Source organism: Pseudomonas sp. AC193, from assembly GCF_979258075.1.
The window spans coordinates 3,961,388-4,017,449 of record NZ_OZ409832.1 but is presented as its reverse complement, the minus strand read 5'-3'; the positions used below and the strand labels follow the sequence as shown (position 1 = coordinate 4,017,449).

The window sequence follows — 56,062 nt, the reverse complement described above, 5'->3', positions numbered from 1 at the left end:
CCACGCACAGCTGCCATAACACAGGGGCTCGGGCGGGATAACGCCTGAGTCGTGTCGGGTGCGCTGTTGCGCCTTATTCCACCGGGTTACCAAGCCCGATCACTGAATGGGTCAGCGACGTTCGGAGAGTATCCCTTCGAAAAACAGCGCAATAGAGCGGTACAGCGCCCCAACAAGAGTTTCGGAGTTTGCCTACAAGGTCTGTGGGCGTCATCTGATATTGCGAGACCAGAAGTAAACGAAACTAAACGTTGCTGGCGGTTTTGCGGGTATTGGTTCGGCGGAAGATTTGAGTGTGGAGTTGACGATTCGATAATGCCAATCAAGCAGGTGTCCACGTTTTATGGAATGTGGACGCTTGGCGTTTTTGGCTTCCTGAAGCGTCAAGAAATTTACGGTCACTGCACAAAATCTCGAATCCAGCGCCATCCCTTGTAGGAGTGAGCCTGCTCGCGATAGCGGTGTATCAGTTGGCAAATAGGTGGCTGACACTCCGCTATCGCGAGCAGGCTCACTCCTACAGGGGAACGGGTTAATCGTCCGAGATGTAAAAAAGCCCCCGCAACTGCGAAGTTGCGGGGGCTTTTTGTGGGCGTGGCTCAGATCACTCTTCGGCGACCGAGTCCTTGCTCTGACGCTTCTCGATCAAGTCCACCAGACGCTTGGCCAGCGCCGGGTAGTTCTCGTCGAAGTGGTGACCGCCGGGCAGTTTCACCGCTTCACCGACTGCAGTCTTGTCGGTGCAACCACTTTCATCCGCCTCTTCTTCGCCATAGATGCAGATCACCTTGGCCGGTGGCAGTTTGGCCATTTCCGGGCCGGTGGCGGCTTCTTTGCCGGCGTTGCCCAACCAGCCTTCGACTTCGATTTCGAAGCTGCCGGTGCGGGCGAAGGCGAGCAGGATGATGGCGTCTACGCGTTGCTGCTCGGTGTCCGGCAGGCGGTTGTAGATCGCCGGCAGAACGTCGGCGCCGAACGAGTAACCGGTGAGGATGAAGCGCTTGGTGCCCCATTTCTGCCGGTAATGTTGCATCAGTTCACTCAGATCCAGTGCGCTTTGCTCCGGGCTCTTGTGCTGCCAGTAGTAGCGCAGGGTGTCGATGCCGACCACCGGGTAGCCGATCTTGGCCATTTCACCGGCCACATCGCGGTCGAGGTCGCGCCAGCCGCCGTCACCGGAGAGGAACAGGGTGACAGTGTCTTTGGCCTGACCGGCCGGCACTTCAACCACCGGAATCGCCAGACCGCCGTTAGCCTTGTCGCCGCCAACAAGGATTTTGCGCAGTTCGTTGTTCAGCACTTGCGGCAGGTTGATGTCGTAGTCGCTGATGCTGGTTTCGGCGTTCGGTTGATCGCGCACGAAACCTGCGCTGGCGTCGTCCGGGTTGTCGTTCCACGCTGCCAGCCAGTGGCCGTGGGCAGCGGATTTCGGCAGCAGGTGCGTGCAGCCACCTTTTTCCAGTGCCAGGTCGACGGAAATGGCCTGGGCCTTGTCATCTTTCTGTTCCGCCAGCCAGCGCCAGGCCAGCACCGCGCCAGGGCCGATGCCGCTGACCAGAGTGGCCGGGCCGTTCAGCTCGCGCAGACCGGTTTGCAGGGCGCGGCTTTGTTGCAGGCAGTCCTTGGGCAGAATCACCTGAACGATCTGCGCCGAGGCACTGCGGCTCAGGGTGGTCAGTTGATTGTCGGTCAGCTTCTGGTCGCTATTGACCGCCACCAGCACCTGCGCCTTGGGCTTGGTGCCGGGGATGATGCGGGTCAACACGGTGCCGTCGGCTGCCGTAATGGGTTCGAGCGTCGGTTCCGGTGCCGGGCGTTTGAGGTACCAGTAACCGCCGCCGGCAATCACGGCCAGCACAATCAGTGCGGCCAGGATGTACTTCAGGGAGCGTTGAATCATCAGCGTTTCACCAATCCAGTCAAGCCGCCCGCGATCAGGGCAGCAGTGTCGGCCAGCGCCACCAACGGATCGAGTCCGGCTGGCACGGCCATATAACGGGGTTCCCAGTCAGGCTGGAACTTGTCTTTGAAGCGGCGCAAGCCTTGGAAGTTGTACAGCTGCTCACCACGGCGGAAAACCATCGAGCCCAGACGCTGGGTCAGCGGTGCACCACGGCGGGGCTGCAACCCCGACAACGGCACCATGCCCAGGCTGAAACGCGCGTATCCGTGACTCTTATAATGTTGAATCAGGCCGACCATCATGAATTCCATGGTCAACTTCGGCGCGTCCGGGTGCGCGCGCATCAGGTCGAGACTGGCCAAATCGTGGCTGAATGTCTCAAGCAGGTTGGCGAACGCCACCGGGCGGCCTTCGAAGCGAATCACCGCGATGCGGAAATGCTTCAGGTATTCGTCGCTGAAACGGCCGAGGGAGAAACCTTTCTCGCGCACGTTCTTGCCGGTCAGCCAGGCATCGGAAATCACTTTCAGCTCATCCATTGGCGCCTGGCCCGGCTCATGGATCTCCAGCGACAGACCGTCGCGGGTGCCTCGGTTCCAGGTGTAACGCAGATCCTTCATCTCTTTGCCCTTGGCTTCCAGGTCAAAGCGATGCAGATCGACGCGGGCTTCTTCGCCGAGCTTGATCGCGGTCAGGCCGATGTCCATGTAGTACGGCAGGTTCTCGGCGCGTACCTGATAGAACACCGGGCGCGCATGGTAGATGTCGCAGAGGTCGCGGAACTGCCAAATCATTTCGGCGCGTTGCTGGCTTGGGCCGATCGGGTCGTACAGCGCCACCAGACTGCGGCCACGGCGGGCGTACATCAGAAACGCCTCGTCGTTGGGGTGGAACAGCAACGCCTTGTCACCGGTCAGCGCGAGGCCGCCGTCGGGTTGCGAAGAGGCCATCAAAATCTTCGAGGCGCGCTCCAGCTCATCCGGCGTCGGCAAGTGAATCACCGGACGCGCAGTGCGCAGCAGCCAGGTCAGGGCGATCACCAGCAACAACACCGCAGCGCCAAGCAGCGAACGCAGTCCGCGAGGGGCATCAGCGTCGAGGGTGAACTGCCACCACAACTGATGGCTGTAAGGAACGTCCTGGTAGGCGAACAGCAGCAGCCAGGTCGATGCACCGAGTACGCACAGGCTGGCGACCAGATACAGCGGCGAGAAGGGCAGTTCGGTCAGGCGACTCGGGCGATAGAACGAGCGACGGAAAACCCCCAGCAACGCGGCGGTGAGGGTCATCAGTGTGGCTTCTTCCCAGTCGAAGCCTTTAAGCAGCGAGAGCAGGGCGCCGACCAGCAACAGAATAGTGGTCAGCATCCATGCTGCCGACAGGCGACGGCGCAGACCTTGGGCGAGCATCAGACACAACACGCCAATCAGGCTGGCGCCGAAGTGCGAAGCGTCGACCAGGCGATGTGGAATCAGAAAACCAATGTGCTCAAGACGCGTGTCGATTTCAGGAGTGGCGCCAGAAAACAGCAGCACCACACCCGATAAGAACACCAGCACTGCAAGGATCGGCGCGGCCAGACCCGAGGCGGCGCGCATCGTTTGCGATTGAAACAGGCGCTGACCTTCGTTGATCAGCAGCACTACGCAGGCCACCAGCAATGGCAGCACCACGTAGATCAGGCGATACAGCAGCAGGGCTGCGGCCAGTGGTGCGGCGCCAAGCTTGTCGGCAAACGCTGCCAGCAGAATCGCTTCGAACACGCCAACGCCGCCCGGCACATGGCTGAGCACGCCAGCGGCAAGGGCGAGCAGATACACCAGCAAGAACGCACCAAACGGCGGCGCTTCGGGCAGCAGCAGATATAGCACGGTCGCGGCGGCAGCCACGTCGAGTGCGGTGATGATCAGTTGCAGAAAGGTCAGGCGGCGGCCCGGCAGGCGCAAGGTGCGGCGACCGACCCGAACCAACAGGTTATCGCGCAACGGCTGTTCCGGCAGACGCCGACGATAGATGCCGATAGCCAATACCGCGCCAAGCAACAGCACGACAGCGGCAACTGTGCCGAGCAGACCTTCGGACAGGCCGAGTGCCGCAGAGGCAGCGGGCAGGTCACTCAGCGTCGCCAGCGCAGCCAGTGGCGGTAGCGCGCAACCCAGCGACAGGCTGGCGAACAGGGTCATGTGCGCGACTTCCGCCGCCCCCAGACCATGCCGTGCATATAAACGATAGCGAACCGAGCCGCCGGACAGCAGCGACAGGCCAATGGCGTTGCCAATCGCAAACGCGGTGAACCCGCCCATCGCCAGAGTACGCGGCGGCAAGGTCACGCCGGCATAGCGGCTGGCCGACCATTCATAGCCCAGCAGAATAATGAAGCCGACCACCGTCGCACCGAAAGCGCCGAGCAGGGCGGGTTTCGGTACCTCGAGAATCGAGTCGTGCAGAGCGTCGAGATCAAGTTCGGCCAATAGATGGCGACAGGCAATCAGCGCAATGGCGAACAGCAGCAACGTAACGGCCAGACCAATTGGCTGACGGTATTTGCTCAAACGATCCAGCAAGCGCAAACGCTCTGGCTTGATCGGATGTTCCGCTGTGACGGTGTCTTGTGGATCAGACGAGTTGGCGCGCATCAATCACCTCTTGGATTGTGCGCGACAGGATGGAGGTATCCAGCCAAGTTACCAATCCCTGTAGAAAAAAATAATCACAAAATACTACGCCTCTCACCGGGTATCGGCGAGGGCAGTTCCTGGATTGCAGACGTCGTGCCTGCGACACAAGCATAGTCGCAAGTTGGCGAGTCTGAAGATCCCAAGCGTTCACTGCACAGTGACAGATCATTGTTGCGAAAGGACTTTTTCAACAGATACAAAAAAGGCCACTCTTTCGAGTAGCCTTTTTTGATGTTTGGTTGCGGGAGCCGGATTTGAACCGACGACCTTCGGGTTATGAGCCCGACGAGCTACCAGACTGCTCCATCCCGCGTCTGTGTGGCGGCATTCTACAGAGGAACGACGGGGTGTCAACCGCTAATCCCGTAAAGGGTCAAATAAGTGTGAGATCGCGTCAAACGGTCGCAGGTCGCGCCTAAGTTTCGGAAATGCAACGAATTCCTGTTTGGCGATCGCTTCCTTATAAGTAGAAGAAATCTGCAAAACAGACACGCACAAAAAAGGCCACTCTTTCGAGTAGCCTTTTTTGATGTTTGGTTGCGGGAGCCGGATTTGAACCGACGACCTTCGGGTTATGAGCCCGACGAGCTACCAGACTGCTCCATCCCGCGTCTGTGTGTCGGCATTCTACAGAGGATCGCCGGGGTGTCAACTCGCAATCTGGATAAAATCTGTTGAGGTTCAATCGGTTAGCGCTTTTTGCAGTGCCTGAAAAGGCGTGCAGGGCAGGTGGCACAAGGGTTTCAGCTCTATCGAAGGGCTTCTTTCGATTGAGAAAATAAATTCATCGGCCTTTTCCTACGCGTGGAAAAGAACATTCTTACCACTGGTGCTATATACAGGTGTCAGTGAGATACTGCCGATCCGGCTCGCCATGTTTCCTTTTCTGTCATGACTCAGCGAAAAATCATCCACGTCGACTGTGACTGTTTCTACGCCGCCATCGAGATGCGTGATGACCCGAACCTCGCCGGCAAGCCTTTGGCGGTAGGTGGTTCGGCGGATCGGCGCGGTGTCATCGCCACCTGCAACTACGAGGCGCGGGCCTATGGCGTGCGCTCGGCGATGTCCTCGGGGCATGCCTTGAAGCTGTGCCCGGATCTGACCATCGTCAAGCCGCGCATGGACGCCTATCGCGAAGCCTCGAAAGAAATTCATGTGATTTTCAGCGATTACACCGACCTGATCGAACCGCTGTCGCTGGATGAGGCTTATCTGGATGTCTCGGACAGTGCGCATTTCGGCGGCAGCGCCACGCGTATTGCTCAAGACATTCGTCGACGCGTCTCCAATCAGTTGCATATCACCGTGTCTGCCGGTGTGGCGCCGAACAAGTTTCTGGCGAAGATCGCCAGCGACTGGAAAAAGCCCAATGGTCTGTTCGTGATCACCCCGGATCAGGTCGAGGACTTCGTCAGCGGTTTGCCGGTGAGCAAGTTGCACGGTGTCGGCAAGGTCACCGCCGACAAGCTGGGCAGGCTCGGCATCGTCGACTGCTCGCAATTGCGCGATTGGGACAAGTTGGCGCTGGTGCGCGAATTCGGCAGTTTCGGCGAGCGAATGTGGAGCCTGGCGCGTGGGATTGATGATCGTCTGGTGCACAACGACAGTCGGCGTCAGTCAATCAGCGTGGAAAATACCTACGACGTTGATCTGCCGGATCTGCGCAGTTGCCTCGACAAGTTGCCTGAGCTGCTGGAAACCCTGAAAACCCGCATGGCACGGATCGACAGCAGTTATCGACCGGGCAAACCGTTCGTCAAAGTGAAGTTTCATGACTTTACCCAGACCACGCTGGAACAGGCCGGGGCAGGGCGGGACTTGGGCAGTTATCAGTTGATGCTGACGCAGGCGTTCAATCGCGGCGGGAAACCGGTGCGGTTGTTGGGGGTTGGGGTGAGGCTGGAGGATTTGCGCGGTGGGTTTGAGCAGATGGAGTTGTTTGAGCGGTAGATTTGCGGTGTTTGTCAGTCAGCCTTCGCGAGCAAGCCCGCTCCCACATTGGATCTGTGTCGTACACAAAACCAATGTGGGAGCGGGCTTGTTCGCGAAGCTTTCAGCTTTTAATTCGGCCCCGGATCAGCCACCAACCGCCCTGCATCCTTGGTCAGCGACTTGAGAAACTCAGTCTGCAACTCAGGATCGTTGCGCGTCAGTTCGATCAGGCTTTGTTCCAGTTCGCTGGCTTCTTCTTCCAGACCCAGTTCCGACAGACGTTTGACCCGGTGTACCCACTGGCTCACTTCGTCGTCTTCCAGATCGTCGTAAATCAAGCCGTGCGCTTCGAGCAACTTGCCACGCAGGTGGCTGCTGATCGCCAGGGACGAGTCGGAATGCACGTCATCCTTGGCGTCCTCGACGCTGATCTGCAGTTTGCCGACGTAATTGAGGTCATGCTCAGCGAATGGGCTGTCGAGCAGGTTCACACGCAGCACGCCGTTGCGATCGGTGGTCATGTCGAAGGTCTGTTTGCCAGCCTTGACCTGCACCGGCCGCTCGCTCCACGGCAGGCTCGAATACTCCGTGCGCTTTTCGCGCTGGACTTCATCGATACCGGCCAGGTTCTGCTGCGCACGGCCGTTGGACTGCACGTTCATGAACGGGTTGAGCCCGGCAAAACCGTAACTCAGCCAATCCTTGGTGACGCTGTCCGGCAGATTGCCGAGGGCAAACACGTTGACCACGTTGGCGCCGACACCACCGACCACCGCCACCACGCCCAGCGGAATCTCGTAGACCTCGCGCCAAGGCTGGTAAGGCGTGTAGCGATCGTAACGACGTGTCACTTCGAACTCGGTGACTTCAAAAGTCTTCTGTTCGTTGATCTTCACGCGTCGCTGCGGCAGCTCAAGCTCCTTAGGCTCACCGACATCAATCTGCAGGCTGTGGTCGAGCAACTTTCGCTCGACCCGCTCTTCGTGCTCGCTGCGCTGTGACATGTGATTGGCACAGCCGCTGACCAGCAGGGCACCGCACAGGGCGGTGCCACCGAGGCCTAAGGTGTTTCGCTTGAACATGACGTCTCTATCTGGTTTCAGCGGCGGATACGGGCCTGAAGGAAGGACAGTACGTCGGCGACCGGCAGTGCTTGCGCTTCACCTTCGGTACGACTCTTGTATTCCAGGTTGCCTTCGGCGAGGCCGCGGTCGCTGACCACGATCCGGTGAGGAATGCCGATCAGCTCCATGTCCGCGAACTTGATGCCCGGGCTGGTTTTCTTGTCGCGATCGTCCAGCAGCACTTCGAAGCCGGCCGCCGTCAGTTCGGCGTACAGCTTGTCGGTGGCTTCGCGCACCTGCTCGGTTTCATAACGCAGCGGTACCAGTGCGATCTGGAACGGCGCCAAAGTGTCGCTCCAGATGATGCCGTTGGCGTCGTTGTTCTGCTCGATGGCCGCCGCCACCACGCGGGAAACGCCGATGCCGTAGCAACCCATTTCGAGGGTGACTGGCTTGCCGTTTTCGCCCAGCACTTCGCACTTCATCGCTTTGCTGTACTTGTTGCCCAGCTGGAAGATGTGCCCGACTTCGATGCCGCGTTTGATTTCCAGCGTGCCTTTGCCGTCCGGGCTTGGGTCGCCGGCGACCACGTTACGCAGGTCAGCCACGGTCGGAACCGGCAGATCGCGCTCCCAGTTCACGCCGAAGTAGTGCTTGTCGTCGATGTTCGCGCCGATGCCGAAGTCGCTCATCAGTTCGACCGAGCGGTCGATGATGATTGGCAGCGGCAGGTTCAGCGGGCCGAGCGAACCGGCGCCGGCGCCAATGGCGTCACGCAGTTCGGCATCGGTGGCCATGACCAGCGGGTTGGCCACGCCAGCTTGCTGGGCAGCCTTGATTTCGTTGAGTTCGTGGTCGCCACGAATCACCAGCGCGATCAGCTTGCCTTCTTCTTCGGCGCGCACGATCAGGGTCTTGATGGTCTTTTCAATCGGCAGATTGAATTTCTCCACCAGCGCCGCGATGGTTTTGGTGTCAGGCGTATCGACCAGGCGAAGTTCTTCAGTCGCAGCGGCGCGCGACGTTTCGCGCGGCACGGCTTCGGCTTTTTCGATGTTCGCTGCGTAGTCGGAACCGTTGCTGAAAACGATGTCGTCTTCGCCGGACTCGGCCAGTACGTGGAATTCGTGCGAACCCGCGCCACCGATCGAACCATTGTCGGCTTCCACCGGACGGAATTTCAGACCCAGACGCGTGAAGATGTTGCAGTAGGCTTCATGCATGCGGTCGTAGGTAATCTGCAGCGATGCCTGATCCGCGTGGAAGGAGTAGGAGTCCTTCATGATGAATTCGCGGCCACGCATCAAACCGAAGCGTGGACGGATCTCGTCACGGAATTTGGTCTGGATCTGGTACAGGTTGATTGGCAGCTGTTTGTAGCTGCTCAACTCGTTGCGCATCAGATCGGTGATCACTTCTTCGTGGGTCGGGCCCGCGCAGAAATCACGACCGTGGCGGTCTTTGATGCGCAGCAGCTCAGGGCCGTATTCTTCCCAGCGCCCCGATTCCTGCCACAGCTCGGCCGGTTGGGTGCTCGGCATCAACACTTCCAGAGAGCCGGCAGCGTTCATTTCTTCACGAACGATGGCTTCAACCTTGCGCATTACTCGCAAGCCCATCGGCAGCCAGGTGTACAGGCCCGAGGCGAGTTTGCGGATCATGCCGGCGCGCAGCATCAGCTGGTGGCTGATCACGACCGCGTCGGAAGGCGTTTCTTTCTGTGTGGCGAGCAAAAATTGACTGGTGCGCATGGTTGGCCGTTGTCGGTTGCTATGACTGGAAATGACGGAGCAGTGTACCGGCGACTTTTGCTGACGTACAGGCGTGTGGCCGGTGGAGGAGTTCAACGGCGGGATTCCTCCCGCCATTGACGAAATGTCTTACGACTCTTCCGCGACGGGCGTCGGGACGGGCTCGGGCGTAGGTGTCGGGCCTTCGCGGCGACTTTCCTGGAACCAGTGCAGGGCGATCAGCACCAGCGTCGGCACACCGAGCAACGCGGTGATCAGGAAGAAGTTGTGGTAACCGAACTTCTCCACCATTACCCCGGAATAGCCGCCGATCAGGCGCGGCAGCAGGAGCATGATCGAGCTGAGCAGGGCGTATTGCGTCGCGGAGAACTTCAGGTTGGTCAGGCTCGACAGGTAGGCGACAAACGCCGACGTCGCCAGACCCGAACTGAAGTTGTCGAGGGAAATGGTCACCACCAGCATCTTCAGGTTCGGGCCCATGTCGGCGAGCATCAGGAATAGCAGGTTGGTGCCTGCCGAGGCGGCGCCGCCGATCAGCAGAATCGGCAGGATGCCGAAACGCACGATCAACAGGCCGCCCATGCCGGCGCCGACGAGGGTCATGATCAGGCCGAAAATCTTGCTGACACTGGCGATCTGATCCTTGGTGAAGCCCTGATCGATGTAGAACACGTTGGCCATTACGCCCATGACCGTGTCGGACATCCGGTAGGTCGCGATCAAACCGAGCAACAGCAGTGCCTGCCAGCGATAACGCAGGATGAAGTCGTTGACCGGCGTCAGCACCGGCGCCAGGCCACGGCGACCCATGGTCGACAGGCACAGACCGGTCAGCAGCGTATAGAGGATGGCGCGCAGGAAGGCGCGGTCTTCGAGCAGCAGATCGAGCGGGCTCATGCTGCCGAACAGCACGCTGGCGAAATCGGTGTTGTACAGCTGGGTGAACATCGCCGGCACGGACACGAGCAAGACGATCAGCACGAACACCGACATCAATTGATGCATGAACGTATAGCGCCCGGCCTGCAATTGCGTACGCAGCGGCACCGGCGGTTCGCGCATGAACAGCGTAGTGAGCAGGGCAGGGATCATCAGCGCGCCGAACAACACATAAGTGCCGGTCCATGCCGAGTGCTTGTAGTTGAAACCGGTAGAGCCGAAGCCTTCGGCGAAAAACAATGCGCCGGCGGTGGCGAGCAGGGCGGCGACGCGGTAGCCGGACATGTAGCTGGCGGCGAGTGCGGCCTGACGGTTGTCGTCGGCGATTTCCAGTCGATAGGCGTCGACCGCAATGTCTTGGGTAGCGGAAGCGAAGGCGACGACCACGGCAATCGCGATCAACCAGGACAGGTGCTTCTGCGGATCACAGAAACCCATGCCGATCAGGCCAAGGATCACCAGGACTTGTGAGAGCACCAGCCAGGAGCGGCGTCGGCCAAGCTTGCCGAGCAACGGCAGGCGCCATTGGTCGAGCAGCGGTGACCAAACCCATTTGAACGCATAGGCCAGGCCGATGAGGCTTGCGTAGCCAATCGTTTCACGGGCTACGCCCGCTTCACGTAGCCAGACGGAAAGCGTTGAAAACACCAGCATGTACGGCAGGCCGGCGGCGAAACCGAGCAACAACAGCACGAGCGTCGAAGGACTGGCATAAGCAGCTAGCGCGGCGCGCCAGGTTTTACGGGGCATGGGCTGAAGTCTGCCTCAAGATTGCGAAAACAAAGCGCGCACTCTAACCGCTGTGCTCTACCGGACGCCAGCCATGGCGCTGAATATCCACACGATTATTCTGGACGGTGATGCCTTCCACGCGCAAACGCGCCCGTTGTTCATCGCCCGACGGGCTGCCCACCGGCAAACTGATACGACCGCCGGCGCCCAAGACACGGTGCCAGGGCAGTTTTGTGTCACCAGGCAACTGACTCAATACGCGGCCGACCCAGCGGGCGGCGCGCCCCAACCCGGCCAGTTCGGCTAACTGACCATAGCTGACGACTTTGCCTTCGGGCACTTGGGCAAGTGTCGAGTAGAGCGCAGTGCGTCGGATTTGCGCTTCGCTGTCCCCTTCGGGGTTCGGGTCTTTCACGTACGGAGTTCCTGAACTTGATCGTATCGAGGCCCTAAGCGTAATCCCTCGTCGTGCAGTTGAGAAATGAACTCAATAGAAATAGTCCGGTCAGTCCTTGTCAGGGTCTTATTCCTACGGATAATGCCCACCTTTTTTCGCAAACTTGAGCCCTCGATTCGCTTATGTTGTCCAGAACCTTGCTGTGCCTTGCTGTTTTCAGTGCGTCCACGCCCCTGCTTGCCGACACCGTCTGGTTGAAGAACGGTGACAAGTTGAGCGGCACCATTTCCCTGTTCGACGGCGGCAAACTGTTGATTCAGACCAAGTACGCCGGAGCGGTCACGATCGACTGGAAAGAGGTCAAGACCCTTGAGAGCGATCAGCACCTGTTGGTCAAACAGGATGCCTACAGCGGCGAAGTCTCCAAGTCGCTGACGGCAGCGGAAGACGGCAAGGTCACCCTGGCCAACGGCGAGGCGCCAAAAACTGTCGAGCTGGCGAGCATTCAGCAGATTCTCAAGCCGAAACCGGTGGTCGAGGATCTGGTGTGGAAGGGCAATGTCGACCTGGCAATGGATTATCAGCGCGCGGAAAAAGACACTGACGATTACGACATCGATTTCAAGACCACCGCGCGCCACGGTCGCTGGCGTCACACCGCCGAGGGCGAGTACAACCGCGAAGTGCAGGACGACGAAGTCACCACCAACAACTGGCGCGCCGAATACTCCCTCGACCGCTTCCTGACCGATAAGTGGTTTTGGCAAGGGCGCCTGAATTACAAGCGCGACCATGTTGAAGACCTTTCGCGCCAGCGCGTGGTCGGTACCGGTCCGGGTTACCAGTTCTGGGATGACGAGTTGGGCGCGTTCTCGCTCGGTTCGCTGCTCAACCGTACCGATTACGAATACAGCGATGGCGGCAAGGACAACTTCTATTCGGTCGCGATGAAGTGGGATTACAACCGTTACCTGATTGGCAAGAAGGTCGAGTTCTTCACCAACGGCGAGTTTGGCAAGCCGTTGTCGGGTGTCGCGGATTACGCGCTGGATGCTGAGATGGGGCTGCGCTACAAGGTTACTGAATGGGCGTCTCTGAATTTGAAAGCTGAGCGCGACATTATCAGTGGTACCGATGATGCGGATTTGAGCAAGACCCGTTATACCGCTGGGTTTGGCGTGGCCTGGTAACGTTTAAAGCAAAAGATCGCAGCCTTCGGCAGCTCCTGCACGGATTGTGTGGGGCTGTTGAAGGCTGCGATCTTTTTTTTGCGCCTGAAAAACAGACGCCCACAAAAAAGCCCCGCTTTTAAGGGCGGGGCTCTTTTCTAAAGAAGCTACAAGTTAGATAACTTGTACTTCCTCAGCTTGCATGCCTTTCTGACCGCGGGTAGCGATGAAAGAAACCTGTTGGCCTTCTTTCAGGCTTTTGAAGCCGTCGGATTGGATAGCTTTGAAGTGAACGAACAGGTCGTCACCGGATTGTGGAGTGATGAAGCCGAAGCCTTTTTCATCGTTGAACCACTTAACGGTACCGGTTTGGCGATTAGACATGGTGTAACTCCTTGAACAAAGATAACTGCGACACAGGAAGAACCCTGGCCGAGACTGAGTGCAAAGAGCAGGAAAAATTCTTGTAGATGGTTGGATCGAAATTCAACATATCGTGTAGAGATTCTCAGTGACACAAGCAGCACAGTGGCGCCACCTTAACCCTTTTTCCGGAACGTGCCAATGCTTCTTGCGAAGGTTTCTAAGATTTAGGGACCAGCGGTGTGACAGTTCGTCGCCAGCGCGCGTAAATACGGGGTGTTCGGCGAGAATTGCAGCGCGCACTTTGAAGAGGGCGGCGCGCCCGGTAAGATGCCGGACAGAATTTTTCCACCTCGCTATTCAGGACACCCCGCCATGAGCATCAAATCGGACAAGTGGATTCGCCGCATGGCGCAGGAACACGGCATGATCGAACCTTTCGTCGAGCGCCAGGTGCGCGGCAGCGACGAGAGCCGGGTCATCTCCTATGGTGTCTCGAGCTACGGCTACGATGTGCGCTGCACCAATCATTTCAAGGTGTTCACCAACATCAACTCGTCGATCGTCGACCCAAAAAACTTCGATCCGGGCAGCTTCGTCGACGTCCACAGTGATGTCTGCATTATTCCGCCGAACTCCTTCGCCCTGGCCAGCACCGTTGAATACTTCCGCATTCCGCGCAACGTATTGACCATTTGCCTGGGTAAAAGCACCTACGCACGCTGCGGCATCATCGTTAACGTGACGCCGCTCGAGCCTGAGTGGGAAGGTCACGTGACGCTGGAATTCTCCAACACCACCAACCTGCCGGCGAAAATCTACGCCAACGAAGGCGTGGCACAGATGCTCTTCCTCGAATCCGATGAAGAATGTGAAGTTTCCTACAAGGATCGCGGCGGCAAGTATCAGGGCCAACGTGGCGTAACGCTGCCACGTACCTGAGTCGTCCATCCGGCGGATGCCGGGAATTCTTTGGCGGGCAGACACTCTATGGGGTGTACTGCCCGTTTTTGTTTCAGCAAATGCGGGCCTTCGCCGAGGAGTGCTTTATGAAGATCGATCCGCATATCACTGCCGAACTGGCAAGGCTTGAGCCCAATCAGATTGGCGTATTGGCCTGGTCACTTGTTGGCACACCCGCCTATCAACATGGCCGGCGGAATTCCTGGTCAGCCTGATCCAGATACCCCCAATGAGCAACCGACCGAGCCGGGCGAGCCAACGCTTCCGGACGAGCCACCACCGGCGCCAGTTGCCTGATTAATTACCTGCTTTTGTAGGAGCAAAGCTTGCTCGCGAAGAGATCTGTCTGATTTATTTGTGTGAAATGGACGAACGCTTTCGCGAGCAAGCTTTGCTCCTACAAGGGCAGGGTGTGATTAGTTGATGGGCCAGATTTCGTTGTCGCCGGTGACGAAGATTCGGCATTGGTCATCTTTTTCGACCGGATAGCCGCCGGTAAACGCTCCGAATGCCGGTAGCAGGCTGATTCGCTCGCCCAGTCTGAAACAGGCTAATCGTAAACTTTGCCGCCCTTTGCCAAACAACCGGTAAACCGGGTGGACGTGGCCGGCCAATACATGCCGTTCCGGGTGCGGATCAGGCTCGTGTTGAAGCGCAAAAGGCCCTAAGAGCAGCGGCTCCGGCACCACGCGAATGTTCAGCGACGCCGGTGGATCCCCTGCGCGTTTGTCGTGATTGCCGCGAATCAACGTCATCGGCAGATTCGCATGACGCTCACGCCATTGCGCCAGCGCATTCAGCGTACCGACCGCATGCGAGCCCGGCCCGTGCAGGAAATCCCCCAGAAAGATCAGTTGCCGACACGGCAGCACGGCCAACAATCGGTCGATCACCGCAATGTTGCTCGCCGTCGTACCCTGCGGCACTGGTTGTCCGAGGCTGCGATAGGCCGCTGCCTTGCCAAAATGCACATCGGCGATCAACAACGCTTCTTGTGCTGGCCAGTAGAGCGCCTTTTCCGGGAGCAGCCACAACTCCTCGCCGGCCAAACGCACGGGATACGCCGCGTTCATGACGATTTACCGTTGTCGGCAGACTTCTCCAGATCACCGACCATGCGCCTGATCCGGTCGGCGAGTTTTTCCGAACTCATGCTTTCGCGCATGCGTTCCACCAGCAGCGGGAACCCGAGCGGCGTAGGACGTTTGATTTGATGCACATCGAGTTTCATCCCGTTGATCCGCTCCAATGTCTGTTCCAACCGACGAATATCCAGTTCTTCACGTAGGACTTCTTCCCCGGCCTGGGCGAGCAACAGGTTGTCGGCGTCATATTGTTTGAACACTTGAAAAAACAATCCGCTGGAAGCCTGCACCTGCCGGGTACTTTTCGGCGCGCCGGGATAGCCGGCGAATACCAACCCGGCGATTCGGGCGATTTCGCGAAAACGGCGCAAGGCCAATTCACCGGCATTGAGACTGGCGAGCACATCAGCCAAAAGATCCGCAGGGTCGAGCAGCTCAGCATTGAGGTGTTGCGACCAATCCACCGGCGTGGCACTGAGCAGCTCCAGCCCGTAATCATTCACCGCGATGGAAAAGGTCACCGGTTGGCGCTGGCTGACGCGCCACGCCAACAGGCTCGCCAGCCCCAGATGCACCTGGCGCCCGGCGAACGGGTAGAGGAAAAGGTGCCAGCCTTCGCGGGATTTCAGCACCTCCGCCAGCAGATTATTAACCGTCGGCAAGCCTGACCAACGTGCCTGAGTCTCAAGCAGCGGACGCAGCGCCTGCATTTCCGGGCCGACGAACTCACCTTCGGCGGCTGCACTAAACCGCGCAACCACCGCTTGCGCGAGTTCATTGGAGAGCGGCATCCGCCCGCCATTCCAGCGTGGCACTGCCGCTTTTTTCACGGTGCTGCGTTTGACGTACGCCGTCATGTTTTCCACCCGCACCAACTCCAGCAAACGCCCGGCGAACAGAAAACCATCACCGGGTTTCAGTCGGGCGATAAAGCCTTCTTCGACGCTGCCGAGCTGCTTGCCACCGCCGCCCTTGCTCCAGAATTTCAGGTTGATGCTCGCATCGCTGACAATGGTGCCGACGCTCATGCGATGCCGCCGCGCCAATCGCGCATCGGGCACACGCCACACGCCGTGCTCATCCGGTTCGACCCGGCGATAATCCGGATAGGCTATCAGAGACATCCCGCCATGGCGTACGAAAGCCAGCGCCCACGCCCAATCCGCAGGCGTCAGATCACGATAAGCCCACGCCGTGCGGACTTCTTCGTACAGCTCATCCGGTAAAAATCCGCCACCCAGCGCCATGCTGACCAGATGCTGTACCAGCACGTCCAGCGATTGATGTGGCGACAGGCGCGGTTCGATGCGCCGTTGTTCGACGGCGTCGCGCGCGGCAGCGGCTTCGATCAGTTCAAGACTGTGGGTCGGCACCAGCGTCACCCGCGAGGTGCGTCCCGGTGCGTGACCGGAGCGTCCGGCACGCTGCATCAAACGCGCAACGCCTTTGGCCGAGCCGATTTGCAGCACGCGTTCGACCGGTAAAAAATCCACCCCCAGATCCAGACTCGACGTACAGACCACCGCTTTCAACAAACCATCCTTCAAGGCTTTTTCGACCCAGTCACGGGTGTCGCGAGACAGTGAACTGTGGTGCAACGCAATCAACCCGGCCCAGTCCGGCCGCGCTTCCAGTAATGCCTGATACCAGATTTCCGATTGCGCCCGGGTGTTGGTGAATACCAGCGTACTGGCGCAGGCATCGAGTTCGGCGACGACTTGCGCAAGCATCTTCAGACCAATGTGCCCGGCCCACGGAAAACGCTCAATGGACGGTGGGATCAGGGTGTCGACCTTCAGCGTTTTTTCGCTTTGTCCCTGAATACTCACGCCGCCGCCCTGTGGGATCAGCACGTGTTCGGCGTGGGATTGATTACCGAGCGTGGCTGACACCCCCCAGACGATCAGATCAGGCTGCCAGCGGCGCAAACGAGCGAGCGCCAGTTGCAGCTGCACGCCGCGTTTGTTGCCAAGTAATTCGTGCCATTCATCGACGACGATCATCTTTAGTGAAGCGAGCGCGCTCTGTGCGTCGGCACGGGCCAGTAGCAGCGTGAGGCTTTCCGGCGTGGTGATCAGCGTGGTTGGCAAACGTCGACCCTGCCGCGCACGTTCGCTGCTGCTGGTATCACCCGTGCGCAGGCCGATGCTCCACGGGATTTGCAGGTCATCGACGGGTGTTTGCAGGGCGCGCGCGGTGTCGGCGGCAAGTGCCCGCATCGGCGTGATCCACAACACGGTCAGTGGTTCGGCAGGTTGTTTGCGTTTGCGTGGCGGCGCATCGACGGGAAGGGTTTTGGCGAATCGATTGAGGGCGGCGAACCACACGGCATAGGTTTTACCGGCGCCGGTGCTGGCGTGGAGCAGGCCGGATTCGCCGTTTTTGACGGCCGCCCACACCTGTTTTTGAAAGGCGAAGGGCTTCCAGTCGCGGGCGCTGAACCAGATTTTTGCGAGGTCGAGAGATTTCGCCATGCCGGCTGCGCGCGCTGTGGAGGGGTTCTTCCAGAGACCACGGCGCGGGCGGACAAGTTTGATTTTTGTAGACGATGAACATCCATTGTGGGAGCGGGCTTGCTCGCGAAGGCGGTGTGTCAGTTAAAGAATTATTGGCTGACACACCGCCTTCGCGAGCAAGCCCGCTCCCACAGGGGTGATTTGTGTATGGCGTTATTTCAGGTTGCCGCTGAGGAATTGTTTCAGGCGTTCGCTTTTCGGGTTGCCGAGCACGTCTTCGGGGGCGCCTTCTTCTTCGACCAGGCCTTGGTGCAGGAACAGCACCTGGCTGGAAACTTTGCGGGCGAAGCTCATCTCATGCGTGACCATGATCATGGTTCGGCCTTCTTCGGCCAGACCTTGAATCACCTTCAACACTTCCCCCACCAACTCGGGGTCAAGCGCCGACGTCGGTTCATCAAACAGCATCACCTCAGGCTCCATCGCCAGTGCCCGGGCAATCGCCACGCGCTGTTGCTGACCGCCGGATAAAAACGCCGGGTACTGATCCGCCACCCGCGCCGGCAAGCCAACCTTGTCCAGATAACGCCGCGCGCGATCATCGGCTTCCTGCTTGCTGCAACCCAACACCCGGCGCGGGGCCATGGTGATGTTTTCCAGCACGGTCATGTGGCTCCACAGGTTGAAATGCTGGAACACCATCGCCAGTCGCGTGCGCAAACGTTGCAGTTCATCGGCGTCGGCGACGTGCATGCCGTGGCGGTCGGTGACCATGCGGATGGTCTGGCCATCGAGGCTCATGGCGCCGTCGTTGGGTTGTTCGAGAAAGTTGATGCAGCGCAAAAAGGTGCTTTTGCCCGAGCCGCTGGCGCCGATCAGGCTGATCACGTCGCCGGTCTTGGCCTTGAGCGAAACGCCTTTGAGCACCTGATGGTCGCCATAGCTTTTGTGCAGGCCTTCAACGGTCAGTTTGTACATGGGACAGACATCCTCAAGGCGAAAGTAGGTAGCCGCTGCGATAGGCTTCGGCGCCCGCCACGTGGGCGATGACCATGCCCGCCGTGGCCATGCGCCGCAGCGAACGGGCGTACATCAGCCCGGCCGTCGAGCTATGAATTGGAGTGATGCGGTCGTGGATCGGGTCGATGATTTCGGCGATCTGCTGCCCCGCTTCCAGGTATTGGCCGGCCACCGCCGTGTACACCAGCAAGCCGCCGACCGGCGTGGTCACCGGTTCCACGCCCGCCAGTGGCGTAGCGGGATACGGCAGCGGCGGTTGCGGTTTGGTTTCACCAACGATCGCATCGGACTGAATCAAGTAGTCGATCAGCGCCTGGCAGTCGCGGCTGGCCATCGGGTGATTGACGTCACCCTGACCGCGCAACTCGACGGTCACCGAAAAACTGCCGAGCGGAATCTCGAAGTGTTCGCCGAAGCGTTCCTTCAGTTGCCACCACAGCAGGGTGAAGCATTCGTCGAACGACTGGCCGCCGGAATCGGTGGCCAACAGGCTCGCCTGGGATTCGATGTAGCGCGCCAGCGGTTCGACCTGCGGCCACGCTTCGGGCGTGGTGTAGAGGTGCACCACCGATTCGAAATCGCAGTGCAAGTCCAGCACCATGTCCGCATCGCAGGCCAGCCGTTGCAGGGTCAGGCGCTGCGATTGCAGTTGCGTGGTGGCGGTCTGGCGGGCGAGGGCGTCGCGCAGATGGCTGCGGATCAGTTCGAGGTTGTGCTGCGCATCGTCGCTGAGCTTGCCCTCGATGGCGTTGCCGATCTCTTCACTGAGGTCGACGAACCAGCGGTTGAAATTCTGCCCGCTCTCCAGTTCGTAACGGCCCAGCGGCACGTCCATCAGCACTTGTTCGAGGCCGACCGGGTTGGCCACCGGCACCAGCACGATCTGGCTGCGCAGGCGGCCGGCCGCTTCCAGCTCGGCCAGACGTTGCTTGAGGTGCCAGGCGACGAGCATGCCCGGCAGTTCGTCGGCATGCAGCGAAGACTGAATGTAAACCTTGCCCTTGGCCTGTTCCGGGCCGAAGTGGAAGCTGTGAATCTGTCGCGCAGTCCCCGGCAGCGGGGCCAGCAAGTCATGGATCAGGTGGCGCATTGGCATCTCTTTTTTTCTGGGGCCGATCCTAGTGAGTCGGGCCGAGGAAGGCCAGCCATCGGCGTTCGGCAAGGCGGAACAGGCCGACCAGCGCAAAGGTAATGGTCAGGTAGATCAGCGCGGCGATGCCGAACGACTGAAAGGTCAGAAAGGTCGCCGAGTTAGCGTCCCGCGCGACTTTCAGGATGTCGGGGATGGTCGCAGTGAAAGCCACCGTGGTCGAGTGCAGCATAAGGATTACTTCGTTGCTGTAGTAAGGCAACGAACGGCGTAAGGCCGACGGCATGATCACGTAGGCATACAACTTCCAGCCTGTCAGACCATAGGCCTTGGCCGCTTCGACTTCGCCGTGGTTCATGCTGCGGATCGCCCCGGCGAAAATCTCCGTGGTGTAAGCGCAAGTGTTGAGGGCGAAAGCGAGGATCGTGCAGTTCATCGCGTCGCGAAAGAAGCTGTCGAGAATCGGCTGCGCACGCACGGCGGCGAGGCTATAGATCCCGGTGTAGCAAATCAGCAACTGGATATACAGCGGCGTGCCCCGGAACAGGTAGGTGTAGAACTGCACCGGCCAGCGAATGTAGAAGTGCGGCGACACCCGCGCGATCGACAACGGAATCGACACAAGGAAACCGATAACGATTGAGGCCGTGAGCAGCCACATCGTCATCGCCAGCCCGGTGATGTTCTGGCCGTCGGTATAAAGGAAGGCGCGCCAGTATTCCTGCAGAAGTTCGATCATCGTACGGCCTCCCGGGAACCGGCGGCATAACGGCGTTCGAGCCAGCGCAGAATGAAGTTCGACGCACTGGTGATCAGCAGATAAATCAACGCGGCGAGTACCAGAAAGTAGAACAGTTGATAGGTGCTTTTACCGGCGTCCTGTGCGGCTTTGACCAGGTCGGCGAGGCCGATGATCGACACCAGCGCCGTGGCTTTAAGCATGACCATCCAGTTGTTGCCGATGCCCGGCAGGGCGAAGCGCATCATTTGCGGAAACACCACGTAGCGAAAGCGCTGACCGCGTTTGAGGCCATAGGCGGTCGCAGCTTCAACCTGACCGCGCGGCACCGCGAGAATCGCGCCTCGGAAAGTCTCGGTGAAATACGCGCCATAAATGAAGCCCAGAGTCAGCACCCCGGCGCTGAACGGGTTGATCTCGATGTATTCCCATTCCATGTAGTCGGTCAGCGATGTCAGCCAGGTTTGCAGGCTGTAGAAAATCAGCAGCATCAGCACCAGGTCTGGCACGCCGCGAATCAGCGTGGTGTAGAGCTGGGCGGGCAGGCGCACCAATTTGATTTTCGACAGTTTGGCACTGGCGCCGAGCAGGCCGAGCAACACGGCCACCAGCAGCGACAACGCCGATAATTTGATGGTCATCCAGGTGCCTTCCAGCAGCAAAGGACCAAAGCCCTTGAGGCTGAAGGCGGAGAGCCCCAGATTTTGCAGGAGGGTTTCGAACATAAATCAGCAACCTGAGCGGATGGAAAAGGCGCCCATCGAAGATGGGCGCCGAGGCATTATTTGCCGCTGTACAGATTCAGATCGCCAAAGTGTTTCTTTTGAATCTCGGCGTATTTGCCGTCATCGTGTAACGCTTTGATACCTTTATCTAAAAGCGCCTTCAGCTCAGTGTTACCTTTCTTAATACCGACAGCGGTTTTGGCTGGCAGCAATTCGTTGTCGACTGGCTTGCTGACGTCATAGTCGGCGCCCTGTGGCGACTTCAGGAAACCCAGTTCGGCTTGCAGCATGTCCTGGATACCGGCGTCGAGACGGCCAGACGTCAGGTCGGAGTACACCTGATCTTGGTTCTGATAGGCCTGGGTTTTCACGCCGGCCTTGTCCAGCACGGCTTTGGCGTAGGCTTCCTGAATGGTGCCTTGCTCGTAGCCAACGGTTTTACCCTTCAGCGACGCGACGTCGGCGGTGATGCCGGAGCCTTTTTTCGACACATAAGCCGTCGGGCCGGAGAACAGCTCGCTGGAGAAGTCGATGACTTTCTCGCGGGCCGGGGTCACGGTCATCGACGAGATCACGCCGTCGAACTTATTGGCTTTGAGGCCCGGAATCATGCCGTCGAAGTCACTTTCGACCCATTTGCACTTGACCTTCAGTTCGGCGCAAATCGCGTTGCCCAGGTCGATGTCGAAGCCCACCAGGCTGCCGTCGGCTGCTTTCGACTCAAACGGTGCATACGAAGGGTCAACGCCAAAGCGCAGCTCTTTGTATTCCTTGGCCAGCGCGGAGCCAGCGGCCATGCACAACGCCAGTGCAGAAAGGGTCAGCAATGCTTTTTTCATTATTCAATCCCTAAGAACCAATATGAGCGCTTGTGGCGCAGAATTATTGTTACTGGAACGCGTACGACCTATAGAAAGTAGCAATTTCCGAACCATAGTCCCGAACAAGTGTTTTAAAAGGTTGGGCGGGGAGGGATGAGGGCGATTGAATGCCCGGAAATGGGCACATGAATAACGCTGCACCAACCTGGTTCGACGTCATGGCAACAAACTATTGTGGCGAGGGGATTTATCCCCGATCGGCTGCGCAGCAGTCGCAAAACCTGAATGCACGGTATTCAGGGAGAATTGCAGGGGGCCGCTTCGCAGCCCATCGGGGATAAATCCCCTCGCCACAGGGGATATTTATCGCCTGAGAAAGAAGGTCAGGCCAACAGATCTTGCAACGTCGCGAGGCTATCCGCTTCTTCCACGGTTTTATCCTGCCGCCAGCGCAACATCCTCGGAAAACGCACCGCGATCCCGCTCTTGTGCCGCCGTGACAACGCGATCCCTTCAAACCCCAACTCAAACACCAGACTCGGTTTCACGCTACTCACCGGCCCAAATTTCTCCACCGTGGTCTTGCGCACAATGCTGTCGACCTGACGCATCTCCGCATCCGTCAGTCCCGAATACGCCTTGGCAAATGGCACCAGCGCCCGCTGGCTCGACTCCGGCGGGCCGTCCCACACGGCAAAGGTGTAATCGCTGTACAAACTGGCGCGCCGACCGTGCCCGCGCTGCGCATAAATCAACACCGCGTCGACGCTGAACGGATCAACCTTCCACTTCCACCACACACCCATGTCCTTGGTGCGCCCGACGCCATACAGCGAATCCCGCGCCTTGAGCATCATGCCTTCCACACCCAGTCGCCGAGAGGCTTCGCGCTGGCGGGCGAGGTCGAACCAGTCGCTGCCGGTCAGCACGGGGGAGGGCAGCAACACCGGGCTGTTACACCTTGCAATGACCTCTTCAAGTTGCGCGCGACGTTTGGCCTGCGGCTGGTTTCGCCAGTCTTCGCCCTGCCATTCGAGCAAGTCGTAGGCGAGCACCACCACCGGCACTTCTTCGAGGATTTTCTTGTCGAGGGTTTTACGGCCGATGCGCTGTTGCAACAAGGCGAATGGCTGCACTGCTGGCGGCTCTGTCGATTGCGGATCGAAGGCGTCTTCGGTGGTCGGGTGAGTGCTTTTCCACACAACGATTTCGCCGTCGATCACCGTGCCGTCGGGCAAGCCGTGCACCAGCACATCCAGCTCGGGGAAACGCTCGGTGACCAACTCTTCGCCGCGTGACCACACCCACAATTTGCCGTCGCGCTTGACCACCTGCGCGCGGATGCCGTCCCATTTCCATTCAATCTGCCAATTGCTCGCCGGGCCGATCAGCGCTTCAAATTCTTCAACCGGTTGCGACAACGCATGAGCGAGGAAAAACGGGTAGGGCTGGCCGCCGCGCTGGGCGTGTTCGTCGGCGGATTCCGGGGCAATCAGTTTCAGGTAACTGGCGGCGTTCGGGCGGTTCGACAGGTCGGTGTAACCCACCAGCCGCTGCGCCACGCGTTTGCTGTCCAGGCCAGCCATTGAGGCCAGCGCGCGGGTGACGAGCAATTTCGACACGCCGACGCGGAAGCTGCCGGTGATCAGTTTGATGCACAGCATCAGGCTTGATCGATCGAGTTGCGCCCACAGCGTTGGCAGTTGCCTGCTCAAAAATTCGGGTGTTTCACCACGCAGCGGCAGCAGCTTTTCTTCGATCCATTCGGCGAGGCCAGCTTCAGAGCTGTGCGGATTCTCCGGGAGCACCAGCGAAATGGTTTCCGCCAGATCGCCTACCGACTGATAGCTCTCCTCGAAAAGCCACGGTTCGAGGCCCGACATTTCCACGGCAATCTCGCGCAGAATCCGCACCGGTACCAACTGCCGAGGCCGTCCGCCGGACAAAAAATACACCGCCCACGCCGCGTCCTGCGGTGCAGCTTGTGCGAAGTAGGCTTGCATCGCCGCCAGTTTGGCGTTGCTGGAAGTGGTTGCGTCGAGCTCGGCGTACAACTCGGCGAAGGCTTTCATGTGGGAGTCTCGGCGACGGTTGGTTCGGCGGCAATGTTGTCTTCCTCGTCATCGCCGTATTCGGTGTTGAAGCCTTGCGCGTCGAGGCCTTGCTCACGCAAGTGGCGCACCAGCACGCCGATTGAGCCGTGGGTGACCATCACGCGTTCCGCGCCGGTTTGATTGATCGCCCACAACAGGCCGGGCCAGTCGGCGTGATCGGAAAGAACGAAACCACGATCGACACCACGCCGCCGACGGGTGCCGCGCAAGCGCATCCAGCCGCTGGCGAAGGCGTCGCTGAAATCACCGAAACGGCGCATCCAGCTACTGCCGCCAGCAGAAGGCGGGGCGATGACCAGGGCTTGGCGCATGAGCGGATCGTTTTTGCTGACGTCGCCGGCGTAGATCGTCGGCGGCAGGTATACGCCGGCCTCGCGGTACACACGGTTCAGCGGCTCGACCGCGCCGTGGCTGAGGATCGGGCCGAGGCTTTCGTCGATGCCGTGAAGGATTCGCTGGGCTTTGCCGAACGAATAACAGAACAGCACGCTGGCCTTGCCGGCGGCGATATTGGCTGACCACCACTGATTGATTTCGCTGAACACCTGCGCCTGCGGCTGCCAGCGATAGATCGGCAGGCCGAAGGTCGATTCGGTGATGAAGGTGTGGCAGCGCACCGGTTCGAAGGGGGCGCAGGTACCGTCCGGTTCGATCTTGTAATCGCCGGACGCGACCCAGACTTCGCCACCGTATTCGAGGCGCACTTGTGCTGAACCGAGCACGTGGCCGGCCGGGTGGAAACTGAGGGTGACGCCGTGGTGGGTCAGGCGTTGGCCGTAGTCGAGGGTTTGCAGGTTGATGTCTTGACCCAGACGCGCGCGGAGAATCCCTTCGCTGGCGCTGCTGGACAGGTAATGCTGATTGCCGGTGCGCGCATGATCACCGTGGGCATGGGTGATCACCGAGCGCTCGACGGGGCGCCAGGGGTCGATATAAAAATCACCCGCAGGGCAATAAAGACCTTCGGGACGCGCGATAACAAGGTCCATGGCGTGACCACAATGGGGGGCTTGTTAGCTATGAGGCTGGCGCTGGGCTGGAAGTTCTATCAACTTTTTCGCGGGGGTAAAAAGTAAAAGATCGCAGCCTGCGGCAGCTCCTACATTGATCGGTGTAGGAGCTGCCGCAGGCTGCGATCTTTTGATCTTGCCGTTACTTACCCGGTGTCAGGGTCAACCGGGTTTTGCCATACACCCGCTCAAAGTTCTGCGGCTGCCTCTATTTTCAGGACGACACAAAGCCAATGTGGGAGCGGGCTTGCTCGCGAATGCGGTGTGTCAGGCGCGAAAAGTATTGACTGTCACGACGCCTTCGCGAGCAAGCCCGCTCCCACAGGGGGAATTGCATTTACTTGCCGGGAGTCAGGGTCAACCGGGTTTTGCCATACACCCGCTCAAAGTTCTGCGGCTGCATCGGTAACCCGATGTACTGCCCCTTCAACCACTGGTCAATCCCGTTGAGGTAATTCGGGCTCAGCGGATTACCCGATTGCCCCGTACCGTTCTGCCCCATCAGCGGTTCGGTCTGGCCGAAGTCGACGATAAAGCGCATCGACGGCGCGCGCGTGGTGTTGAAGTCCTGACCCCAAGCGAATGCCGACGTGTTCAACGTGGTGTGATCGCCGCCCGCCGCCAATGGGCCGCGCACGGTCTGACCATTGCTGTTCTTCCAGGCGTAGCTGTGCAATTTGCCCCACTGCCAGGCCCGGTGATCGCCGCCCAACTGACTGTCGCCAGCGCTGATCGCCGCCGCAAGGCTGCGGGCAAGAATCAGCGCTTTGTCTTCTTTCTGCGGTGTGCGGATGTCGTCCCAGAACGGACTGTCTTCACGCCCCAACAGATGATCGGCCTGCGCCGCGTAGGACAAATCGCCGTTGGCGATAAACGCTTTCCACGCCGTGCTCGATTCCGGGCCGAGTTCGTCGAGGAATATCTGCTTCATGCTTTCTTGCAGAAACAGCTCATAAATCGCCGCGTCCGCCGAGGTCGGGCTGAGCTTGCCGTCGAACGCCATCAATCGTGTGAACGCCTCGCGGGCCTTGCTGCGGTCGGCTTCCGGCAGGCCATCGATCGCCTGCTTCAGCGGCTGCTTCATGCCCGGCGCTTCGAAGACTTTCTTCAGCTTGGCGGCAAACGTGGTGGTCTGGTCGTATTGCATGGCGATCACGCTGCGGCTGTCGTGCTTGCCGCTGCCGGCCAGTTCGGCCAGGCGTTCGCCACGCTCCGGTGCGGCCCACGAGTTCGACAACTGCATGCCGTAACCGTGAGGAATCACGCGCTGGTTGGCGGTGCCGAGCCAGCCTTGCGCCGGATCCTGATCGTAGGGGTGCAGCATCGGGTCGGCGTAACCGTCCCAGTCGTAACGACCTTCCCAACCCGGCGAGGGCAGTAAACCTTCGCCTTCGCGACGGTTAGGGAAACGTCCGGTGACTTGCCAGCCAATGTTGCTCGCATCGGCGAACACCAGATTCAGGGCGATGGCGCGGATTTCACGGCTGGCGTCCGAAGCACGTTCCACGGTTTGCGCGCGGGTCAGATCGAAAAAAGCGTCCAGCGATTTATCGTCGGTGAAGCTCGGCGTCTGCAACGCCAGACCGTAGCCACTGCCTTGCGCCGCTGCCTGTGCACTGTTGAGCAACGCACCGTGACGGGTTTCGTACACCGATTCGCGAATCGGTCGCTGACCTTTGACGAAGTAGGTTTCGTTGCGCACGCCCAGCGGCTGCCATTTGCCGTTGACCTCGTAGGTCAGGCTGCTGCCCTGACGACGGATTTTTTCCAGGAACAGATCCTGGTTGTCGCCGAGCACGCTGGTCATGCTCCAGGCGACTTTGCCGTTGAAACCACCCAGTACGAGCGGCAAACCGGCAACGGTGACGCCGGCGGCTTGATATTTTGGTGCGCGGATCTGCACGAAGCTCCACAGCGACGGCGCGGCCAGCGGCCCATGGGCGTCGCTGGCGAGAATGCTTTTGCCGCTGCGGCTGCGTTGCGGGGCGATCGCCCAGTTGTTCGAAGACGTCGCGCCCAAGAGGTTCAGCATCGCCAGCTGCTGGCTGGCGCTGCTCAATTCAGTCAGGCCGGGGATCTGCCCGTTGAGCTTGAGGCCTTGCAGCTTGTCGGCTTCGGCCAGCGGCAGGTTTTCGTCCGGCGCCGACGGGGTGAGCCAGGCGAGTTTGTCGGTGGTCACGGTTTGCGCGAGCACCAGCGAGGAGATTTCTTCCGGCAGGTTGGCCGATTGGCTGAAGTTCAGCAGGGCGAAAATCAGCGCCGAATCTTCCGGTTTCCAGTATTCGGGTTTGTAGCCGCTGGAGGCGAGGTCGCCCGGCAGTTTGTCGGCGTAGCGGAACAGGTAAGCGTTGACGCCCCGCGCATAGACTTCGAAGAAACGCTTGAGGCGTGGCGACGAAGCCTTGTACAGCTCGGCGGCGCTTTTCTTCAGATTGACCGCGCGCATGTAGCGGTCGGCGTCGAGCATCGAGGCGCCGGACATTTCCGCCAGACGGCCCTGAGCCAGCAGACGCAGGGTGACCATCTGGTTGATCCGGTCGCTGGCGTGGACGTAGCCGAGGCTGAACAGTGCGTCATGGAAGGTATTACTTTCGATCAACGGCATGCCCATGGCATTGCGTCGCACCGAAACATTCTGCGCCAGGCCCTTGAGCGGTTGCACGCCGGAGGTCGGCGGGAGGGTGTCCTGAGCGTTCCAGGTCTGGCAACCGGACAGGCCCAAAACACCGGCCACTGCTGCGGCAACGCCGAACCGGGGAAGAAAATGAGTAAGGGCTGGCGAGGCCATGGCAAAGCTCCTGCGGGGGTAGCGTCAGTAAAGGCGCTACGTTAGTGAGCAGGAGGATGCCGCGCAAGCGGGTGCGGGGGTTATTTCAAGATTTGTCTGATAAACCGTTCACCTGAGGACAACTCAATACCTGTGGCGAGGGGATTTATCCCCGTTGGGCTGCGAAGCGGCCCTGATTCCTGCAACCAGGATGAGTCTGGCACACCGTGAGTGCAGTTTTTGGGGCTGCTGCGCAGCCCAACGGGGATAAATCCCCTCGCCACAAAGGTCTTCCCTGACTTCAATCAGGATTTCGGTGGATTGATCTTCTGCACCAGCGCATAGGCCTTCACCGTCGCCGGGCGATCCTTGATGTGGTTGAACCAGCGCTGCACATGCGGGAAGTCTTCAAGGTTCTGGCTCTGCCATTTGTGCGAGACGATCCACGGATAAATCGCCATGTCGGCAATGCTGTATTCACTGCCAGCAACAAACTCGTTGTCCGCCAATTGCTTGTTCAACACGCCATACAGCCGCGCCGTTTCATCAATGTAGCGCTTGATCGCGTAAGGAATTTTCTCCGGCGCAAACTGGCTGAAGTGATGATTCTGCCCGGCCATCGGCCCCAAACCGCCCATCTGCCAGAATAACCACTGCAACGCCGTTTGCCGCCCGCGCAGATCCTTGGGCAGGAACTGGCCGGTTTTTTCTGCGAGATACAAAAGAATCGCCCCGGATTCAAACACCGACAACGGCTCGCCGCCATCAACCGGCTGATGATCGACGATCGCCGGGATGCGGTTGTTCGGGGAGATTTTCAGAAAGTGGGGCTGGAACTGCTCACCCTGACTGATATTGATCGGGTGAACCTTGTAGGGCAGGCCGGCTTCTTCGAGGAACAGGGAAATCTTGTGGCCGTTGGGGGTGGTCCAGTAATACAGGTCGATCATGGAAAGCTCCAAATCAGAAAATGGCTTACTTGCGGACAGCAAACGCCAGCGTCAGGTGATCCCGTGTGCGTTCGATAGCTTGCCTGTTATCAGGAGGTGATGCTGAACTGCGCAGAATTCAATGACCCGCACATGAGAAAATCGCCATGGAGCTTCAGGCCAACGCAGCACTGATCATCATCGACCAGCAAAAAGGCATCCTGCAGCCACGTTTGGGGCGACGGAATAATCCTCAGGCGGAAGAAAGAATTGTTGATCTGCTGGGGTTCTGGCGGCGCAGCGGACGGCCGGTGATTCATGTGCAGCATCTGTCGCGCGAGCCGGACTCGGTGTTTTGGCCTGAGCAGGAAGGCGTGGAGTTTCAGCAACGGTTCTTGCCGCAGGACGCTGAATGGCTGATTCAGAAACAAGTGCCGGATGCGTTTTGTGCCAGCGGACTGGCGGCGCGTTTGCGTGAGGCGGGGGTTGGGCAGTTGATCATTGTTGGCGTGGCGACGAATAACTCGGTGGAATCGACGGCGCGTTCGGCGGGGAATCTGGGGTTTGATACGTGGGTGGCGGAGGATGCGTGCTTTACCTTCGACAAGGCCGATTATTTCGGCACGTTGCGGACGGCTGAAGAAGTGCACGGGATGTCGTTGGGGAATTTGCAGGGGGAGTATGCGACGGTGGTGAGTGCGGCGCAGGTATTGGCGGCGGGCTGAAATCTGTAGTGAATGTGCGGGCCTCTTCGCGAGCAAGCCCGCTCCCACAGGGGATTGCATTCCACCTGAAGAAACGCGGTCAACTGTAGGAGTGAGCCTGCTCGCGATAGCAGTTTGTCAGGTAACAAATTCATCAACTGACACACCGCAATCGCGAGCAGGCTCACTCCTACTACAAATGCATTCCAACTGAAGGAACGCGGTCAACTGTGGGAGCGGGCTTGCTCGCGAAGGCTTCAGATCAGGCGAAGAAGCTCTCCGCCCAGAGCATCACGCCCCGTGGCACTTCTTGAATTTCTTGCCGTTGCCGCATGGGCACGGGTCGTTGCGGCCGACGTCTTTCAGGGCGTTGCGCACCGGTTCCTGGTGGGCGTGGCCGCAGTTCGGGCCGTGTACGTGACCGTGGTCATGATCGTGGTGATGGTCATGATCATGATCGTGGTTGCAGTCAGGGCCATGGACATGAGGTTGCTGAGTCATCGGTGTTGCTCCGGAATAAAATCGGCGGGGATTATCACGCCATTGCGCTCAAGGTGCACGTAGTGGGCGATGAATAAACCGGTTTCCATTTGACCCTGCAATCGATAAGGAATCTGCTGGTCGGGTTTTTTCAGCAGTTTCACCACGTCTTTGACCTTCGGCCACAGGTTGGTGCGGATCGGCACCTTGAAGTACGCGCTGTGCTTCGGCCCGACGGTGAACCAGTGTTCATGCTCGCCTTCAGCCAAGAGCATATCGCCCAGATGAATGCGGTATTCGAGGCCGCGCACGGTCAGGTCGCTGTCGTTGGGATTGTCGACACGGAAGTGCAGGATGAATTTCTGCTCGAGCAGTTTCGCCCGCACCACTTCGACGTTCACCAAGTGCACGGCGGGGTCGACGCTGTCGTCGCTGAACCACGAGGCACAGCCGCCGAGGTTGAGGAACAGCGTGAGGATCAAGAATTGGAATGTGCGCCGACGACCGAGCATGGTTTAACTCCCTTTGGTGCCAGTCTAGACGCTAAAAGATCGCAGCCTGCGGCAGCTCCTACAGGAGATCGCGTCCCCCGTAGGAGCTGCCGCAGGCTGCGATCTTTTGATCTTCAACCTTAAGCGCCGAAATACCCAGCGCAGCACTTCTTGAACTTCTGCCCGCTGGCGCATGGGCAACTGTCATTGCGCCCCAGTTTCAATTGCACTGTCGGGTCGATGAAATACCAGCGCCCGGCGTTCTGCACAAACGAGGAACGCTCGCGATGGCTGTGCTCACCCTGATCGTCGTGCCAGCGCGCAGTGAAGGTGACGAAGGCGTGTTCCGGCTGCCCACCAAAGACTTCCGAGCTCTCGACTTCCAGGCCGAGCCAGGTGCTCTGCGCGCTCCAGTTGCTGATCGACTGCCGATCCAGACCCGCTTGCTGAGCGGGCAGGGTGGTCGCCACCAGATAGTCGATCAGGCCCAGCACATAAGCGCTGTAGCGCGAGCGCATCAAGGCTTCAGCACACGGCGCCGGCAGGCCGTCGTGATAATGGCCGCAGCAGGCATCCAGCAGGTTGCCGCTGCCGCACGGGCAAATGGCTGTACTCATTGCATTACCACCAGTATTTCCCGAAATTTTCCGGATTGGCCCAGAACCGCGCGTTGAGCCAGTCGGGGACTTGTTTGTAGTCAAGCAGATCGTAGGTGAACAGGGTCAACACTTGATCGTCGCGCTGAAAACGTTCGCTGGCTTGCAGGGCCAGCGAATAGAAATCGGTTTCCTGCCAGCCGCAAGCCGACAGATCTGCCAGTACCGCAATGCGGCTGGCATTTAAATTTCGAATCCCGCCCAACAGATTCAGGCCATCGCGCTTGGGTAAATGTTCCAGGCAATCGACCACCAGCGCCAGATCAAAACGCTGCGCAGCCAGTTCGGCGGGCAAAGCACCGGGGGCGGCGTGGGCGACAACGGAGTCCGGGTGCGCCTCCTTGAAAGCAGTCAGGGCCGGGAATTCGCTGGCGCCGATCAACAGCAAACGCGCCGGGGCGTAGCGATCCAGCAATGCGGCCAACGCCTGTTGCGGCGTGCGGGAAGAAATGGCGACGTTCATCGAAGCTCCTCAATCAGACCGCCAAGACTAGCCTGCCTGATCACGCCCGCAAAGAGCCCTGTCCCGCGACTTTGCGGCAATTGCGGCGAAGTCCTGTGAACACAGTCGCAAACAGCAGTGGCCTATTGCTGGCGGAGATTAAAACTCCGGTCTTTACTCCCTGAATCGGTTTCAAGCCGATCCCTCAGGAGAAAACCAGATGAGCATAGTGCGGACAGCATTACCTTTGATTCTGCTAACCAGTGTGTTGACGGGTTGCGCAGGTTTGCAGAAAACCGACTGGCCGACCTGTGCGGCGGTCGGTGGTGTCGTCGGGGCCGGTCTTGGCGCGACGGAAAGTTCGGCGTGGGCGGGCTACGGCGCGCTGATCGTAGGCGGTACGGCAGCGGCGTATTGCTGGGTACATGGTGATGGCGACGAAGACGGCGATGGTGTGCCGGACAGCCGCGACAAGTGCCCGGGCACTCCAAAAGGCGTGCAGGTCGATGCTGACGGCTGCCCACCACCGGCTCCAGCCCCCGTGGTTGAAGAAGCGGTAGTGGTCAAAGAAGAAACCATCGTTATTCGTGATGTGCACTTCCAGTTCGACAAAGCCACACTGACCAGCCCTGACAAACAGGTGCTCGATAAAGTCGCGACGCGCCTGAAACAGGAATCCTCGACTGCACAACTGACCGTCACTGGTCACACCGACAGCGTGGGCAGCGATGCCTACAACAAAAAACTGTCGGATCGCCGTGCGCACTCGGTGGTGGAGTACCTGATCCAGCAGGGCGTGCCACGTGCCAGCTTCGTTTCGGTGTCGGGTCTGGGTGAAAGCCAGCCGGTCGCTGACAACAAAACGGCAGACGGTCGCGCGCAAAACCGTCGCACCGAAATCAAAATCCAACGCTAGCCCCCTCGCATCCGCGGCTTGTGCAGTCGCGGATGCGGGTCTTTACTCCTGTGTAACCGGTATGGGCCGGTGACACAGGAGCTTTCAAATGAGTGTTTTCTCAAGGTCCGTCTTGCCGGTTCTGCTGCTAGGCAGTTTGCTCACCGGTTGCGCCACGCACAGCGATGGCACTGCACCCCTCAATCAACGTACGTGGCCGGTCTGCAGCCTTCTTGGCGGCTTGGTCGGTGGCGGTCTTGGCGCCATTGAAAGTGGCGGCTGGGCCGGTGGCGGCGCAGCGCTGGGGATTCTTGCCGGCGGACTGATCTGTTACGCCCAGGATGGCGATGAAGACGACGATGGCGTGTTCGACCGCCGCGACCGTTGCCCCGATACGCCAGCCAATACCCCGGTCGATCACCGTGGCTGCCCGTTGCCGCAATATCCGGTCACCGAAAAAACACCGGAGCCTGTGCCGCAAACGGAAGTCATCACCCTCAGTGATGCCGGCGATGTCTTGTTCGATTTCGACAAGTCTGACCTGACGCCTTCGGCCAAAGCCCTGCTCGATACGCTGATGGACAAACTGCGTAATGCCGACGTGGTGAGCATCAAGGTCATCGGTCATACCGACAGCAAAGGTTCGGACGCTTACAACCAGGCGCTGTCGGAACGTCGCGCCAGCAGTGTCGCCTCCTATTTGCTGAGTCAGGGTCTGTCGCCGAATAAGCTCACCAGTGAAGGACGTGGCGAGAGTGAACCGGTGGCTGACAACGCAACCGATGAGGGCCGCGCGAAAAACCGTCGCGTGGAATTGCACATCAATCGTTAGGACGCGTCTGTAGGGCGCAGGCTAGAGCCGCCGGGCTTCGATCATCGTTGACCCGGCGGCCATTTGGCGACTTGTCTGGATTTTTTCTTTTCCCCTCTGGCTTATCCCCCGCAGAAGCCGTTACTGTGCGTCCAAAGAATAATTCGCAACACGGGGGAGCGTATGAAAGTGTTCTGGGGGCTGGGGCGGTTGTTGACCCTGCTGTTCTGCTGCGTGGTGCTGGCCAATCAACTGGTGCCATTCGTTCATCCGCTGCACCTGCTGGTCAATCTGGCTGGCGGTCTGTTGTTGCTGATCCACGTGCTCGAAGTGCTGCTGTGCAATCGCAGCCTCAAGGGGCGTCCGCACCCTTGGCGTGACCGTGGCCGCATCCTGTTGTTCGGCGTATTCCACCTGCAAACCATCCCGGCCCCGGCCGCTCCGGAGGCTTCTTCCCATGCGTAAACTTTGCCTGCTCGCTGCATTCATCAGCCCTTTGGCCTGCGCCCAAGTGGTGACGGTTGAAACCAACTCGCTGATGCGCCTGCCCAACACCACCAGCACCTTGCAACTTGAACGTCTGGACGTGGCTGATTACGGCACGTTGCTGATTCCATCGAACGTGACCGAACTGACCGTGGGCGAATTGCGTCTGGGTCATGAGGCTCGAATCGCCATCGTCCCGGCGGAACAAGCGCTGGAGATGAAAGTGGCGCGCGCTGAATTGAGCGAAGGCAGCCAGATCACCGCGCGCGGTGCTCCCGGTACTTATGAAAAAGCCGCGCGTGCGGGGCGCAATCTGAATCTGCAATTCAAAGCGTTGAGCGCGCCGCAACTGTTGGTTGATGCCCGTGGTGGCACCGGTGCGCCGGGGTTTGTCGGTCTGGATGGCGGCAACGGTGAGGATCCGGGCTGCACTTATGGTTCGGCCGGGCATGGCTTTGATGGCAGTGACGGCGCCGACGGCCAGCCGGGGGCACCGGGTGCGCTGGTGCGGCTGGAAGTGCCGCGCGAGTTTCCGGCTGAGCTGATCAAGGTCAATGTGACCGGTGGCAACGGTGGCCCGGCGGGTGTCGGCGGCAAGGCAGGCAAGGGCGGCAAGTCCAAGGGCTGCCTGGTGTATCGCGCCGATGGCGGCAAAAATGGCAAGGCCGGGGCGGATGGACAGCCTGGGCCAGTGGGTGCGGCGGGGGCTGTGACTGTTCAGCGCCTGTAAAAGCAGACCCTCACCCCAGCCCTCTCCCGCAGAGAGAGGGGGCCGACCGAGATGACTCACGCTATCCATCGACCTGAAAAACCGAGTCGATTATGGATTCAACGCCAATCTTTCAAGTCGGCGTAGCTCTTCAATATCCCCCATTCAGTCCCCTCTCCCTCCGGGAGAGGGCTAGGGTGAGGGGACTTTTGATCTAATCCCCGATCTTCAAATCATTGGCCTCGCCGAGGCAATCGCCACCAGCACCAACCCAACAATCAGATTAATCCCCACCACCCGCCGAATCCGCCCCAGCACCGCCGCACCCGTCGGCCAGTCCTTGGCGTCCACCGCCGTGCGCAATTCCGGCAGCATCAGCCCTTGAATGCGGATAAACAGCGCCGTCATCACCACGTACAACCCGATCATCACCTGCACATATTTCGGCGCGGTTTCAAACCCGACCTGCTGCAGATGCAACATGCCCACGCCGCTAATCGGCAACAGGATCACCGCGACCCACACCCAGCGGAAAAAACCTTGAAACACTTCCACCCACAAGGTCAGCCGGGCGGGGCCGTCGAGGGCCTTCACGGCCGCGGGGCGCAAGACCATCCAGGCGAAAAACATGCCGCCGACCCATACCAGGGCGGACAGGACATGCAGGGGGTAGACGAGGCTAAAAAGTGTCATTGGGTTACTCCGTTCTGCGCAGGATCGATTCGCGGGGTATGATAGCCGCCGATCCAAACCACTGAAAATTTATCCAGCGTTTTTTGCGCCCGACACTCAATGATCAGCACTGAACTCAAAACCACGATCCAGGGCGCCTACTCGCGTTTTCTTGAAGCCAAGAGCCTCAAGCCGCGTTACGGCCAGCGCCTGATGATCGCTGAAATCGCCAAAGTCCTCGGGGATATCGACACCGACGACGAAGGCCGGCGCAGTGGCGACCCTGCAATTGTTGCGGTGGAAGCCGGCACCGGTACCGGCAAGACCGTGGCCTACAGCATGGCGGCGATCCCCACGGCCAAAGCCGCCGGCAAGCGTCTGGTCATCGCCACGGCGACCGTCGCGCTGCAAGAGCAGATCGTCTACAAGGATTTGCCCGACCTGATGCGCAACAGCGGGCTGAATTTCACTTTCGCCCTGGCCAAGGGCCGTGGCCGCTACATGTGCCTGTCCAAGCTCGACATGCTCTTGCAGGAAGGCCACGCGCAAACCGCCACCGCGCAGCTGTTCGAAGAAGAAGGCTTCAAGATCGAGGTCGACGAAGCCAGTCAGAAGCTGTTCACCAGCATGATCGAGAAACTCGCCGGCAATAAGTGGGACGGCGACCGCGACAGCTGGCCGAATGCGCTGGAAGACGCCGATTGGGCGCGTCTGACCACCGATCACAGTCAGTGCACCAACCGTCATTGCCCGAACTTCGGCCAGTGCGCCTTCTACAAGGCCCGCGAAGGCATGGGCAAGGTCGACGTGATCGTCACCAACCACGACATGGTGTTGGCTGACCTGGCATTGGGCGGCGGCGCGGTGCTTCCCGATCCGCGTGACACCATTTACGTGTTCGACGAAGGTCACCACCTGCCGGACAAGGCCATCGGCCACTTCGCCCATTACACGCGTCTGCGCTCCACCGCCGACTGGCTGGAAACCACCGCGAAGAACCTCACTAAACTGCTGGCCCAGCATCCGCTGCCGGGCGATCTCGGCAAGTTGATCGAGCAAGTGCCGGAGCTGGCGCGGGAGATCAAGGCGCAGCAGCAGTTCATGTTCAGCGCCTGCGAACAGGTCGCCGATTTTAAACCCGGCGAAGACGTCGAGGGCCGTGAGCGGCCGCGCCATCGTTTCGTCGCCGGGGTGATTCCCGAGCACATGCGCGAAATGGGCATCGAGCTGAAGAAAGGCTTCTCGCGTCTCAACGATCTGTTCACGCGTCTGACCGACCTGCTCAAGGAAGGCATGGACGGTGAGGTCAACATCGGCATCGCCAGCAATCAGGCGGAAGAGTGGTATCCGCTGTTTGGCAGTCTGTTGTCCCGTGCCTCCGGCAACTGGGAGTTGTGGACGGCCTTCACCGCCGAAGACCCGGAAGACAGCCCGCCGATGGCGCGTTGGCTGACTTTGGCTGAAAGCGGTTCGCTGTTCGACATCGAGGTCAACGCCAGCCCGATTCTGGCCGCCGAAACCTTGCGCCGCAGCCTGTGGAACGTCGCCTACGGTTGCCTCGTTACGTCCGCAACCCTGACCGCACTGGGCACTTTTGACCGCTTCCGCATGCGCGCCGGTTTGCCGAAAAAAGCCGTCACCGCCGTGGTGCCGAGCCCGTTCCATCACGCCGATGCCGGCGTGCTGCGAGTGCCGGATCTGAAAGCCGATCCGCGCGATGCTCCCGCGCACACCGCCGCGATCATTCGTGATCTGCCGGATCTGGTCGAAGGCTCGCGCGGCACGCTGGTGCTGTTCTCTTCGCGCAAACAGATGCAGGACGTGTTCGACGGCCTCGACCGCGACTGGCGCAAGCAAGTGTTCATTCAAGGCAACTTGTCGAAACAGGAAACCCTGAACAAGCACAAGGCGCGCGTCGATGGCGGTGATTCCAGCGTGCTGTTCGGTCTCGCCAGTTTTGCCGAAGGCGTCGACTTGCCGGGTGCTTACTGCGAGCACGTGGTGATCGCCAAGATTCCGTTCTCGGTGCCGGACGATCCGGTCGAAGCGGCGCTGTCGGAATGGATCGAAGCCCGTGGCGGTAATCCGTTCATGGAAATCTCGGTGCCCGACGCCTCGCTGAAACTGGTTCAGGCCTGCGGTCGTCTGCTGCGTACCGAAGAAGACCGCGGCACCATCACCTTGCTGGATCGGCGCCTGGTCACCCAGCGCTACGGCAAGGCGATCCTCAATGCGTTGCCGCCATTCCGTCGTGAAATATCCTGAGACATCGGTGGGCAGTTTTGCCCGCCGTGTTGTCTATCTCTCTGCCATCGCTTTTCCATTGGCCATTATTGGTCGTTAGGGAGAACTCCGTTCTTATGATCCGCCGTTCGCTGCCTGCCGTTTTCGCCTTGATCTTCGCAGCCCCTCTGCTGGCAGCGCCTGCCGGTCAGCAGACCCTGTTCAACTTTGTCCGCCCGGCGGACGTGGTCAAAGTCACCACCGAAAACGCCGATCTGCCCCAAGCCAACGCTGAGCAAACCGCAGAAGGCGAAGTGCTGCGCCGGGTGACGTTCAACCCGGTGGCCCGTCCGACCCTGCGTCTGACCCCGCAGACCGGTGCCTGGGACTGGTCGCAGTCGGGCATGATGAGCCTGCGTCTGCAGAGCGCGATGAACTGGGCCGTGACGGTCTATGTGCAAATCCAGAGCAATGACGGCCGCACACTGGTCAGCCGCGTCGACCTGCCGGCCGGCCCTGCGCAAACCTTGCTGGTGCCGCTGGTGGCGTCGACGCCGCTGAGCCAGGGCATGAAAGCCGGGCCGCCGATGCCGATGACCGTCGACGGTCAGCGCATTTTGCTGGCCGCGAGCAGCGGTGAGATTGATCGCAGCCAAGTGGTATCGGTGAGCCTGTCGATGGATCAGCCGAAAGTCGCGCATAGCTTGCTGCTTGAGCGTTTCGGCGTGCAGGACGGTGAGTCGGTCAGCCAAGCGGTGTACGGCAATCTGGTCGACGCTTACGGGCAATCGACTCGTAGTAAATGGCCGGAAAAAATCGCCAGCGACGAACAGCTGAAATCCGCCGCCGCCAAGGAACAGCAACAATTGAAAACCTGGCTGGCCGAGCGCGAGAAGTCCTCGCTGGACAAGTTTGGTGGCTGGAACAAAGGCCCGGCGTTCAAGGCCAGTGGCTTCTTCCGTACTGAAAAGCGTGACGGTCGTTGGTATCTGGTCACGCCTGAGGGGCATCCGTTCTACTCCCTCGGCGTCAACACCGTCAGCCCCGACGTCAGCCAGACGTACGTGACAGGTCGCGAGTTCATGTTCGAATCCTTGCCGAAACCGGATGAGCCGTTGGCCAGCCACTTTGGTGAAGGCGACAACCGTGGCGGCAATGGTGTTGATCAAGGTCGAGGCTACGGCAACGGCCGCTGGTACGATTTCTACGGCGCCAACTTGCAGCGTGTGTACGGCGAACCGTGCAAAGCGGACAGCGCAGGCAAATCCGGGGTCGCTGAAGCGGCGAAGGCTGAAGCCACTGAAACCGCCGCCGCCAAAGCCGCAGAACCTGCCGCTGTGCCGGCAGAGCCGAAGTCAGGCGTCGCCGAAGCGGCCAAGACTGAAACCGTGCAAGTGGCCACTGAAAAGGCTGCCGCGCCGTGCAAAGCAACTATTGATGAGCAACAGTGGGCCAACCACACGCTCGATCGCCTGCAAGCCTGGGGCTTCAACACGGTCGGCAACTGGAGCGCCGATTCGCTGAGTGAAGCCGAGCGCGTGCCGTACACCTTGCCGCTGTCGATCGTCGGCGATTACACCAGCATCAGCACCGGCAGCGACTGGTGGGGCGGCATGCCCGATCCGTTCGACCCGCGTTTCGCCATGGCCACCGAGCGTGCCGTGGCCATCGCTGCTCGCGATCACCGCGACGATCCATGGTTGATCGGCTATTACGCCGACAACGAACTGGCCTGGGCGGGTCCAGGGCGACGATGCTAAATCCCGTTACGCGCTGGCCTACGGTACGTTGAAAATGACCACCGACGTGCCGGCCAAACGCGCATTCCTCAAGCAATTGCGCGACAAGTATCGCAATCAGGCGGGCCTGTCGAAGGCGTGGGGCATTGATCTGCCGGCGTGGGAATTGATGGAAGACCCGGGGTTCGTGCCGCCGCTGCCGAACCCCGAGCACCCGGAAATCGAGGCAGACTTCAAATATTTCCAGAAAGTCTTCGCTGACACCTACTTCAAGACCATCTCCGATTCGCTGAAATGGCACGCGCCCAACCAGATGCTGTTGGGCGGTCGCTTCGCCACCAGCACCCCGGAAGCCGTGGCGTCCTGCGCGCAGTATTGCGATGTGCTGAGCTTCAACATGTACACGCTCAAGCCGCAGGATGGATATGACTTCGCTGCGCTGGGAGCTTTGGACAAACCGGTGCTAATTACCGAATTCAACTTTGGCTCGGCTGATCGCGGCCCGTTCTGGGGTGGCGTGACGCAACTGAGCAAGGAAGAAGATCGTGGGCCGGCATATGCCAATTTCCTCAAACAGGCGCTGAGTGAACCGTCGATCGTCGGCGTGCATTGGTTCCAGTATCTGGATCAACCGGTGACCGGGCGTCTGCTCGATGGCGAGAATGGACACTTTGGTCTGGTGGGCGTGACGGATCTGCCGTATCAGGGCTTTGTTGAAACCGTGCGCAAGAGCAATTTGCAGGCGATGGATCAGTTGGGTCAGCAGGCGCAGAAAGCGCCGGTGCATGAAGCGGAAGGCGGCCGCAAGGGTGAGGCCGGTAAGGGCGCGGGGGCCGGGCATGCGGGTGGGCATTCGGGGAATGGTCATTAAGGCGTGATACCGCGTTATCGTTCTTCGCGAGCAAGCCCGCTCCCACAGGGGATCTTTGGTGCTATCGAGATCCAGTGTGGGAGCGGGCTTGCTCGCGAAGGCGTCAGGCGCCTCAACCCAAAATCTGAAATAACCGTCTAGCCCGCAGCTGTTCCCAAATCCCTCAAGGGCTGGAACAATGCGGGCCACTTTGTAGAGCGTTTTCGCGGGGGAGTTGCGGGTGCAGATTCAGGGACATTACGAGCTTCAATTCGAAGCGGTGCGCGATGCTTTCGCCGCGCTGTTCGACGATCCCCAGGAACGCGGCGCAGCCTTGTGCATTCAGGTCGGCGGAGAAACCGTCCTCGACCTCTGGTCAGGTACCGCCGACAAGGACGGCGCCGAAGCCTGGCACAGCGACACCATCGCCAACCTGTTCTCCTGCACCAAAACCTTCACCGCCGTCACCGCGCTGCAACTGGTCGCCGAAGGCAAGTTGCAACTCGATGTGCCGGTCGCCCGCTACTGGCCGGAATTTGCCGCCGCCGGCAAAGAATCCATCACCCTGCGCCAATTGCTCTGCCACCAGGCCGGTCTGCCGGCGCTGCGTGAATTGCTGGCGCCGGAAGCCCTGTACGACTGGCAAACCATGGTCGACGCCCTCGCGGCGGAAACGCCATGGTGGACGCCGGGCACTGGCCACGGTTACGCAGCAATCACTTATGGCTGGCTGATCGGCGAATTGCTGCGACGTGCCGACGGTCGCGGCCCGGGCGAATCGATTGTTGCCCGCGTGGCCAAGCCGTTGGGGCTGGATTTCCACGTGGGTCTGGCTGACGAAGAATTCCATCGCGTGGCGCATATTGCGCGCGGCAAAGGCAATCCCGGAGATGCCGCCGCGCAACGTCTGCTGCAAGTGACCATGCGTGAACCGACTGCCATGAGCACCCGCGCCTTTACCAATCCGCCGTCGGTGCTCACCAGCACCAACAAACCGGAATGGCGACGCATGCAGCAACCGGCGGCCAATGGTCACGGCAATGCGCGCAGCCTCGCCGGCTTTTATGCCGGGTTGCTCGACGGCAGCTTGCTGGAAAGCGACATGCTCGAAGAGCTGACCCGCGAACACAGCCTCGGCGAAGATAAAACCCTGCTGACCCGCACCCGTTTTGGTCTGGGCTGCATGCTCGACCAACCCGATGTGCCTAACGCCACCTACGGCCTCGGCCCACGGGCGTTCGGCCATCCGGGCGCGGGCGGATCGATCGGTTTTGCTGACCCTGAGCACGATGTCGCGTTTGGTTTTGTGACAAATACCCTTGGACCTTACGTTTTGATGGATCCGCGCGCGCAGAAGCTCGCGCGGGTGCTTGCCACTTGTCTATAAAGCAACACCCGAGGTCTCTGTATCGGAACCTCGTGCAATTTTTCGATTCAAAGCGACAGTTTATCCGGGCGAAAGTGCTCTGATTTTTCATTACTTTATTTTGTGGATTTTCAATGTCATCTAAAAAGACCCTCGCCCTGGCCCTGTGTGTAGCGATCACCGGTTGCGCACAGACCCCAAAGAACGATGCGGAAGGCGCCAGCACTTGGTGGCCGTTCGGTTCCTCAGACAAAGTCGCGGCCAAAGAGCCAGCTCCAGCCCCGTTGAAACCTGCCGCAACCGCGCCGGTTGCCAAGTCTGAAAGCAGCAACCCTTGGTACTGGCCGTTCGGTTCCGATGACGAAGCCGTCAAGGCTGACATGAAGGCCGAAGTCGCGCCTGAAGCGAAAAAACCGGTCGCCGTGGCCAAGGCTGATGCCGATTCGGGCGCTAAATGGTGGTGGCCGTTCGGCGACAAAGACGATCAAACCCCTAAAGCCGTGCCGATGCCAGATCCGAAAGTAACTCAGGCCTGGCTCGACGATTACGAGCCGCGCCTGCGCGAAGCGGTCAAGGACAGCAACCTGCAACTCGAGCGCCGTGAAAACGTCTTGGTCGTTACCGCACCGGTAGAAGGTTCGTTCAACCCGGATCGCCCGGCCATGCTGTTGCCGGTCACCCTTGGCCCGTTCACTCGCGTGGCTAAAATCCTCGAAGCCGATCCGAAAACCGCTGTGCTGGTACTCGGTCACAGCGACACCAGTGGTTCTGCGCCAGCCAACGTCAAACTGAGCCAGGAACGTGCACAAGCCATCGCGGCGATTTTCCGCCTCAGCGGTTTGCAGCGTGATCGTCTGATGCTGCGCGGCATGGGTTCCGAAGCACCGCGTGCGGCCAACGACAGCGTTGAAGGTCGCGCCCTGAACCGTCGCGTCGAGATGCTGGTGACTCCGCAAAACACCATGGTTGCCCTGCTGAGCAAGTACAACATGCCAGCACCGAAGCCCGTCACCATGGTGGCGGCGCAAGACGTCAAGCCAGTGGCCAAACCGGTAACTCCGGCTCCGGCCGCGAAGAAAGCCGCTGTACCGGCCACCAAAAAAGCCCCGGCGAAAAAAGCCGCTGCCAAGGCTCCGGCGAAAAAAGCCCCGGCCAAGGCACCGGCGAAGAAAACCACGCCAGCCAAAGCGTCGACCACCGACAAGAAAGTCGCGGCGACCGATACCACCAAAAAGTGATTCGCTAACGAAAGGAATGCGCCATGACCCAGGCTCTGGCAGATATGCGTCGTGATTACACCCGGGATGGTTTGTCCGAGGCGCAAGCCCCGGCCGAGCCGTTTGCGCTGTTCCACCAGTGGTTCGCCGACGCGGTGAAAACCGAGCAGGCACCGGTGGAAGCCAACGCCATGACCCTGGCCACGGTTGATGCGGACGGCCGTCCGCATTGCCGCATTCTGCTGCTCAAGGGCCTGGACGCGCAGGGCTTCACCTTCTTCACCAATTACGAAAGTGCCAAGGGCCAGCATCTGGCGGCGAATCCGTTTGCCGCCATGACTTTCTTCTGGCCAACCCTAGAGCGCCAGGTGCGCATCGAAGGGCGCGTCGTGAAGGTCACGCCGGAAGAATCCGATGCGTATTATCAGGTGCGTCCGCTGGGCAGTCGCCTCGGTGCATGGGCGTCGCCGCAAAGCCGGGTGATCAACGGTCGTGGTGAGCTGGAAGACCTGCTTAGAGCGACTGAACAACGTTTCTCCGACAGCCAGCCAGATTGCCCGCAACACTGGGGCGGTTACCGCTTGCTGCCTGAGCGCATCGAATTCTGGCAGGGCCGTCCGAGCCGTCTGCACGATCGCCTCAACTACCGTCTGCAGACCGGCCAATGGTCTGTTGAACGTCTGGCACCTTAAGCAGTCTACCGAGCGAGATAGCTTGCCGCAGCGGCAATGAGCCACTGCGGCAGATCGCGGCGCTTGATCTTCTGCGCCCGAGCGCTCGCCAGTTGCTCGAGCATGTAGGCGCGTTTACCTTCATCCTTGCCGGCCAGCGACAGCGCCAGGTCGCGATCCATCCAGCGTTTGATCCGTACGTACAGCCACCCGTGGAAGTACAGTCCGGCGATAGTGGTGACGACTATGATGAAGTAATCCATGAAAATCCTTGGGGGCGGTGGCGCAGGATCCGTAATTTGGCGCTACTGTAGGGCTCTAGAAGGAAACGTGCAGGCGTCTGTACCTCGCCTGAATGAAAGCAAATTTGTCCGGGCTGCGCCGTGACAGGCGTCAAGCAGCGGAGTTTAATGAATATATGTTCTTTTGGAGTTGATGCTATGCGTAAGTCTGTTCTGCTGGTTGCTTCCTTTTCCACGATGGCGATGTTGCTTACCGGCTGCCAATCGAGCCTGACCGGTGACTCCTACTCCCGTGACGAAGCGCGTCGCGTGCAGACGATTCGCATGGGCACCATCGAATCCCTGCGCCCGGTCAAAATCGAAGGCACCAAAACCCCGATCGGCGGCCTCGCCGGTGCAGCAGTCGGCGGCGTCGGCGGCAGCGCCATTGGCGGCGGCAAGGGCAGCATCGTTGCAGCGGTCATCGGTGCGGTGGCGGGTGGTTTGATTGGTTCGGCGACGGAAGAAGGTTTGACCCGTACTCAGGGTGTGGAAATCACCGTACGTGAAGACGACGGCAGCATGCGCGCCTACGTGCAGCAGGTTCAGGAGAACGAAGTGTTCCGTGTTGGCGAGCGGGTACGGATTTCCACTGTCGGCGGGACGAGCCGCGTTTCGCACTAAGCGAAAGCGAGTTGTTGAAGAAAACCCCGATCAGGTGACTGGTCGGGGTTTTTCTTTCTTACATCTTCAAGTCAAGACCCGGCTCGGGTGCCAATGAAATATTCCAGGCCTTCGGGGAACTCAGTTTCCAACAGCTTCGCGGCTTGCCTGATTTGAGCATCATTCATTTCCAGTTCGCCTGGTTCCAGATCTTCAAGGGATTTGGATTCTGTGATCTGTGCTAATGCTTGGTTAAGCTCGTAGTCTTTTATTAGCAGCTCGAACTGCAGTGAATCGTCTTGTGCTTCGTCAGGCAAGAATCCAGTAATGGATAAGTAGCGCATAACTTTTCTCGTTGTTGAGTCATTTTGGAGTCGTACGGCCCGGTTTTGCTTTTTTGGTCTGCCTTCCGGTTACGTGATCGAACTCTCCCAGGTGTATTCCTAATTTGTCAAAAATCTCGACAGCACCGCTTTTTGAGTCCCACTCATATATCCGGTTCTTTCGATCAAGCCAGCGGGCTCTTTTCTTTCCTCCTCCTTGCACTGAAGCTTTTGACTTCACCCTTTTCGTGTCAGGGAATGCGGGAAGCGTGTCTGGATCGTCGTAATACTTATGGTCTGGGAGTTTGCTTAAAACAATGTAAACCGGCTGAACCAATGAGCCCGCGGGAAAAACCAAAATGAAATCCCGGTACTCCGGCGGATAAACCGGATTAACCAGAATCCCGTCCGCCGCTTTCGTCGGTGGATACACCCAGATATGCGGCGCTTGCGGTGCAGCCTCCAGCGCCGGAATACCGAGAATGTCGGAGCCATCCACAGCAGGCGTCCAGATCAGTTCGACGCCTTCACCCAGATCCGCAATGAACTGGCTGCCGCGCGCGGTGAACTGCACGACATCAACCATTTCCCAATTACGATTCTTGCCGGTGTAGAAACCGTAACCTTTCAGACTGCCGTCGGCCTGTTGTTCGATCCTCAGCCGAACGCGAGTTCGCGCCTGCTCAAGTCCGCGCAACTGCTCGTCGGTATACAGCGCACTGTCGCCAAGACTCGATGGCATGAACAGCGCGACCAAACCCACCAAAGGCGCAACAGCCGCACTGGATATCACAGCGGGTAGTGTTTCCAACACCGAACCCGCCAACGCCAGACTGCCAAACCCGGCAGGAATGGCGGTTGCACCGATTTTCTTGAGCGGGACGCCGCCGCTATCATCAGCCTCACGCGCGCCCAGCAAAATCAGCTCACCGTAGTCCTTCAAACCGTCAGTCGGCACCATCCCCGAAGGATTGGCGTAATCGATGATCGCGTCCGGCAATTTGCAGGACTTGGCGAATACGCAGCCGGCCCGAACGACATCGTCCTTTTTCGCCGCCACTTCCCGACCACGCTCGAAAGCCTCCTGCCGGGCCAGCATGGCGTCGTAAGCATTTTGTCTGGCGTCGCGGTCAGCCAGTTCACTGGCCGTCATGTAGCGGTAGGTGACGTGATGCCCGTCGCCTTGCGGTGGGTTGGGAACCCGGGGAATGTCCTTGTTGCCAGCCACTGATCGTCCTTTCGTTCATCCATCGACAGCCCCTCGCAAGGGACTGGGCAACGTTAACGAAGCAGGAAAATTGTGGCTGTAGGACGCGTCTCTAAAGACGTAGGGATTAGTCGCTGTGTATCAGTGTGGCGGGACTTGTGGCGAGGGGATTTATCCCCGATGGGCTGCGCAGCGGCCCCAAAAGAATGGGACTGCTGCGCAGTCCATCGGGGATAAATCCCCTCGCCACAGGTGTTCTACGTAGGATTCGGTAATGTGTTTCGGCGACTCGCCGCCGCTGTCACCGCATAACCAATCAGCGCCGCCAGAATCGAGCCGGTCAGAATGCCCATTCGATCCATCCCGGCGTAGTCGCTCACGCCCGGTTCAAAGGCCAGCGAACCAACAACCAGGCTCATGGTGAAGCCGATACCGCAGACCCCGGTCGGCGGCCTCGCCGGTGCAACCGTTGGCGGCGGCACGGGCAGCATCGTTGCAGCGGTCATCGGTGCGGTGGCGGGCGGTTTGATTGGTTCGGCGACGGAGGAAGGTTTGACCCGTACTCAGGGTGTGGAAATCACCGTACGTGAAGACGACGGCAGCATGCGCGCCTACGTGCAGCAGGTTCAGGAGAACGAAGTGTTCCGTGTTGGCGAGCGGGTACGGATTTCGACTGTCGGCGGGACGAGCCGCGTTTCGCATTAAGCGATAGCGAGTCGTTGAAGAAAACCCCGATCAGGTGACTGGTCGGGGTTTTTTTAGGACATTTACTCGCTTCCATGACAACCCATTTGAAAATTGTACTTAGAGTCGTAGAAGGCTCGACCGATTAAAGCTTCCAATTGCTTTATCTGCTCTTGGTCTAGGTCATAACCAAAGATTTCGTCTTCGGGGTTGACCCAATGCATGATTATTCTGAGCCGCTCAATGTTTCCATCGGGAACGGGGATCTCGAAAACCAACCGATCTGTGCGTTTATTAAATGCCTCGACGGTGTGATTGAGCTTGAAATTGCCGTAAGTCATTCGATGCACACCAACTGAACTATGTGATTTGCGTCCAAGAGCTTTTCTCCAGTCCAGTCCTCCAAAACTTTGATCTGCTCTTCGTCTAAATCAGAGCCATCGAACTCATCTTCAGGTTCTTGCCAGTTCATCAGCGCCTTCAATGCTTCCTTGTGATGCGCCGCGATCTCTACGGTAAGGAGCAAATCCTCAGTCGTTCGATCGAATACCTCTATGACATGCTTCATTTTTCTACTCTCCTTGTGGAATCGGCAGTCTTTGTTTGTTTCCCTGTTTCCGGGTCGTATTCTCCAAGATGTTTTCCTTGCTTGGTGTACATCTCAACCTTGCCATGCTGAGAGTCCCATTCATAAATTTTCCCCGATGCATCTTTCCAACGTCTTCGCTTTTTTCCTCCACCGCGAACGGAGGTTTTCAGTGGTGCAGGTTTTGCGTCTGGATAGGCCGGCAGCGAAGCAGGGGCGGGGTGGTATTTGAAATCGTTTGGAACGTTTAAGACTATATATACCGGCCTAACACCCGAATTAGCCGGAAAAACCAAAATGAAATCCCGGTACTCCGGCGGATAAACCGGATTAACCAGAATCCCGTCCGCCGCTTTCGTCGGTGGATACACCCAGATATGCGGCGCTTGCGGTGCAGCCTCCAGCGCCGGAATACCGAGAATGTCGGAGCCATCCACAGCAGGCGTCCAGATCAGTTCGACGCCTTCACCCAGATCCGCAATGAACTGGCTGCCGCGCGCGGTGAACTGCACGACATCAACCATTTCCCAATTACGATTCTTGCCGGTGTAGAAACCGTAACCTTTCAGACTGCCGTCGGCCTGTTGTTCGATTCTCAGCCGAACGCGAGTTCGCGCTTGTTCAAGTCCGCGCAACTGCTCATCGGTGTACAGCGCACTGTCGCCAAGACTCGATGGCATGAACAGCGCGACCAAACCCACCAAAGGCGCAACGGCCGCACTGGATACCACTGCGGGCAGGGCTTCAAACACCGAACCCGCCAACGTCAGACTGCCAAACCCGGCCGGAATAGCTGTTGCACCGATTTTCTTGAGCGGGACGCCGCCGCTGTCATCAGCCTCACGCGCGCCCAGCAAAATCAGTTCACCGTAGTCCTTCAAACTGTCAGTCGGCACCATCCCCGAAGAATTGGTGTAGTCGATGATCGCGTCCGGCAATTTGCAGGACTTGGCGAATACGCAGCCGGCCCGAACGACATCGTCCTTTTTCGCCGCCACTTCCCGACCACGCTCAAAAGCCTCCTGCCGGGCCAACATGGCGTCGTAAGCATTTTGTCTGGCGTCGCGGTCAGCCAGTTCACTGGCCGTCATGTAGCGATAGGTGACGTGATGCCCGTCGCCTTGCGGTGGGTTGGGAACCCGGGGAATGTCCTTGTTGCCAGCCACTGATCGTCCTTTCGTTCATCCATCGACAGCCCCTCGCAAGGGACTGGGCAACGTTAACGAAGCGGGAAAATTGTGGCTGTAGGACGTGTCTTTAAAGAGGTGGGGATTAGTCGCTGTATGTCAGTGAGGTACTGATCTGAAGAGGTTTAGAGCCATGAGTCCACAGAGAAGCCTGTTCTACCGACCTAAAGTAATTTGTCGAGCACGAACTCTTTGAACCAAGGTGGTTGGGTGTCTGATTTGATTTCAATCAGCTCGCCATCAGTGATTTCTGCTATTTGCGTCAAGCCTTCACTACCTTCATCCGAGTTATCGAATATATAGGCCCGGTTTGAGGTCAGGATAGCTTCAGACAAAAGCTCAAGAGAGCGCCAGTATCGCGCTTCTATTTTTTCGGGAGGAACGCTGTGTCCGCCTTGGGACACACGATAGGCAACCCTGGCAATGTTGATCTGAGGATCAGCGGTAGCGACGTAGTAAACGTAAACCCGGTAGCCAGACTGATGGGCTTCGGCGAGCAGGCTGACTTTGTCTGAGGAGGACATGACTGTTTCGAACGTGAAACTGATGCGTTCCTTGATCAGAGACCTACGTATGAAGTCGGAGAGGGCGGATGCGACATAGGAGTCGATTTCCGTATTGAAGAAGCTTAGGCGTTCGCCATCAATCGTAAGGGTATCGAGCTTTGCTAACGAACGAGGGGACTTCTTGAGTAGGGCATGCTCACGGAAGAAGTCGAAAATGCCTTCCTTGTGAGCCTCGATGCGGTAGGAGGTGAAATCAAAATAGCCGGTATCTTTGATTGCCCGTTCTATGTCATCAGGATTTATGTAGTTTCCCAGCAAATGCGCGGGAACCAGTCGATTGAAAGTACTTTTTCCTGAGCCGTTCGGGCCCGCAAATATCCGTATTCTGGGTGTGCTCAAGAAGTGACCTGTTTTGAGGATTTGTTAATGTGCAGGCGAGTGCCGCTTTTCAGATTTCCATAGGTACCGATTGAGCGCAGTGCAACGGAAGTCTTCTCAGTCACTTCAAACAACTGGCCGTCTTTAGCGACGAGCACCACTGCGCCATTGGCGAGCGCCATCTTATAGGCGTTGTTGAAGGCCTTCAGAGCGATATCTGGAATCCGCGATTCCTGGACGGAAATCTGATCGTCCGTCATTGGGCGTTTTTCTGCTTTACGTGACATGGATGACTCCAGAAAGTCGCTGCTGAAAAAGGTGCTGCGGCAACGAAAGATATAGCACACTTGCAAGGTTTAGAGCCAAGCCCCTCTATAAGAGAGGGGCTCTGATTTTTGTAGAAAGATGTATCTCAGGCGTTTTGTAAGGTGTTCTTGCGACTCGCCGCCGCTGTCACTGCATAACCAATCAGCGCCGCCAGAATCGAGCCGGTCAGAATGCCCATTCGATCCATCCCGGCGTAGTCGCTCACGCCCGGTTCAAAGGCCAGCGAGCCAACGAATAGGCTCATGGTGAAGCCGATCCCGCAGAGGATCGCCACGCCCATGACCTGGCCCCAGTTGGCGCCTTGGGGCAGGGCGGCGATGCCTACTTTGACGGCCAGCCAGGTGAGGCCGAAGACGCCGACGGTTTTACCGAGCAGCAGGCCGACCGCAATGCCCATCGGTACGTCGTGGGTGAAGCTTTCGACGGTGACGCCGCTCAGCGACAGGCCGGCGTTGGCGAAGGCGAACAGCGGCAGGATGCCGTAGGCGACCCACGGATGTAGCGCATGTTCGAGGGTCAGCAGTGGCGACGGCTCGGCGTTTTTCGTGCGCAGCGGGATGCAGAAGGCCAGGGTCACGCCGGCCAGCGTCGCGTGGACACCGCTTTTGAGCACGCAGACCCAGAGGATCAGACCGATGATCATGTACGGCCCGAGCTTAACCACCCCGAGTCGATTCATCGCTACCAGCGACGCAATACACGCGGCCGCGAGGCCCAGCGACAGGGTCGACAGTTCGCCGGAGTAGAAGATCGCGATGATGACGATGGCGCCGAGGTCATCGATGATCGCCAAGGTCATCAGGAAAAGCTTTAACGATACCGGTACACGCTTGCCGAGCAGGGCCAGTACGCCGAGGGCGAAGGCGATGTCGGTGGCGGTCGGGATCGCCCAGCCGCTGAGGGCCGCAGGGTTGTCGCGGTTGAGGAACCAGTAGATCAGCGCCGGCACCAGCATGCCGCCGATGGCTGCGGCGCCGGGCAGGACGATTTGCGACGGCTTCGACAGCTGACCGTCGAGGACTTCACGTTTTACTTCCAGGCCGATGAGCAGGAAGAACATCGCCATCAGACCGTCATTGATCCACAGCAGCAGGGGTTTAGCGATTTTCAACGCACCGATCTGCGCCACCACGGGGGTGTCGAGCAGGCCGGTGTACAGCCACGACAGTGGCGAGTTGTTGATAATCAGAGCCAGGATGGCCGCGGCGATCAATAACAGACCGCTGGCAGCTTCCAACTGAAAGAAACGCGTGAAAGTGCTACGCAGAGGCAAGGTCGCTCTCCATCGAATCGTCAAAAAGGTGGAACACCCTAACCCGTACTGTTAGTTGTTAAAACAAAAGTTATATTCTTTTTTGTTATATGTCGTTACAGGCTGTCTGGCTCAAGCCACGGTGAGCCTAGCAGTTGCCTGACATATTGAGACTCAGCTGTATCTGTGCGGAATATAGGATTAATCCTAATCTGACGTACGAACCTTTTCAGGAGGCCAATCTCCTGCCCGATTCAACGAGAACACAGACCATGAGCGACAACCGACAGTGGGCCCGCGAAGCCATCCGCATCATCGAAGCGGACTTCCAGCGCAGCGCCGACACCCATCTGATCCCCTTGCCGCTGCCGGGTTTTCCGGGCATCGAGCTGTACTTCAAGGATGAATCCAGCCATCCGACCGGCAGCCTCAAACATCGCCTGGCCCGTTCGCTGTTCCTTTATGCGCTGTGTAACGGCTGGCTGAAACCCGGCGCGCCGGTGATCGAAGCGTCGAGCGGTTCGACGGCGATTTCCGAAGCGTATTTCGCGCGGATGCTCGGTCTGCCGTTTATTGCAGTGATGCCGGCGACCACCTCGAAAGAAAAAATCGCCCAGATCGAGTTCTATGGCGGCAAAAGCCATCTGGTAAAAGATCCGACGCAGATTTACGCCGAATCCGAGCGTCTGGCCCGTGAACACGATGGTCACTTCATCGACCAGTTCACCTACGCCGAGCGCGCAACCGACTGGCGCGCGAACAACAACATCGCTGAATCGATCTTTCAGCAGATGCGCTTCGAGACGCACCCGGAACCGAGCTGGCTGATTTCCAGCCCCGGCACCGGCGGCACCACCGCGACCCTTGGTCGTTACGTGCGCTATCGCCAGCATTGCACTCGCGTCTTGTGCGCCGATGCCGAGCGTTCGGTGTTCTTCGACTACTACCAGACTGGCGACGCGACTTTGCGTCTGGATTGCGGCTCGCGGATTGAAGGCATTGGCCGGCCACGGGTGGAAGCGTCGTTCCTGCCGAAGGTGATCGATGCGATGGTCAAAGTGCCGGACGCCTTGTCGCTGGCGGCCATGCATTATCTGGCGCAGCGTCTGGGCCGGCATGTTGGTGGGTCGAGCGGCACCAATCTGATCGGCGCGTTGATGGCGGCGCAGCAGATGAAGGCGGCGGGGGAGTCGGGGTCAATCGTGGCGATTTTGTGCGATGGCGGCGAGCGGTATGCCGACACGTATTACGATCAGGATTGGCTGACGGCGCAGGGGTATGAGTTGAGTGGGTTGATTGAGGCGGTGGCGGCGAGTGCCGAGCGCGGTGAACCGCTGCCGACCTCAGTGCAACGCGCCAACATCTGACACACCGAAAACCAAATGTGGGGCTTGCTCGCGAAGGCAGTGTGTCAGGCGATACATGTATCGCCTGACACGACGCTTTCGCGAGCAAGCCCGCTCCCACAGGGGGGTTGGGTTGTGTCAGCTAGTGCTGATTAGTCAGTCAGGCCGAGGATGTCGCGTGCCACGGCCTCGGCAATCCGAATCCCGTCCACACCCGCCGACAAAATCCCGCCCGCATAACCCGCGCCTTCACCGGCCGGGAACAAGCCCTTCACGTTCATGCTCTGCAGCGTTTCGTTACGCGTAATGCGCAGCGGCGACGAGGTGCGCGTCTCGATCCCGGTCAACACCGCATCGTGCAGCGAGTAACCGCGAATCTGCTTCTCGAACGCTGGCAAGGCTTCACGAATCGCTTCAATCGCAAATTCCGGCAATGCCAGGGACAGATCGCCCAGCGCCACGCCCGGTTTGTACGACGGCTCGACTTCGCCCAGTTCGGTCGAAGGAATGTCGTTGATGAAGTCGCCGACCAGTTGTGCCGGCGCCTTGTAGTCGCTGCCACCCAGAATGAACGCGTGGGATTCCAGGCGTTCCTGCAACTCGATCCCCGCCAGCGGGCCGCCCGGATAATCGACTTCCGGGGTGATGCCGACGACGATGCCGGAGTTGGCATTGCGTTCATTACGCGAGTATTGGCTCATGCCGTTGGTGACCACGCGGTTCGGCTCGGAAGTCGCCGCGACCACGGTGCCGCCCGGGCACATGCAGAAGCTGTAGACCGAACGGCCGTTCTTGGCGTGGTGCACCAGTTTGTAGTCGGCGGCACCGAGTTTCGGGTGGCCGGCGTACTTGCCCAAGCGCGCACGGTCGATCAGCGATTGCGGGTGTTCGATGCGGAAACCCACCGAGAACGGCTTGGCTTCCATGAACACGCCACGGCTGTGGAGCATGCGGAAGGTGTCGCGGGCGCTGTGGCCGAGGGCCAGAACCACGTGTTTCGAATGCAGGGTTTCGCCGCTGGCCAGCTCGACGCCGACCAGTTGGCCGTCTTCGATCAGCACGTCGGTGACGCGTTCCTGGAAGCGCACTTCGCCGCCCAGTTCGCGGATCTGCTCGCGCATGTTTTCAACCATGCCGGTCAGGCGGAACGTACCGATGTGCGGCTTGCTGACGTAGAGGATTTCTTCCGGCGCGCCGGCCTTGACGAACTCGTGCAGGACTTTGCGGCCAAGGAACTTCGGATCCTTGATCTGGCTGTACAGCTTGCCGTCGGAGAACGTGCCCGCGCCGCCTTCACCGAACTGCACGTTGGACTCGGGGTTGAGTACGCTTTTCCGCCACAAGCCCCAGGTGTCTTTGGTGCGCTGGCGGACTTCGGTGCCGCGTTCGAGGACGATCGGCTTGAAGCCCATTTGCGCCAGCAGCAGGCCGGCGAAGATGCCGCACGGGCCGAAACCGACAACGATCGGGCGCTGGCTCAGGTCGCTTGGCGCTTCGCCGACGAATTTGTAGCTGACATCCGGCGCCACGTTGACGTTACGGTCGTCGGCGAACTTGCCCAACACGTTGGCCTCGTCGCGCACTTCGAGGTCGATGGTGTAGATGAAGCACAGTTCGGAGGACTTTTTGCGCGCGTCGTAGCTGCGCTTGAACAAGGTGAAATCGAGCAAATCATCGCTGGCGATGCCCAGACGCTGCACGATGGCAGGGCGCAGGTCTTCTTCGGGATGGTCGATTGGCAGCTTGAGTTCAGTGATTCGTAACATGGCGAGGATCCGGGTTCGCGGGGCGCACAACTGCGCCAGGGCGTTTGAAGGCCGCGATTATAAGCCGCAAAGGCCGGATCCGGTGAGGCTAAAACGCTCAGTCGTTGCGCGATCCGCCGAAATACCCGCAACCGCGCTGCACCTTACCGTCGATACGCAACTCGGCGGTCATGTGCTGCACGCTGCCGGTGCTGCTGTCGACGCAGCGCTGCGGCGCGACCCACAATTCGATGCGCTGGTTGTTGGCTTCGCTGCTGAGGTTGAAGCGGCCATCGCCCAACTGATCTTCAATATAGGGCACGGCGAGTGGCGGCTGGCCCTCGCGGTCGATGACCATACCTTTGCCGCTGACCTTGACGTTCCACTCCGGGCCATGGCCGGCGGCACGCAGGATCAGCAGTTTGAAATTCGGATCATCACACGCGGTGCCAGAGCGCTCGACACGATACAGCTGAGTCAGATCAAGGCGATCACCGGAGACTTTGCCGCGAACATCGGCGAACAGCTTGCCTTGCTCGTCGGCGAGGGTGGCGGCCTCTTGCAGCACGCTGGTGCCGCCGACGTCGTTGACCACCAGTTGCCGAGAATCCTGACAAGGCTGGAACACCAGTTTGCCGTCAGCGGCGGTCAGTTGCCCCTGCATCCGCGTCTGCCCGACGTGCGAGGCACTTTCACGCGGGCCATCGAACAACTGGCACGCCGCAAACAACGGCAGCAGGGCAACAAGGACTAACGAACGGGCAACACGCATCTTCGGCTCTCCAGACAAGTGTCGCCACGTTACGCAGCCTGTCAGTCAAATGCAAAAGATCGCAGCCTGCGGCATCTCCTACACCGAATTACGACGCCCGCCGGCAAAATGCAAAACATCGCAACCCCGACATTCCCCCGTAGGAGCTGCCGCAGGCTGCGATCTCTTGATCTCACCCCACGTGAAACGTCTGCCCGGTCTGTAGCCCTTCAACACTTTTCGCGTAGGCCAACGCCACATCCGCCGCAGGAACCGGCTTATAGCCACGGAAGTACGGCGCATATTTACCCATCGCTTCCAGCAACACCGTCGGGCTGATCGAGTTCACACGCAGACCACGCGGCAACTCAGTGGCCGCTGCCCGCACAAAGCTGTCTAGCGCACCGTTGACCAGCGCTGCCGACGCACCGCTGCGAATCGGATCGTGGCTGAGCACGCCAGTAGTGAAGGTGAACGAGGCATCATCGTTGGCGAATTCGCGGCCGATCAGCAGCAGATTCACTTGGCCCATCAACTTGTCCTTGAGGCCGAGGGCAAAACTGTCTTCACTCATCTCGCCCAGCGGCGCAAACGTGACGTTACCGGCGGCGCAGATCAGTGCGTCGAATTTGCCGGTCTGCTCGAACAGCTTGCGGATCGACGTGCTGTCACTGATATCCACATGGAAATCACCGCTGGTGCGGCCGATACGAATCACTTCGTGGCGTTGCGACAGTTCTTTGTCCACGGCCGAACCGATGGTGCCGCCAGCGCCTATCAACAGAATCTTCATCGAGCTGTACCTCAAGTGTGTGAACGAGGTTTCAGTCTAGAGTGGTTTTTCCTGTGGATAAGCGCACTAATAGGCAACCTTTGGTTTTCAAATGGAAACAATCCATGAGTGAAATGGATGATCTGGCGGCGTTCGCCGTGTTGATCGAAGCCGGCAGTTTCACCTTGGCGGCGCAGCAATTGGGCTGCAGCAAGGGGCAGTTGTCCAAACGCATCAGTCAGCTCGAAGCGCAGTTTTCCGTGGTGTTGCTACAACGCACCACTCGACGCCTGAGCCTGACAGCAGCGGGCGCTGCGTTATTGCCCCAGGCGCAGGCGCTTGTAGTCCAGGTCGAAAAAGCCCGTCAGGCATTGGCGCGATTGAAGGACGACATGGCCGGCCCGGTGCGTATGACGGTTCCGGTGTCGCTGGGGGAAACGTTTTTCGATGGATTGTTGCTGGAGTTTTCGCATCAGTATCCCGAGGTGCAGATCGAGCTGGAGTTGAACAACAGCTACCGCGATCTGTCCCGCGATGGCTTTGATCTGGCGATCCGTTCAGAAGTGGCCAATGACGAACGACTGGTGGCCAAGCCGTTGCTGGCCTGGCAGGAAATGACCTGTGCGAGTCCCGCGTATCTGGATCGATTCGGCGAACCGTCGACACCACAAGCGCTGGCCGAGCACCGTTGCTTGCTCAACAGCCACTACCGCGGTCGCGAAGAATGGCTGTATCACCAACAGCACGAATTGTTGCGAGTACGGGTGTCGGGGCCGTTTGCCAGCAATCACTACAACTTGCTGAAAAAAGCCGCGCTCAGCGGCGCCGGTATCGCACGATTGCCTTCCTATCTGCTGCAAGCGGAATTGGCTGACGGCCGATTGCGCTGGATCCTGCGTGATTATCAGACGCGGCGCATGCCGATGTACCTGGTGCATCCGTATCAGGGCGGTTTGCCGAAACGCACGCAGGTGCTGGCGGACTATCTGATTGGCTGGTTCAAACGCAGCGGCGAGGCGCTGGATCGCCTCCAGCGCTAACCCCCTGTAGGA

The 56,062-nt window shown here is 59.2% G+C and carries 50 protein-coding genes, 2 tRNA genes and 4 pseudogenes; 18 read left to right on the top strand and 38 right to left on the bottom strand.

What is annotated here, in order from left to right:
• Positions 1-604 precede the first annotated feature (604 nt).
• The 4 genes from ACZZ0D_RS18145 to ACZZ0D_RS18130 all read right to left on the bottom strand — a co-directional run bounded on the left by ACZZ0D_RS18145 (position 605) and on the right by ACZZ0D_RS18130 (position 5,192).
• Positions 605-1,900, bottom strand: a complete 1,296-nt coding sequence (locus ACZZ0D_RS18145; RefSeq protein ID WP_053117754.1) for a virulence factor family protein — start codon at positions 1,898-1,900, stop codon at positions 605-607.
• Positions 1,900-4,539 (bottom strand): bifunctional lysylphosphatidylglycerol flippase/synthetase MprF, encoded by a 2,640-nt coding sequence (gene mprF, locus ACZZ0D_RS18140; RefSeq protein ID WP_463553935.1) that lies wholly within the window; start codon positions 4,537-4,539, stop codon positions 1,900-1,902. Before mprF ends, ACZZ0D_RS18145 begins: the two co-directional genes overlap by 1 nt.
• Before the next feature lie 278 nt (positions 4,540-4,817).
• Positions 4,818-4,894 (bottom strand) — tRNA-Met (locus ACZZ0D_RS18135).
• A 221-nt stretch (positions 4,895-5,115) separates the two neighbouring features.
• A tRNA-Met gene (locus ACZZ0D_RS18130) sits at positions 5,116-5,192 on the bottom strand.
• A gap of 280 nt (positions 5,193-5,472) precedes the next feature.
• On the opposite strand from ACZZ0D_RS18130, the gene dinB reads away from it, so the two are divergent.
• Positions 5,473-6,534: a DNA polymerase IV gene (gene dinB, locus ACZZ0D_RS18125; RefSeq protein WP_463553934.1), complete on the top strand. Its 1,062-nt coding sequence runs from the start codon at positions 5,473-5,475 to the stop codon at positions 6,532-6,534.
• 110 nt (positions 6,535-6,644) lie between these two features.
• Here dinB and ACZZ0D_RS18120 read toward each other — a convergent pair whose 3' ends face one another.
• The 4 genes from ACZZ0D_RS18120 to ACZZ0D_RS18105 form a co-directional block, all read right to left on the bottom strand.
• Positions 6,645-7,598 (bottom strand): hypothetical protein, encoded by a 954-nt coding sequence (locus ACZZ0D_RS18120; RefSeq protein WP_463553933.1) that lies wholly within the window; start codon positions 7,596-7,598, stop codon positions 6,645-6,647.
• A gap of 17 nt (positions 7,599-7,615) precedes the next feature.
• Positions 7,616-9,331, bottom strand: coding sequence for a proline--tRNA ligase (locus ACZZ0D_RS18115; RefSeq protein WP_053117760.1), 1,716 nt, complete (start codon positions 9,329-9,331; stop codon positions 7,616-7,618).
• A gap of 129 nt (positions 9,332-9,460) precedes the next feature.
• Entirely contained in the window at positions 9,461-11,020 is a 1,560-nt protein-coding gene (locus tag ACZZ0D_RS18110; RefSeq protein ID WP_053117762.1) for an AmpG family muropeptide MFS transporter, read from the bottom strand.
• Positions 11,021-11,063: 43 nt separating this feature from the next.
• On the bottom strand, positions 11,064-11,417 hold the full coding sequence (locus ACZZ0D_RS18105) for an MGMT family protein (protein WP_463553932.1): 354 nt from the start codon (positions 11,415-11,417) through the stop codon (positions 11,064-11,066).
• Positions 11,418-11,581: 164 nt separating this feature from the next.
• On the opposite strand from ACZZ0D_RS18105, the gene ACZZ0D_RS18100 reads away from it, so the two are divergent.
• Positions 11,582-12,589 (top strand): DUF481 domain-containing protein, encoded by a 1,008-nt coding sequence (locus ACZZ0D_RS18100; protein WP_463553931.1) that lies wholly within the window; start codon positions 11,582-11,584, stop codon positions 12,587-12,589.
• A 153-nt stretch (positions 12,590-12,742) separates the two neighbouring features.
• On the opposite strand, the gene ACZZ0D_RS18095 is transcribed toward ACZZ0D_RS18100, so the two are convergent.
• Positions 12,743-12,952 carry a cold-shock protein gene (locus tag ACZZ0D_RS18095; RefSeq protein WP_002554837.1) on the bottom strand — a complete coding sequence of 70 codons (210 nt, stop codon included), beginning with the start codon at positions 12,950-12,952 and terminating at the stop codon, positions 12,743-12,745.
• Between the two features lie 354 nt (positions 12,953-13,306).
• Here ACZZ0D_RS18095 and dcd point away from each other — a divergent pair, with 354 nt between their 5' ends.
• Both dcd and ACZZ0D_RS18085 read left to right on the top strand, forming a co-directional pair.
• The gene (gene dcd / locus ACZZ0D_RS18090; protein WP_053117768.1) at positions 13,307-13,873 is read left to right on the top strand and encodes a dCTP deaminase; all 567 of its coding nucleotides are present in this window, start codon (positions 13,307-13,309) and stop codon (positions 13,871-13,873) included.
• Between the two features lie 107 nt (positions 13,874-13,980).
• A pseudogene (locus ACZZ0D_RS18085) lies at positions 13,981-14,191 on the top strand (hypothetical protein).
• A gap of 119 nt (positions 14,192-14,310) precedes the next feature.
• Here ACZZ0D_RS18085 and pdeM read toward each other — a convergent pair.
• From pdeM to ACZZ0D_RS18030, 11 genes are all read right to left on the bottom strand, one after another.
• Positions 14,311-14,967 carry a ligase-associated DNA damage response endonuclease PdeM gene (pdeM, locus tag ACZZ0D_RS18080; RefSeq protein WP_463553930.1) on the bottom strand — a complete coding sequence of 219 codons (657 nt, stop codon included), beginning with the start codon at positions 14,965-14,967 and terminating at the stop codon, positions 14,311-14,313.
• Entirely contained in the window at positions 14,964-17,453 is a 2,490-nt protein-coding gene (locus tag ACZZ0D_RS18075) for a ligase-associated DNA damage response DEXH box helicase (RefSeq protein WP_463553929.1), read from the bottom strand. Before ACZZ0D_RS18075 ends, pdeM begins: the two co-directional genes overlap by 4 nt.
• Before the next feature lie 195 nt (positions 17,454-17,648).
• Entirely contained in the window at positions 17,649-18,413 is a 765-nt protein-coding gene (locus ACZZ0D_RS18070; RefSeq protein WP_008083895.1) for an ABC transporter ATP-binding protein, read from the bottom strand.
• A gap of 13 nt (positions 18,414-18,426) precedes the next feature.
• A complete protein-coding gene (locus ACZZ0D_RS18065; RefSeq protein WP_053117776.1) occupies positions 18,427-19,545 on the bottom strand; it encodes a succinylglutamate desuccinylase/aspartoacylase family protein in 1,119 nt (372 codons plus the stop codon).
• Positions 19,546-19,573: 28 nt separating this feature from the next.
• Positions 19,574-20,284: an ABC transporter permease gene (locus ACZZ0D_RS18060; RefSeq protein WP_158832068.1), complete on the bottom strand. Its 711-nt coding sequence runs from the start codon at positions 20,282-20,284 to the stop codon at positions 19,574-19,576.
• A complete protein-coding gene (locus tag ACZZ0D_RS18055) occupies positions 20,281-21,009 on the bottom strand; it encodes an ABC transporter permease (protein ID WP_008083898.1) in 729 nt (242 codons plus the stop codon). The genes ACZZ0D_RS18060 and ACZZ0D_RS18055 overlap by 4 nt, the downstream gene beginning before the upstream one ends.
• Positions 21,010-21,065: 56 nt before the next feature.
• Positions 21,066-21,848 carry a transporter substrate-binding domain-containing protein gene (locus ACZZ0D_RS18050; RefSeq protein ID WP_008083900.1) on the bottom strand — a complete coding sequence of 261 codons (783 nt, stop codon included), beginning with the start codon at positions 21,846-21,848 and terminating at the stop codon, positions 21,066-21,068.
• A 365-nt stretch (positions 21,849-22,213) separates the two neighbouring features.
• Positions 22,214-23,902, bottom strand: coding sequence for an ATP-dependent DNA ligase (locus tag ACZZ0D_RS18045; RefSeq protein ID WP_053117779.1), 1,689 nt, complete (start codon positions 23,900-23,902; stop codon positions 22,214-22,216).
• On the bottom strand, positions 23,899-24,933 hold the full coding sequence (locus tag ACZZ0D_RS18040) for a ligase-associated DNA damage response exonuclease (RefSeq protein ID WP_212549559.1): 1,035 nt from the start codon (positions 24,931-24,933) through the stop codon (positions 23,899-23,901). Before ACZZ0D_RS18040 ends, ACZZ0D_RS18045 begins: the two co-directional genes overlap by 4 nt.
• Before the next feature lie 358 nt (positions 24,934-25,291).
• The gene (locus ACZZ0D_RS18035; protein ID WP_463553928.1) at positions 25,292-27,742 is read right to left on the bottom strand and encodes a penicillin acylase family protein; all 2,451 of its coding nucleotides are present in this window, start codon (positions 27,740-27,742) and stop codon (positions 25,292-25,294) included.
• Between the two features lie 284 nt (positions 27,743-28,026).
• On the bottom strand, positions 28,027-28,671 hold the full coding sequence (locus tag ACZZ0D_RS18030; protein WP_053117786.1) for a glutathione binding-like protein: 645 nt from the start codon (positions 28,669-28,671) through the stop codon (positions 28,027-28,029).
• 146 nt (positions 28,672-28,817) lie between these two features.
• Here ACZZ0D_RS18030 and ACZZ0D_RS18025 point away from each other — a divergent pair, with 146 nt between their 5' ends.
• On the top strand, positions 28,818-29,375 hold the full coding sequence (locus ACZZ0D_RS18025) for a cysteine hydrolase family protein (RefSeq protein WP_282354866.1): 558 nt from the start codon (positions 28,818-28,820) through the stop codon (positions 29,373-29,375).
• A gap of 270 nt (positions 29,376-29,645) precedes the next feature.
• On the opposite strand, the gene ACZZ0D_RS18020 is transcribed toward ACZZ0D_RS18025, so the two are convergent.
• The 4 genes from ACZZ0D_RS18020 to ACZZ0D_RS18005 form a co-directional block, all read right to left on the bottom strand.
• Positions 29,646-29,855: an SEC-C metal-binding domain-containing protein gene (locus ACZZ0D_RS18020; RefSeq protein WP_008083915.1), complete on the bottom strand. Its 210-nt coding sequence runs from the start codon at positions 29,853-29,855 to the stop codon at positions 29,646-29,648.
• On the bottom strand, positions 29,852-30,346 hold the full coding sequence (locus ACZZ0D_RS18015; protein ID WP_463553927.1) for an LEA/WHy family protein: 495 nt from the start codon (positions 30,344-30,346) through the stop codon (positions 29,852-29,854). Before ACZZ0D_RS18015 ends, ACZZ0D_RS18020 begins: the two co-directional genes overlap by 4 nt.
• A gap of 119 nt (positions 30,347-30,465) precedes the next feature.
• A complete protein-coding gene (locus ACZZ0D_RS18010; protein WP_053117790.1) occupies positions 30,466-30,942 on the bottom strand; it encodes a YchJ family protein in 477 nt (158 codons plus the stop codon).
• A gap of 4 nt (positions 30,943-30,946) precedes the next feature.
• Positions 30,947-31,444, bottom strand: coding sequence for a DUF6231 family protein (locus ACZZ0D_RS18005; protein WP_159815023.1), 498 nt, complete (start codon positions 31,442-31,444; stop codon positions 30,947-30,949).
• A gap of 199 nt (positions 31,445-31,643) precedes the next feature.
• Between ACZZ0D_RS18005 and ACZZ0D_RS18000 the strand changes: the two genes are divergently transcribed.
• The 4 genes from ACZZ0D_RS18000 (at position 31,644) to ACZZ0D_RS17985 (ending at position 34,345) form a co-directional block, all read left to right on the top strand.
• Positions 31,644-32,339, top strand: a complete 696-nt coding sequence (locus tag ACZZ0D_RS18000) for a PA1041 family peptidoglycan-binding anchor lipoprotein (protein ID WP_053117794.1) — start codon at positions 31,644-31,646, stop codon at positions 32,337-32,339.
• An 88-nt stretch (positions 32,340-32,427) separates the two neighbouring features.
• Entirely contained in the window at positions 32,428-33,150 is a 723-nt protein-coding gene (locus ACZZ0D_RS17995) for an OmpA family protein (RefSeq protein ID WP_463553926.1), read from the top strand.
• Positions 33,151-33,312: 162 nt separating this feature from the next.
• Entirely contained in the window at positions 33,313-33,594 is a 282-nt protein-coding gene (locus tag ACZZ0D_RS17990; protein ID WP_053117797.1) for a DUF1145 domain-containing protein, read from the top strand.
• A complete protein-coding gene (locus ACZZ0D_RS17985) occupies positions 33,587-34,345 on the top strand; it encodes a collagen-like triple helix repeat-containing protein (RefSeq protein ID WP_053117799.1) in 759 nt (252 codons plus the stop codon). The genes ACZZ0D_RS17990 and ACZZ0D_RS17985 overlap by 8 nt, the downstream gene beginning before the upstream one ends.
• 207 nt (positions 34,346-34,552) lie before the next feature.
• Here ACZZ0D_RS17985 and ACZZ0D_RS17980 read toward each other — a convergent pair whose 3' ends face one another.
• The gene (locus ACZZ0D_RS17980) at positions 34,553-35,017 is read right to left on the bottom strand and encodes a CopD family protein (protein ID WP_463553925.1); all 465 of its coding nucleotides are present in this window, start codon (positions 35,015-35,017) and stop codon (positions 34,553-34,555) included.
• 99 nt (positions 35,018-35,116) lie between these two features.
• Between ACZZ0D_RS17980 and dinG the strand changes: the two genes are divergently transcribed.
• The 5 genes and pseudogenes from dinG to pdxH all read left to right on the top strand — a co-directional run bounded on the left by dinG (position 35,117) and on the right by pdxH (position 43,083).
• A complete protein-coding gene (gene dinG / locus ACZZ0D_RS17975; RefSeq protein ID WP_008085357.1) occupies positions 35,117-37,261 on the top strand; it encodes an ATP-dependent DNA helicase DinG in 2,145 nt (714 codons plus the stop codon).
• Between the two features lie 95 nt (positions 37,262-37,356).
• Positions 37,357-39,829 (top strand): annotated as a pseudogene (locus ACZZ0D_RS17970) (beta-galactosidase).
• A 220-nt stretch (positions 39,830-40,049) separates the two neighbouring features.
• Positions 40,050-41,195 carry a serine hydrolase domain-containing protein gene (locus ACZZ0D_RS17965; protein ID WP_426618207.1) on the top strand — a complete coding sequence of 382 codons (1,146 nt, stop codon included), beginning with the start codon at positions 40,050-40,052 and terminating at the stop codon, positions 41,193-41,195.
• Between the two features lie 113 nt (positions 41,196-41,308).
• A complete protein-coding gene (locus ACZZ0D_RS17960) occupies positions 41,309-42,412 on the top strand; it encodes an OmpA family protein (RefSeq protein WP_463553924.1) in 1,104 nt (367 codons plus the stop codon).
• Positions 42,413-42,435: 23 nt separating this feature from the next.
• A complete protein-coding gene (gene pdxH, locus ACZZ0D_RS17955; RefSeq protein ID WP_159815730.1) occupies positions 42,436-43,083 on the top strand; it encodes a pyridoxamine 5'-phosphate oxidase in 648 nt (215 codons plus the stop codon).
• A 5-nt stretch (positions 43,084-43,088) separates the two neighbouring features.
• Here pdxH and ACZZ0D_RS17950 read toward each other — a convergent pair whose 3' ends face one another.
• A complete protein-coding gene (locus tag ACZZ0D_RS17950) occupies positions 43,089-43,325 on the bottom strand; it encodes a hypothetical protein (RefSeq protein WP_463553923.1) in 237 nt (78 codons plus the stop codon).
• A 177-nt stretch (positions 43,326-43,502) separates the two neighbouring features.
• Between ACZZ0D_RS17950 and ACZZ0D_RS17945 the strand changes: the two genes are divergently transcribed.
• Positions 43,503-43,967 carry an outer membrane lipoprotein gene (locus ACZZ0D_RS17945; protein ID WP_007918566.1) on the top strand — a complete coding sequence of 155 codons (465 nt, stop codon included), beginning with the start codon at positions 43,503-43,505 and terminating at the stop codon, positions 43,965-43,967.
• Positions 43,968-44,038: 71 nt separating this feature from the next.
• On the opposite strand, the gene ACZZ0D_RS17940 is transcribed toward ACZZ0D_RS17945, so the two are convergent.
• The 3 genes and pseudogenes from ACZZ0D_RS17940 to ACZZ0D_RS17930 form a co-directional block, all read right to left on the bottom strand.
• The gene (locus tag ACZZ0D_RS17940; protein WP_401242404.1) at positions 44,039-44,290 is read right to left on the bottom strand and encodes a pyocin S6 family toxin immunity protein; all 252 of its coding nucleotides are present in this window, start codon (positions 44,288-44,290) and stop codon (positions 44,039-44,041) included.
• 19 nt (positions 44,291-44,309) lie between these two features.
• On the bottom strand, positions 44,310-45,497 hold the full coding sequence (locus ACZZ0D_RS17935) for a colicin E3/pyocin S6 family cytotoxin (protein WP_463553922.1): 1,188 nt from the start codon (positions 45,495-45,497) through the stop codon (positions 44,310-44,312).
• A gap of 236 nt (positions 45,498-45,733) precedes the next feature.
• A pseudogene (locus ACZZ0D_RS17930) lies at positions 45,734-45,916 on the bottom strand (Na+/H+ antiporter NhaA); the annotation flags it as partial.
• Here ACZZ0D_RS17930 and ACZZ0D_RS17925 point away from each other — a divergent pair.
• Positions 45,915-46,181: pseudogene (locus ACZZ0D_RS17925) on the top strand (outer membrane lipoprotein); the annotation flags it as partial. The pseudogenes ACZZ0D_RS17930 and ACZZ0D_RS17925 sit on opposite strands and share 2 nt — an antisense overlap.
• A gap of 62 nt (positions 46,182-46,243) precedes the next feature.
• Here the strand turns inward: ACZZ0D_RS17925 and ACZZ0D_RS17920 are convergent.
• From ACZZ0D_RS17920 to nhaA, 6 genes are all read right to left on the bottom strand, one after another.
• The gene (locus ACZZ0D_RS17920) at positions 46,244-46,501 is read right to left on the bottom strand and encodes a DUF7683 domain-containing protein (RefSeq protein ID WP_150651391.1); all 258 of its coding nucleotides are present in this window, start codon (positions 46,499-46,501) and stop codon (positions 46,244-46,246) included.
• The gene (locus ACZZ0D_RS17915; RefSeq protein ID WP_400753862.1) at positions 46,498-46,728 is read right to left on the bottom strand and encodes a DUF7683 domain-containing protein; all 231 of its coding nucleotides are present in this window, start codon (positions 46,726-46,728) and stop codon (positions 46,498-46,500) included. Before ACZZ0D_RS17915 ends, ACZZ0D_RS17920 begins: the two co-directional genes overlap by 4 nt.
• On the bottom strand, positions 46,725-47,912 hold the full coding sequence (locus ACZZ0D_RS17910; protein ID WP_463553921.1) for a colicin E3/pyocin S6 family cytotoxin: 1,188 nt from the start codon (positions 47,910-47,912) through the stop codon (positions 46,725-46,727). Before ACZZ0D_RS17910 ends, ACZZ0D_RS17915 begins: the two co-directional genes overlap by 4 nt.
• A 185-nt stretch (positions 47,913-48,097) precedes the next feature.
• Complete coding sequence (locus ACZZ0D_RS17905) at positions 48,098-48,838, bottom strand: zeta toxin family protein (protein ID WP_282354755.1); 741 nt, start codon at positions 48,836-48,838, stop codon at positions 48,098-48,100.
• Complete coding sequence (locus tag ACZZ0D_RS17900) at positions 48,835-49,104, bottom strand: hypothetical protein (RefSeq protein ID WP_159815725.1); 270 nt, start codon at positions 49,102-49,104, stop codon at positions 48,835-48,837. Before ACZZ0D_RS17900 ends, ACZZ0D_RS17905 begins: the two co-directional genes overlap by 4 nt.
• 125 nt (positions 49,105-49,229) lie before the next feature.
• Positions 49,230-50,417 (bottom strand): Na+/H+ antiporter NhaA, encoded by a 1,188-nt coding sequence (gene nhaA, locus ACZZ0D_RS17895; RefSeq protein WP_159815724.1) that lies wholly within the window; start codon positions 50,415-50,417, stop codon positions 49,230-49,232.
• A 251-nt stretch (positions 50,418-50,668) separates the two neighbouring features.
• On the opposite strand from nhaA, the gene ACZZ0D_RS17890 reads away from it, so the two are divergent.
• Positions 50,669-51,763, top strand: coding sequence for a PLP-dependent cysteine synthase family protein (locus tag ACZZ0D_RS17890; RefSeq protein WP_463553920.1), 1,095 nt, complete (start codon positions 50,669-50,671; stop codon positions 51,761-51,763).
• A gap of 131 nt (positions 51,764-51,894) precedes the next feature.
• Here the strand turns inward: ACZZ0D_RS17890 and ACZZ0D_RS17885 are convergent, their stop codons facing one another.
• The 3 genes from ACZZ0D_RS17885 to ACZZ0D_RS17875 form a co-directional block, all read right to left on the bottom strand.
• On the bottom strand, positions 51,895-53,508 hold the full coding sequence (locus ACZZ0D_RS17885) for an NAD(P)/FAD-dependent oxidoreductase (protein ID WP_400650631.1): 1,614 nt from the start codon (positions 53,506-53,508) through the stop codon (positions 51,895-51,897).
• Between the two features lie 97 nt (positions 53,509-53,605).
• Positions 53,606-54,259, bottom strand: a complete 654-nt coding sequence (locus ACZZ0D_RS17880) for a COG3650 family protein (protein ID WP_463553919.1) — start codon at positions 54,257-54,259, stop codon at positions 53,606-53,608.
• A 172-nt stretch (positions 54,260-54,431) separates the two neighbouring features.
• A complete protein-coding gene (locus ACZZ0D_RS17875; protein WP_463553918.1) occupies positions 54,432-55,031 on the bottom strand; it encodes a short chain dehydrogenase in 600 nt (199 codons plus the stop codon).
• Positions 55,032-55,135: 104 nt separating this feature from the next.
• Here ACZZ0D_RS17875 and ACZZ0D_RS17870 point away from each other — a divergent pair, with 104 nt between their 5' ends.
• On the top strand, positions 55,136-56,050 hold the full coding sequence (locus ACZZ0D_RS17870) for a LysR family transcriptional regulator (protein ID WP_463553917.1): 915 nt from the start codon (positions 55,136-55,138) through the stop codon (positions 56,048-56,050).
• Positions 56,051-56,062: the final 12 nt, after the last annotated feature.

What these genes read in the sequence shown, in the direction of transcription:
- ACZZ0D_RS18000 (WP_053117794.1), top strand. Translation starts at nt 31,644, where the DNA reads ATGAGCATAGTGCGGACAGCATTACCTTTGATTCTGCTAACCAGTGTG.
- ACZZ0D_RS18050 (WP_008083900.1), bottom strand. Translation starts at nt 21,848, where the DNA reads ATGAAAAAAGCATTGCTGACCCTTTCTGCACTGGCGTTGTGCATGGCC.
- ACZZ0D_RS17985 (WP_053117799.1), top strand. Translation starts at nt 33,587, where the DNA reads ATGCGTAAACTTTGCCTGCTCGCTGCATTCATCAGCCCTTTGGCCTGC.
- ACZZ0D_RS18015 (WP_463553927.1), bottom strand. Translation starts at nt 30,346, where the DNA reads ATGCTCGGTCGTCGGCGCACATTCCAATTCTTGATCCTCACGCTGTTC.
- ACZZ0D_RS18045 (WP_053117779.1), bottom strand. Translation starts at nt 23,902, where the DNA reads ATGAAAGCCTTCGCCGAGTTGTACGCCGAGCTCGACGCAACCACTTCC.
- pdxH (WP_159815730.1), top strand. Translation starts at nt 42,436, where the DNA reads ATGACCCAGGCTCTGGCAGATATGCGTCGTGATTACACCCGGGATGGT.
- ACZZ0D_RS18065 (WP_053117776.1), bottom strand. Translation starts at nt 19,545, where the DNA reads ATGCGCCACCTGATCCATGACTTGCTGGCCCCGCTGCCGGGGACTGCG.
- ACZZ0D_RS17890 (WP_463553920.1), top strand. Translation starts at nt 50,669, where the DNA reads ATGAGCGACAACCGACAGTGGGCCCGCGAAGCCATCCGCATCATCGAA.
- ACZZ0D_RS18055 (WP_008083898.1), bottom strand. Translation starts at nt 21,009, where the DNA reads ATGTTCGAAACCCTCCTGCAAAATCTGGGGCTCTCCGCCTTCAGCCTC.
- dcd (WP_053117768.1), top strand. Translation starts at nt 13,307, where the DNA reads ATGAGCATCAAATCGGACAAGTGGATTCGCCGCATGGCGCAGGAACAC.
- ACZZ0D_RS17870 (WP_463553917.1), top strand. Translation starts at nt 55,136, where the DNA reads ATGAGTGAAATGGATGATCTGGCGGCGTTCGCCGTGTTGATCGAAGCC.
- pdeM (WP_463553930.1), bottom strand. Translation starts at nt 14,967, where the DNA reads ATGAACGCGGCGTATCCCGTGCGTTTGGCCGGCGAGGAGTTGTGGCTG.
- dinB (WP_463553934.1), top strand. Translation starts at nt 5,473, where the DNA reads ATGACTCAGCGAAAAATCATCCACGTCGACTGTGACTGTTTCTACGCC.
- ACZZ0D_RS17880 (WP_463553919.1), bottom strand. Translation starts at nt 54,259, where the DNA reads ATGCGTGTTGCCCGTTCGTTAGTCCTTGTTGCCCTGCTGCCGTTGTTT.
- mprF (WP_463553935.1), bottom strand. Translation starts at nt 4,539, where the DNA reads ATGCGCGCCAACTCGTCTGATCCACAAGACACCGTCACAGCGGAACAT.
- ACZZ0D_RS18110 (WP_053117762.1), bottom strand. Translation starts at nt 11,020, where the DNA reads ATGCCCCGTAAAACCTGGCGCGCCGCGCTAGCTGCTTATGCCAGTCCT.
- ACZZ0D_RS18035 (WP_463553928.1), bottom strand. Translation starts at nt 27,742, where the DNA reads ATGGCCTCGCCAGCCCTTACTCATTTTCTTCCCCGGTTCGGCGTTGCC.
- ACZZ0D_RS18075 (WP_463553929.1), bottom strand. Translation starts at nt 17,453, where the DNA reads ATGGCGAAATCTCTCGACCTCGCAAAAATCTGGTTCAGCGCCCGCGAC.
- ACZZ0D_RS17995 (WP_463553926.1), top strand. Translation starts at nt 32,428, where the DNA reads ATGAGTGTTTTCTCAAGGTCCGTCTTGCCGGTTCTGCTGCTAGGCAGT.
- dinG (WP_008085357.1), top strand. Translation starts at nt 35,117, where the DNA reads ATGATCAGCACTGAACTCAAAACCACGATCCAGGGCGCCTACTCGCGT.
- ACZZ0D_RS18005 (WP_159815023.1), bottom strand. Translation starts at nt 31,444, where the DNA reads ATGAACGTCGCCATTTCTTCCCGCACGCCGCAACAGGCGTTGGCCGCA.
- ACZZ0D_RS18095 (WP_002554837.1), bottom strand. Translation starts at nt 12,952, where the DNA reads ATGTCTAATCGCCAAACCGGTACCGTTAAGTGGTTCAACGATGAAAAA.
- ACZZ0D_RS18020 (WP_008083915.1), bottom strand. Translation starts at nt 29,855, where the DNA reads ATGACTCAGCAACCTCATGTCCATGGCCCTGACTGCAACCACGATCAT.
- ACZZ0D_RS18025 (WP_282354866.1), top strand. Translation starts at nt 28,818, where the DNA reads ATGGAGCTTCAGGCCAACGCAGCACTGATCATCATCGACCAGCAAAAA.
- ACZZ0D_RS17940 (WP_401242404.1), bottom strand. Translation starts at nt 44,290, where the DNA reads ATGCGCTACTTATCCATTACTGGATTCTTGCCTGACGAAGCACAAGAC.
- ACZZ0D_RS17945 (WP_007918566.1), top strand. Translation starts at nt 43,503, where the DNA reads ATGCGTAAGTCTGTTCTGCTGGTTGCTTCCTTTTCCACGATGGCGATG.
- ACZZ0D_RS17920 (WP_150651391.1), bottom strand. Translation starts at nt 46,501, where the DNA reads ATGACTTACGGCAATTTCAAGCTCAATCACACCGTCGAGGCATTTAAT.
- ACZZ0D_RS17990 (WP_053117797.1), top strand. Translation starts at nt 33,313, where the DNA reads ATGAAAGTGTTCTGGGGGCTGGGGCGGTTGTTGACCCTGCTGTTCTGC.
- ACZZ0D_RS17900 (WP_159815725.1), bottom strand. Translation starts at nt 49,104, where the DNA reads ATGTCACGTAAAGCAGAAAAACGCCCAATGACGGACGATCAGATTTCC.
- ACZZ0D_RS18100 (WP_463553931.1), top strand. Translation starts at nt 11,582, where the DNA reads ATGTTGTCCAGAACCTTGCTGTGCCTTGCTGTTTTCAGTGCGTCCACG.
- ACZZ0D_RS17980 (WP_463553925.1), bottom strand. Translation starts at nt 35,017, where the DNA reads ATGACACTTTTTAGCCTCGTCTACCCCCTGCATGTCCTGTCCGCCCTG.
- ACZZ0D_RS17915 (WP_400753862.1), bottom strand. Translation starts at nt 46,728, where the DNA reads ATGAAGCATGTCATAGAGGTATTCGATCGAACGACTGAGGATTTGCTC.
- ACZZ0D_RS18070 (WP_008083895.1), bottom strand. Translation starts at nt 18,413, where the DNA reads ATGTACAAACTGACCGTTGAAGGCCTGCACAAAAGCTATGGCGACCAT.
- ACZZ0D_RS17885 (WP_400650631.1), bottom strand. Translation starts at nt 53,508, where the DNA reads ATGTTACGAATCACTGAACTCAAGCTGCCAATCGACCATCCCGAAGAA.
- ACZZ0D_RS17875 (WP_463553918.1), bottom strand. Translation starts at nt 55,031, where the DNA reads ATGAAGATTCTGTTGATAGGCGCTGGCGGCACCATCGGTTCGGCCGTG.
- ACZZ0D_RS18145 (WP_053117754.1), bottom strand. Translation starts at nt 1,900, where the DNA reads ATGATTCAACGCTCCCTGAAGTACATCCTGGCCGCACTGATTGTGCTG.
- ACZZ0D_RS18040 (WP_212549559.1), bottom strand. Translation starts at nt 24,933, where the DNA reads ATGGACCTTGTTATCGCGCGTCCCGAAGGTCTTTATTGCCCTGCGGGT.
- ACZZ0D_RS18010 (WP_053117790.1), bottom strand. Translation starts at nt 30,942, where the DNA reads ATGAGTACAGCCATTTGCCCGTGCGGCAGCGGCAACCTGCTGGATGCC.
- ACZZ0D_RS17960 (WP_463553924.1), top strand. Translation starts at nt 41,309, where the DNA reads ATGTCATCTAAAAAGACCCTCGCCCTGGCCCTGTGTGTAGCGATCACC.
- ACZZ0D_RS18115 (WP_053117760.1), bottom strand. Translation starts at nt 9,331, where the DNA reads ATGCGCACCAGTCAATTTTTGCTCGCCACACAGAAAGAAACGCCTTCC.
- ACZZ0D_RS18120 (WP_463553933.1), bottom strand. Translation starts at nt 7,598, where the DNA reads ATGTTCAAGCGAAACACCTTAGGCCTCGGTGGCACCGCCCTGTGCGGT.
- ACZZ0D_RS17950 (WP_463553923.1), bottom strand. Translation starts at nt 43,325, where the DNA reads ATGGATTACTTCATCATAGTCGTCACCACTATCGCCGGACTGTACTTC.
- ACZZ0D_RS18030 (WP_053117786.1), bottom strand. Translation starts at nt 28,671, where the DNA reads ATGATCGACCTGTATTACTGGACCACCCCCAACGGCCACAAGATTTCC.
- ACZZ0D_RS18060 (WP_158832068.1), bottom strand. Translation starts at nt 20,284, where the DNA reads ATGATCGAACTTCTGCAGGAATACTGGCGCGCCTTCCTTTATACCGAC.